The 57,671-nt window shown below is 50.4% G+C and carries 56 protein-coding genes and 1 pseudogene (1 of these 57 running past the window's edge); 35 read left to right on the top strand and 22 right to left on the bottom strand.

The window, feature by feature from the left end:
* The 7 genes from ACKX14_RS07625 to hydG all read right to left on the bottom strand — a co-directional run.
* Window positions 1–146, bottom strand: the beginning of a protein-coding gene (locus ACKX14_RS07625; RefSeq protein ID WP_422446283.1) for a bactofilin family protein. It extends 271 nt beyond the left edge of the window; only the first 146 of its 417 coding nucleotides appear in the window; the start codon lies at window positions 144–146; its stop codon lies off the left edge, out of view.
* An 11-nt stretch (window positions 147–157) separates the two neighbouring features.
* Window positions 158–1,072 (bottom strand): M23 family metallopeptidase, encoded by a 915-nt coding sequence (locus ACKX14_RS07620; protein ID WP_422446281.1) that lies wholly within the window; start codon window positions 1,070–1,072, stop codon window positions 158–160.
* Between the two features lie 80 nt (window positions 1,073–1,152).
* Window positions 1,153–1,668 carry a DUF4446 family protein gene (locus ACKX14_RS07615; protein WP_422446279.1) on the bottom strand — a complete coding sequence of 172 codons (516 nt, stop codon included), beginning with the start codon at window positions 1,666–1,668 and terminating at the stop codon, window positions 1,153–1,155.
* A gap of 43 nt (window positions 1,669–1,711) precedes the next feature.
* Entirely contained in the window at window positions 1,712–2,404 is a 693-nt protein-coding gene (locus ACKX14_RS07610; protein WP_422446277.1) for a DUF554 domain-containing protein, read from the bottom strand.
* A gap of 87 nt (window positions 2,405–2,491) precedes the next feature.
* Window positions 2,492–3,640: an aminotransferase class V-fold PLP-dependent enzyme gene (locus ACKX14_RS07605; protein WP_422446275.1), complete on the bottom strand. Its 1,149-nt coding sequence runs from the start codon at window positions 3,638–3,640 to the stop codon at window positions 2,492–2,494.
* Between the two features lie 241 nt (window positions 3,641–3,881).
* Window positions 3,882–4,691, bottom strand: coding sequence for a DUF2935 domain-containing protein (locus ACKX14_RS07600; RefSeq protein WP_422446273.1), 810 nt, complete (start codon window positions 4,689–4,691; stop codon window positions 3,882–3,884).
* A 189-nt stretch (window positions 4,692–4,880) separates the two neighbouring features.
* Entirely contained in the window at window positions 4,881–6,305 is a 1,425-nt protein-coding gene (gene hydG / locus ACKX14_RS07595) for a [FeFe] hydrogenase H-cluster radical SAM maturase HydG (protein WP_422446271.1), read from the bottom strand.
* 485 nt (window positions 6,306–6,790) lie between these two features.
* Between hydG and asnB the strand changes: the two genes are divergently transcribed.
* Complete coding sequence (gene asnB, locus ACKX14_RS07590; protein ID WP_422446269.1) at window positions 6,791–8,659, top strand: asparagine synthase (glutamine-hydrolyzing); 1,869 nt, start codon at window positions 6,791–6,793, stop codon at window positions 8,657–8,659.
* Between the two features lie 174 nt (window positions 8,660–8,833).
* On the opposite strand, the gene ACKX14_RS07585 is transcribed toward asnB, so the two are convergent.
* From ACKX14_RS07585 to rpmH, 12 genes are all read right to left on the bottom strand, one after another.
* Window positions 8,834–9,280: a GNAT family N-acetyltransferase gene (locus tag ACKX14_RS07585; RefSeq protein WP_422446267.1), complete on the bottom strand. Its 447-nt coding sequence runs from the start codon at window positions 9,278–9,280 to the stop codon at window positions 8,834–8,836.
* A gap of 28 nt (window positions 9,281–9,308) precedes the next feature.
* A complete protein-coding gene (locus ACKX14_RS07580; RefSeq protein WP_422446265.1) occupies window positions 9,309–10,166 on the bottom strand; it encodes a ParB/RepB/Spo0J family partition protein in 858 nt (285 codons plus the stop codon).
* Window positions 10,159–10,920, bottom strand: a complete 762-nt coding sequence (locus ACKX14_RS07575) for a ParA family protein (protein ID WP_422446263.1) — start codon at window positions 10,918–10,920, stop codon at window positions 10,159–10,161. Before ACKX14_RS07575 ends, ACKX14_RS07580 begins: the two co-directional genes overlap by 8 nt.
* A 504-nt stretch (window positions 10,921–11,424) precedes the next feature.
* Window positions 11,425–12,222 (bottom strand): nucleoid occlusion protein, encoded by a 798-nt coding sequence (gene noc / locus ACKX14_RS07570; RefSeq protein ID WP_422446261.1) that lies wholly within the window; start codon window positions 12,220–12,222, stop codon window positions 11,425–11,427.
* A gap of 98 nt (window positions 12,223–12,320) precedes the next feature.
* Window positions 12,321–13,040 (bottom strand): 16S rRNA (guanine(527)-N(7))-methyltransferase RsmG, encoded by a 720-nt coding sequence (rsmG, locus tag ACKX14_RS07565; protein ID WP_422446259.1) that lies wholly within the window; start codon window positions 13,038–13,040, stop codon window positions 12,321–12,323.
* Window positions 13,030–14,919 carry a tRNA uridine-5-carboxymethylaminomethyl(34) synthesis enzyme MnmG gene (gene mnmG, locus ACKX14_RS07560; protein ID WP_422446257.1) on the bottom strand — a complete coding sequence of 630 codons (1,890 nt, stop codon included), beginning with the start codon at window positions 14,917–14,919 and terminating at the stop codon, window positions 13,030–13,032. The genes rsmG and mnmG overlap by 11 nt, the downstream gene beginning before the upstream one ends.
* A 10-nt stretch (window positions 14,920–14,929) precedes the next feature.
* Window positions 14,930–16,318 carry a tRNA uridine-5-carboxymethylaminomethyl(34) synthesis GTPase MnmE gene (gene mnmE, locus ACKX14_RS07555; protein ID WP_422446255.1) on the bottom strand — a complete coding sequence of 463 codons (1,389 nt, stop codon included), beginning with the start codon at window positions 16,316–16,318 and terminating at the stop codon, window positions 14,930–14,932.
* A 59-nt stretch (window positions 16,319–16,377) separates the two neighbouring features.
* Window positions 16,378–16,992: an RNA-binding cell elongation regulator Jag/EloR gene (jag, locus tag ACKX14_RS07550; protein WP_422446253.1), complete on the bottom strand. Its 615-nt coding sequence runs from the start codon at window positions 16,990–16,992 to the stop codon at window positions 16,378–16,380.
* Window position 16,993: 1 nt separating this feature from the next.
* Window positions 16,994–17,623, bottom strand: coding sequence for a YidC/Oxa1 family membrane protein insertase (locus tag ACKX14_RS07545; protein WP_422446251.1), 630 nt, complete (start codon window positions 17,621–17,623; stop codon window positions 16,994–16,996).
* 87 nt (window positions 17,624–17,710) lie between these two features.
* Complete coding sequence (yidD, locus tag ACKX14_RS07540; RefSeq protein WP_422446249.1) at window positions 17,711–17,920, bottom strand: membrane protein insertion efficiency factor YidD; 210 nt, start codon at window positions 17,918–17,920, stop codon at window positions 17,711–17,713.
* Window positions 17,880–18,251, bottom strand: a complete 372-nt coding sequence (gene rnpA / locus ACKX14_RS07535) for a ribonuclease P protein component (RefSeq protein WP_422446247.1) — start codon at window positions 18,249–18,251, stop codon at window positions 17,880–17,882. The genes yidD and rnpA overlap by 41 nt, the downstream gene beginning before the upstream one ends.
* Before the next feature lie 49 nt (window positions 18,252–18,300).
* Window positions 18,301–18,435: a 50S ribosomal protein L34 gene (gene rpmH, locus ACKX14_RS07530; protein ID WP_422446245.1), complete on the bottom strand. Its 135-nt coding sequence runs from the start codon at window positions 18,433–18,435 to the stop codon at window positions 18,301–18,303.
* 151 nt (window positions 18,436–18,586) lie between these two features.
* On the opposite strand from rpmH, the gene dnaA reads away from it, so the two are divergent.
* The 8 genes from dnaA (at window position 18,587) to gyrA (ending at window position 27,720) form a co-directional block, all read left to right on the top strand.
* The gene (dnaA, locus tag ACKX14_RS07525) at window positions 18,587–19,948 is read left to right on the top strand and encodes a chromosomal replication initiator protein DnaA (RefSeq protein WP_422446243.1); all 1,362 of its coding nucleotides are present in this window, start codon (window positions 18,587–18,589) and stop codon (window positions 19,946–19,948) included.
* A gap of 261 nt (window positions 19,949–20,209) precedes the next feature.
* The gene (gene dnaN, locus ACKX14_RS07520; RefSeq protein WP_422446241.1) at window positions 20,210–21,319 is read left to right on the top strand and encodes a DNA polymerase III subunit beta; all 1,110 of its coding nucleotides are present in this window, start codon (window positions 20,210–20,212) and stop codon (window positions 21,317–21,319) included.
* Window positions 21,316–21,537 (top strand): RNA-binding S4 domain-containing protein, encoded by a 222-nt coding sequence (locus ACKX14_RS07515; protein WP_422446239.1) that lies wholly within the window; start codon window positions 21,316–21,318, stop codon window positions 21,535–21,537. The genes dnaN and ACKX14_RS07515 overlap by 4 nt, the downstream gene beginning before the upstream one ends.
* The gene (recF, locus tag ACKX14_RS07510; RefSeq protein WP_422446238.1) at window positions 21,534–22,634 is read left to right on the top strand and encodes a DNA replication/repair protein RecF; all 1,101 of its coding nucleotides are present in this window, start codon (window positions 21,534–21,536) and stop codon (window positions 22,632–22,634) included. Before ACKX14_RS07515 ends, recF begins: the two co-directional genes overlap by 4 nt.
* A 1-nt stretch (window position 22,635) precedes the next feature.
* Window positions 22,636–23,118, top strand: a complete 483-nt coding sequence (locus ACKX14_RS07505) for a DciA family protein (RefSeq protein WP_422446236.1) — start codon at window positions 22,636–22,638, stop codon at window positions 23,116–23,118.
* Window positions 23,103–23,348, top strand: coding sequence for an extracellular matrix regulator RemB (remB, locus tag ACKX14_RS07500; RefSeq protein ID WP_422446234.1), 246 nt, complete (start codon window positions 23,103–23,105; stop codon window positions 23,346–23,348). The genes ACKX14_RS07505 and remB overlap by 16 nt, the downstream gene beginning before the upstream one ends.
* Window positions 23,349–23,356: 8 nt before the next feature.
* Entirely contained in the window at window positions 23,357–25,279 is a 1,923-nt protein-coding gene (gene gyrB / locus ACKX14_RS07495; RefSeq protein ID WP_422446232.1) for a DNA topoisomerase (ATP-hydrolyzing) subunit B, read from the top strand.
* Window positions 25,280–25,293: 14 nt separating this feature from the next.
* Window positions 25,294–27,720, top strand: coding sequence for a DNA gyrase subunit A (gene gyrA, locus ACKX14_RS07490; protein ID WP_422446230.1), 2,427 nt, complete (start codon window positions 25,294–25,296; stop codon window positions 27,718–27,720).
* On the opposite strand, the gene ACKX14_RS07485 is transcribed toward gyrA, so the two are convergent.
* Window positions 27,717–27,953, bottom strand: coding sequence for a hypothetical protein (locus ACKX14_RS07485; protein WP_422446228.1), 237 nt, complete (start codon window positions 27,951–27,953; stop codon window positions 27,717–27,719). The two genes, gyrA and ACKX14_RS07485, sit on opposite strands and share 4 nt — an antisense overlap.
* A 240-nt stretch (window positions 27,954–28,193) precedes the next feature.
* Here ACKX14_RS07485 and ACKX14_RS07480 point away from each other — a divergent pair, with 240 nt between their 5' ends.
* From ACKX14_RS07480 to ACKX14_RS07425, 12 genes are all read left to right on the top strand, one after another.
* Window positions 28,194–29,633 carry an aminotransferase class I/II-fold pyridoxal phosphate-dependent enzyme gene (locus tag ACKX14_RS07480; RefSeq protein ID WP_422446226.1) on the top strand — a complete coding sequence of 480 codons (1,440 nt, stop codon included), beginning with the start codon at window positions 28,194–28,196 and terminating at the stop codon, window positions 29,631–29,633.
* A 12-nt stretch (window positions 29,634–29,645) separates the two neighbouring features.
* Window positions 29,646–30,305 (top strand): dTMP kinase, encoded by a 660-nt coding sequence (gene tmk / locus ACKX14_RS07475; RefSeq protein WP_422446224.1) that lies wholly within the window; start codon window positions 29,646–29,648, stop codon window positions 30,303–30,305.
* Window positions 30,274–30,597, top strand: a complete 324-nt coding sequence (locus tag ACKX14_RS07470; protein WP_422446222.1) for a cyclic-di-AMP receptor — start codon at window positions 30,274–30,276, stop codon at window positions 30,595–30,597. The genes tmk and ACKX14_RS07470 overlap by 32 nt, the downstream gene beginning before the upstream one ends.
* Window positions 30,598–30,608: 11 nt before the next feature.
* Window positions 30,609–31,025, top strand: coding sequence for a YaaR family protein (locus ACKX14_RS07465; protein ID WP_422446220.1), 417 nt, complete (start codon window positions 30,609–30,611; stop codon window positions 31,023–31,025).
* Between the two features lie 9 nt (window positions 31,026–31,034).
* Window positions 31,035–31,865: a DNA polymerase III subunit gene (locus ACKX14_RS07460; protein ID WP_422446218.1), complete on the top strand. Its 831-nt coding sequence runs from the start codon at window positions 31,035–31,037 to the stop codon at window positions 31,863–31,865.
* A 1-nt stretch (window position 31,866) separates the two neighbouring features.
* Complete coding sequence (locus ACKX14_RS07455; RefSeq protein ID WP_422446216.1) at window positions 31,867–32,673, top strand: PSP1 domain-containing protein; 807 nt, start codon at window positions 31,867–31,869, stop codon at window positions 32,671–32,673.
* Window positions 32,674–32,746: 73 nt separating this feature from the next.
* Entirely contained in the window at window positions 32,747–33,445 is a 699-nt protein-coding gene (locus tag ACKX14_RS07450) for a zinc metallopeptidase (RefSeq protein ID WP_422446214.1), read from the top strand.
* 193 nt (window positions 33,446–33,638) lie between these two features.
* Window positions 33,639–35,519: an NHL repeat-containing protein gene (locus ACKX14_RS07445; RefSeq protein ID WP_422446212.1), complete on the top strand. Its 1,881-nt coding sequence runs from the start codon at window positions 33,639–33,641 to the stop codon at window positions 35,517–35,519.
* A 452-nt stretch (window positions 35,520–35,971) separates the two neighbouring features.
* Window positions 35,972–37,135 carry a DUF3798 domain-containing protein gene (locus ACKX14_RS07440; RefSeq protein WP_422446210.1) on the top strand — a complete coding sequence of 388 codons (1,164 nt, stop codon included), beginning with the start codon at window positions 35,972–35,974 and terminating at the stop codon, window positions 37,133–37,135.
* Between the two features lie 93 nt (window positions 37,136–37,228).
* Entirely contained in the window at window positions 37,229–38,821 is a 1,593-nt protein-coding gene (locus ACKX14_RS07435) for a sugar ABC transporter ATP-binding protein (protein ID WP_422446208.1), read from the top strand.
* A 16-nt stretch (window positions 38,822–38,837) separates the two neighbouring features.
* Window positions 38,838–39,884, top strand: a complete 1,047-nt coding sequence (locus ACKX14_RS07430; RefSeq protein WP_422446206.1) for an ABC transporter permease subunit — start codon at window positions 38,838–38,840, stop codon at window positions 39,882–39,884.
* Entirely contained in the window at window positions 39,881–40,993 is a 1,113-nt protein-coding gene (locus ACKX14_RS07425; RefSeq protein WP_422446204.1) for an ABC transporter permease subunit, read from the top strand. The genes ACKX14_RS07430 and ACKX14_RS07425 overlap by 4 nt, the downstream gene beginning before the upstream one ends.
* A 435-nt stretch (window positions 40,994–41,428) precedes the next feature.
* Here ACKX14_RS07425 and ACKX14_RS07420 read toward each other — a convergent pair whose 3' ends face one another.
* Complete coding sequence (locus ACKX14_RS07420; RefSeq protein ID WP_422446202.1) at window positions 41,429–43,294, bottom strand: M56 family metallopeptidase; 1,866 nt, start codon at window positions 43,292–43,294, stop codon at window positions 41,429–41,431.
* 2 nt (window positions 43,295–43,296) lie between these two features.
* A complete protein-coding gene (locus ACKX14_RS07415) occupies window positions 43,297–43,671 on the bottom strand; it encodes a BlaI/MecI/CopY family transcriptional regulator (RefSeq protein WP_422446200.1) in 375 nt (124 codons plus the stop codon).
* A 302-nt stretch (window positions 43,672–43,973) separates the two neighbouring features.
* Between ACKX14_RS07415 and ACKX14_RS07410 the strand changes: the two genes are divergently transcribed.
* The 14 genes and pseudogenes from ACKX14_RS07410 (at window position 43,974) to rsmI (ending at window position 57,569) form a co-directional block, all read left to right on the top strand.
* Complete coding sequence (locus ACKX14_RS07410) at window positions 43,974–44,105, top strand: hypothetical protein (protein WP_422446198.1); 132 nt, start codon at window positions 43,974–43,976, stop codon at window positions 44,103–44,105.
* Between the two features lie 295 nt (window positions 44,106–44,400).
* Complete coding sequence (locus ACKX14_RS07405) at window positions 44,401–44,718, top strand: (2Fe-2S)-binding protein (RefSeq protein ID WP_422446196.1); 318 nt, start codon at window positions 44,401–44,403, stop codon at window positions 44,716–44,718.
* Window positions 44,715–45,809, top strand: a complete 1,095-nt coding sequence (locus tag ACKX14_RS07400) for an NAD(P)/FAD-dependent oxidoreductase (protein ID WP_422446195.1) — start codon at window positions 44,715–44,717, stop codon at window positions 45,807–45,809. The genes ACKX14_RS07405 and ACKX14_RS07400 overlap by 4 nt, the downstream gene beginning before the upstream one ends.
* The gene (locus ACKX14_RS07395) at window positions 45,806–46,315 is read left to right on the top strand and encodes a 4Fe-4S binding protein (protein ID WP_422446193.1); all 510 of its coding nucleotides are present in this window, start codon (window positions 45,806–45,808) and stop codon (window positions 46,313–46,315) included. The genes ACKX14_RS07400 and ACKX14_RS07395 overlap by 4 nt, the downstream gene beginning before the upstream one ends.
* 2 nt (window positions 46,316–46,317) lie before the next feature.
* Window positions 46,318–46,581 (top strand): (2Fe-2S)-binding protein, encoded by a 264-nt coding sequence (locus tag ACKX14_RS07390; protein WP_422446191.1) that lies wholly within the window; start codon window positions 46,318–46,320, stop codon window positions 46,579–46,581.
* On the top strand, window positions 46,578–47,759 hold the full coding sequence (locus ACKX14_RS07385) for an NAD(P)/FAD-dependent oxidoreductase (protein WP_422446189.1): 1,182 nt from the start codon (window positions 46,578–46,580) through the stop codon (window positions 47,757–47,759). Before ACKX14_RS07390 ends, ACKX14_RS07385 begins: the two co-directional genes overlap by 4 nt.
* Before the next feature lie 80 nt (window positions 47,760–47,839).
* Window positions 47,840–48,571 carry an aspartate/glutamate racemase family protein gene (locus ACKX14_RS07380; RefSeq protein WP_422446187.1) on the top strand — a complete coding sequence of 244 codons (732 nt, stop codon included), beginning with the start codon at window positions 47,840–47,842 and terminating at the stop codon, window positions 48,569–48,571.
* A 226-nt stretch (window positions 48,572–48,797) separates the two neighbouring features.
* Window positions 48,798–50,495 (top strand): sigma 54-interacting transcriptional regulator, encoded by a 1,698-nt coding sequence (locus ACKX14_RS07375; RefSeq protein WP_422446185.1) that lies wholly within the window; start codon window positions 48,798–48,800, stop codon window positions 50,493–50,495.
* A gap of 231 nt (window positions 50,496–50,726) precedes the next feature.
* Entirely contained in the window at window positions 50,727–51,944 is a 1,218-nt protein-coding gene (locus ACKX14_RS07370; RefSeq protein WP_422446183.1) for an NAD(P)/FAD-dependent oxidoreductase, read from the top strand.
* Between the two features lie 17 nt (window positions 51,945–51,961).
* Window positions 51,962–52,072 (top strand): annotated as a pseudogene (locus ACKX14_RS07365) (dihydrodipicolinate synthase family protein); the annotation flags it as partial.
* Between the two features lie 172 nt (window positions 52,073–52,244).
* Complete coding sequence (locus tag ACKX14_RS07360; RefSeq protein ID WP_422446181.1) at window positions 52,245–53,678, top strand: sodium:solute symporter family protein; 1,434 nt, start codon at window positions 52,245–52,247, stop codon at window positions 53,676–53,678.
* A gap of 18 nt (window positions 53,679–53,696) precedes the next feature.
* Entirely contained in the window at window positions 53,697–55,511 is a 1,815-nt protein-coding gene (locus ACKX14_RS07355; protein ID WP_422446179.1) for an aldehyde ferredoxin oxidoreductase family protein, read from the top strand.
* Window positions 55,512–55,800: 289 nt separating this feature from the next.
* A complete protein-coding gene (locus ACKX14_RS07350) occupies window positions 55,801–56,553 on the top strand; it encodes a tRNA1(Val) (adenine(37)-N6)-methyltransferase (RefSeq protein WP_422446177.1) in 753 nt (250 codons plus the stop codon).
* A 44-nt stretch (window positions 56,554–56,597) separates the two neighbouring features.
* Complete coding sequence (gene rsmI / locus ACKX14_RS07345; protein ID WP_422446175.1) at window positions 56,598–57,569, top strand: 16S rRNA (cytidine(1402)-2'-O)-methyltransferase; 972 nt, start codon at window positions 56,598–56,600, stop codon at window positions 57,567–57,569.
* The last annotated feature ends 102 nt before the right edge of the window (window positions 57,570–57,671 follow it).

Here is a 57,671-nt window from a genome sequence, read left to right as displayed (position 1 = left end):
GAGCTTACTATTTCCCCTTCAACCTTTCCTTCAATCCGCAGCAGCCCGGATGTCTTTATCGTGCCGGAAAATTCGGTTCCTTTGCCTATTATGGTATCCACCTTATCCATGCTTAAGGGTAATCCCTCATCTCTTTTTCCGAACATCTTTTCCCTCCTCAGTTCAAAAAATCGGCGGGATTTTTCAGCACGCCGTTTACTTTGACCATGTAGTGAGTATGAGGCCCCGTGCTTCTTCCCGTGTTCCCCACTCTTGCTATTATCTGGCCTTTTTTAACCTGCTGGCCCTGTTTCACCAGCATCTCTGAATTATGGCCATAGGATGTCTCAAAGCCGTAACCGTGGCTTATGGTAACCACATTGCCGTAACCCGGGCGGTATCCCGCAAATGTCACCATGCCGTCGGCCGCCGCTCTTACAGGAGTTCCGTATGGCGCCGCTATGTCAATCCCATCGTGAAATTCCGCCTTTCTCCCGAAGGGCGAACGCCTGTAGCCGAAATCTGATGTTATACTTCCCGCCACGGGCCATATGGAAGGAGTGCATGCCAGGCGCCTGTTTCTCTGGATCACAACTTCCTTCAATTCTCTCAGGCTCTTTTCTCGCTCCGGCAGTTCGGATTCAAGTTTTTCAAGATTTTTTATGGCCTGTTCCCGGTCAATGGAGCCCCTGCTGGCAAGAACCGGCCTTCTGGCGCTTTCTGCAGCCACCATTGCACTAAGGTTTTTTTTTAGCGCCGGGTCATTTTTTAAAAGACTCCTCAGATCATTGTCTAATTTTTCCAGTCCATGCATCTTTTCTTCCAGCATCTGCGTCTTTTTTACAAAATAGTCCAGCTGCCGTTGCAGTTCCTGGTAATCCCGGGTCTTGACCGCCAGTTCCTCGGCATTGGACTTCATTTCCCTGTAAGAAACGGAAAAATAAATGGAAAATATGGCTAAAGCCGCTACGATCCCCGCCACCAGCCCCCCCAGGATTTTAAGGAGGACCACCGGCACGGAAATCGAGTAGATGGATTTTCCAGAGTGAGGTACGACCATTACGGTAAAAGCCTTTTCTCTTTTTGGTTTCACTCCCCTCCACCACCACCCAAAAAATACATTATTTTTTTATTTCTCCAAAAGCGGTTAAAAATCCTCCTGGAAAGTAAAAATTAACCGGCTTTTGCAGAATTTAAGATCTCACGTTCTTCGGGAGTGAGGGCGTAACTGGAGTTGCCGCCCACAACGGGCTTAAGATATACCCGGTTTTCATCCCTTCCGTAAATGCTCGTAATGAGAACGCCGGTGTTGTCCTCATTCAGCAGCGCCACCGAAAAGCTGAGATCGCTGCCCACATCCGGAAAGGCGTTAAACCTTTTATAATAAATCTTTTTTACCGCCAGCCGGCTTTCCTGCTCCAAAAGCCGAACCTGTTCCTTTAATTCATCGACTTCGGCCCTCATATCTCTTACCATGCTCAAATGATTAATCAATAAGGCCTCCAAATTTTTCCCATCCATTCCGGTCATGAGCTCATTGTATCTCCTGGAGATGGACGCCAGTTTTATGTTGACAGAAATAAATACAATTAAGGTGAATAAGGACAATGCCGTAAGACCGAGCAGCACCTTGTCGAGATGGGTTGTCAGGAAATTGCTAAGCGCTGCAATATAGTAATTAGCGGTCATTTTTCATCCCCCCAGTGTATTGGCCGCAATAAGCCTGAATCGCTTATATGGGAAGGCGTGGAAAAAGCGCGGTCAAAAAGACCGCTATGAAGATGGCGGGTAGTAAATTTCCCACCTTTATTTTGACATTGGTTTCCAGCATGTTTATGCCGATTCCGAAGATCAGCAGCCCGCCCGTTGCCGTCATCTCCTTAATGATGGCATCGGTGAGAAATCCTTTTACAAAGGCGGCGGCGAGAGTAATGCTCCCCTGATATAAAAAAACCGGCAATGCCGAAAAGGCCACCCCTATCCCCATACTGGAGGAAAACACCACGGCCGATACGCCGTCCAGTATGGACTTTATGAGAAGTATGCCGTGATTTCCCGTAAGCCCGCTCTGTATGGCGCCCATTATTGCCATGGCACCCACGCAATAGATGAGGCTGGCGGAAACGAACGCCCTGGTAAAATCCCCATCCCCTCTGGAGAACCGCTCTTCAAGGCGCTTGCCCAGCATGTTCAGGCGTTCTTCCAGTTCCAGGACCTCGCCCAGTATACCCCCCAGCACCAGGCTTATGGTAACCACCAGCAGATTCTGGGTCTTTATAGCCATGGAAAGGCCGATGAGCATAACGGTCAAACTCAGGCCCTGCATAACGGTGTCTCTGACATTTTCAGAGAACCGGCCTTTTAAAAAATTTCCAAGAAGCGTCCCTACAATTATGGCAGCCGCGTTGATGACAGTTCCCAGCAAATTCCTCTCTCCCGTCAAAGCATTTTATGATTTCCCCGCCCTGTTTCCCGGAAGTTTCGCCTCTTTATCCCACCCACCGCAGGAAACTCAAGTACGGAAATTCTCCGCAATGGATTGCAGGGCTTTTAAAGCTTCGTCGATTTCTTCTGCCGTGTTAAAAACAGAAAAGCTGAACCTCGCCGCACCGCGGTCCGCGGTCCCCAGGGTATTGTGGGCCATGGGGCTGCAGTGAAGACCGGCACGAACTTCAATACCAAAGGCGCTGTCGAGGATATACGCCAGTTCCGACGAATCCATCCCCTTTAAATTTATGGGGACCACCGCACAGCGCCTTCCCGGTTCGGCCGGACCGTATACTTCGATTCCTTCCATTTCCTGCAATCCATCCAGAAATCTCCGTGTAAGTTTTACCTCGCGTTCTCTGATGCTTTCTATGCCCTTTTCTTTTATAAAGCGCACGCCCGCCGCAAGCCCCGCAATGCCGGGGGTGTTCAGCGTGCCGCTTTCAAGCCTGTCGGGAAGCAATTGCGGCTGGGCCAGCTCGTCGGAAAAGCTGCCGGTACCGCCTTCCCTGAGAGGTCTCACATCCACGCCTTTCCGCACGTAGAGGCCGCCGGTGCCCTGGGGGCCGTAGAGCCCCTTGTGCCCGGAAAAGGCCAGAAGATCTATATTCATTTCCCGCACATCGATTGGCAGCACGCCGGCGGACTGGGAGGCGTCCACCAGGAATAGGATCCCCTTTTCCCTCGCCAGCTTCCCCACCTCTTCCACGGGCATGATGGTGCCCGTCACATTGGAGGCATGCGTCACGGCTATGAGGCGGGTATTGGGTTTTATGGCTTTTTCTATATCCCGGGGGTCCAGCGAACCGTCTCTTCCGCATTTTACCACATCCCATTCAACCCCCTTTCCCCTTAGAGCAAAAAGGGGCCTTGATACGGAATTGTGCTCCATGGATGTGGTTATCACATGGTCCCCGGGCTCCAGCACGCCTTTCAAAGCCATATTTATTGCATCGGTGGCGTTCAGGGTAAAAACAATATTATCCGGGCTTTCGGCATTAAAAAACTCAGCAATAAGTTCTCTTGACTCGTACACCAGCCGGGCGGCGGCAAGGGCCATCCGGTGTCCGCTGCGGCCGGGGTTTGAACCGTGATTCTTTATGGCGTCCTCTACGGCCCGAAGGACTTCCCGGGGTTTGGGCCAGGTAGTGGCGGCGTTGTCAAAATATATCATCAAAAACACCTCATGTCCGATATTATCACAAAAAAATTCCTTTGAAAAGAAATAATCCATGCTCTGAGCACCGCCTTCGACAAGGCCCTGCCGGCCATGCCCTGAATATAAACTAATTTTGTAACACAAAAAAACCTTCCCCGCTGCGGGGTAGGGCTACACACAAAAAAATCTACTATGGTTTTTCTCCGGTGCCCAGAAACACATTTAAGCAAAACTCGGGCGCTCTGGATATTAAAATTTATGGTTTTATTCTCCGCAACACTTCCAGGGCGCGCTCGGCCTCCCTCAGGACATGGTCCGCCAGTAATTCCGGAATTAGGCTTACAATTTCACACCCTGCTATCAGATCCCTGGCCTGAGCTTTAAAATCCCTGAGTTGGGCTAAAGCCCTGATGACGTCGTTGTTAAACCGTGAAAGAGATGGAACGAATATTGGATTGATGCTCAGGAAGGATTCGAAGTCTTCCGCCTGGAAACGAAGCCGGTCAAATTTCTCGCTGAAGTTGTCGGCCGTTTCGATAAATTGCCTTTCCGAAGGATCCAATAGCTGTCTGATGAATTTTGAATGATCGGCCATTATTCTCAGCCAGAAAACATCCTCAAATAAAACGTTTGAAACCGGGTCCGGAAATTCGTTCCTCTGCAACCTCTGCAATTTATTGATAAAATATATTGCTTCCCTTCTAATATGGTCGATAAGGAGCGGATAGTTAAACCCTCCCAGCCGGCACTGGAGCATCATCAGGAGCAGTACTGTTTTAAATTCGGTCAGTTGTTGAGTCAATCGTATGCTTTCCTCGTTTAGAGCCCTGATTACACTGGCGGGTCCCCCTATTGCCTTTTGGGCCCTTTCCAGAAGTCTTTCAAAAGCCGATTCAAAAAGCCCGGCCCTTTCTATGAGATCTCTTTTATCACAGGGAAGCCCAAGCCTTAAAAATAATGCGTGTTCTTTCATAATTCTTAACCAAAACAGATTGAGGCTTAACGACTCCTCGACAAACCGTCCCTCCATCGCCCCCCTGCCATTCATTTTTTCTTCTTCACTCATAGAACTCCCCCTTGAATATCACTCTAAAATATTTTATTCTTGAAATGTTTTATTGTTTCAAAAGTCAGATTCTGTACGCAAAGAGAGAACCGTTTTTTAAACGGTTCTCTCTTTGACCACTTTTATATATCACTTTTATATATTATGTTATATTATGTTTTTATGTTATATTATGTTTATATATTATGTTTAAAAGTAGAGATCTCTTTGGCCCTGTTCGATAGCGGCCAGTTTTTCGATGGTCTTTTGCCTGATGACAGGATTGGGTATGTCGTTCAGGCTTTCCCGTATGACCTTTTCTCCGGCTTCCCGGGTGCGGGGTTCGGCATAGTCAATTAAAAATTCCTTGAAGGTCAGAATGGCATTGGGCAGGCAGCAGTTCTGGATATTGCCCGTCTTGGCCAGCTGCATGAATCTGTCGCCCGTCCGGCCGCTCCTGTAGCACGCGGTGCAGTAGCTGGGGAGATACCCCCTCTGGCAGAGGGAAAGCAGCACTTCATTGGGGGTGCGGCGGTCTTCCACTTCAAACTGTGGGACGGATTCTTCTTTCTTACGGGCTATCTCGTCATAGTAGCCTCCAACCCCCGTGCATGAACCGGCGCTTATCTGTGAAATTCCGACGTCTATCACCTCGTCTCGAAAATCCGGCCTTTCCCTGGTGGACAATATCATTCCCGTATACGGCACAGCCAGGCGGACTATAGCCACTATCTTCTTGAACTCCCTGTCGGGAACCAGATAGGGGAAATCTTTCATGTTAACCCCGGCTGCGGGCCTTATTCTTGGAAAGGATATGGTATGGGGCCCCACCCCATAGGTCTTATCCAGGTGTTCGGCATGCTGTAGGAGAGCCAGCACCTCGTACCTGTAATCGTAAAGCCCAAACAAAACACCCAGGCCCACGTCGTCTATACCGCCCGCCATAGCCCGGTCCATGGCTGTGGTGTGGTAGTCGTAGTCACTCTTGGGCCCCGAAGGATGCATATAGGTGTAAGTCGGTCTGTGATAGGTCTCCTGAAACAGGACATATGTTCCTATCCCGGCATTTTTCAATTTCCGGTAATTCTCGACGGTGGTGGCGGCGATGTTTATATTTACCCTGCGGATGCTGCCGTTTTTTAATTTGGTGTCATAGACGGTTTTAATTACATCCAGGGTATATTCAATAGGGCAATTGACCGGGTCTTCACCCGCTTCCAGGGCCAGGCGCTTGTGACCCATCTCTTCCAGGATTTGCACCTCCCGCCTCACCTCTTCCATGGTAAGGCGCCTGCGCGGCATCCTGTTGTCCCTGTGATAGCCACAGTAGCGGCAGTTGTTTATGCAGTAGTCGCTGTAGTATAAAGGCGCAAAAAGCACTATCCTGTTGCCGTATATTTTCTTTTTTAATTCATGGGCTATTGAATACATTTCTTCCAAAAGTTCATCGTCCTCGCAAAACAGCAGCGCTGCCACATCATGAATATCCAGGCCCCGGGCTTCTTTTGCCTTTGCAAAAATTTCCCTTATCTGGCCTTTCGACGCTTTTTTCCCGCGCTGCAGAGCCCCAATTATGGCCTCATCGTCTATAAAATCCGCCTTCATATTTTCAAGGTCGGATAACCTGTTTGCCATTATCAGTATATCTCCTTTCGCACACATTGTTTTTAAAATATTTTCTTAATTGTTTTACACTCTTAGAAAAACCATACCGGCTATTCACTACCGGCCTGTCTTTTCGCCGGTCCGGGTACGCGAACTTTTCTCTTGATTTTATCCTACAGATTGAAAATGTTGTGAAATCTGTAACAATCCCTTTCATATTGACTTATATATCGATATATTCAAATTAAAAAGGCTTATCCTCCGGGAGGAAAAGCCTTTGATAGACTGCCGACATCCATATCATTTCCCCCCTTCGATCAGGAATTCCCCTCACGTCAGGAACAGATTAACCTTTTGCTCTATTATATTCCTTTACATTTAATTTTTCAATAAATTTTTTTAAAATCTTACATTCTGTCACCATGCGACAACATTTTTAATACTCTATTGATGTATAATCGTTTTCAATAAAAATGCGGCTTATGCCTAAAAAACATGCGAGAGGATGATGATTTATGTGCGGGATTGCGGGATGGGTGGATTTTGGCGGCAATCTCAAGTTCGGCAGGGATGTGCTTGAATCCATGACCCGAACCCTTTCAAAAAGAGGCCCTGATGATGCGGGCCACGTATTATTCCCCCATGCCGCTCTGGGCCACCGGCGCCTTATAGTGGTGGACCCCGAAGGCGGCGGGCAACCGATGCTGCGAAAACTGGGAAAACGCACCTACTGCATAACCTACAACGGGGAACTTTACAATACCCCTGAAGTCCGCAGGATTCTGGAAGGTCTCGGGTATCATTTCCTTTCCAGGTCCGATACAGAAGTGGTCCTTTATTCCTTTATAGAGTGGAAAGAGGCGTGCGTGGAGCGCCTCAATGGAATTTTTGCCTTTGCCATATGGGATGAGGAGGGCCAGAGTCTTTTTCTTGCCCGGGACCGGCTGGGGGTAAAACCCCTTTTTTACGGTTTACGCAAAACAACGCTGATATTCGGCTCAGAACTCAAAGCCATCCTGGCGCACCCTCTGATAAAGCCCGAGCTGGACGCCGAAGGCCTTGCCGAAATCTTTGCCATGGGGCCCGGCCGGACTCCCGGATGCGGCGTTTTTAAAGGTATAAACGAACTCAAGCCGGGACACTGCATGATTTTTGACAGAAAGGGAATACATATTAAATGTTACTGGTCGCTGGAAAGTCGGCCGCATAATGATAGTGAAGAGGTCACCGCTGAAAAAATCCGGTATCTTCTCGAAGATGCCGTCAGGCGCCAGCTCGTTTCGGATGTCCCCCTGTGCACCCTTCTTTCGGGAGGCATCGACTCCAGCGCCATTACCGCGATGGTGGCCGGTGCTTTTAAAAGCCGGGGTGAAACAGTGAACACGTTCTCCGTGGATTACACCGGGAACGACGTACACTTTAAGGCCAGTGAGTTCCAGCCAAACAGCGACCCTTACTATGTAAAGAAGGTCTCCTCATATTTCAATACAAACCATCGCTGTGTGACCATAAGCAACCGCCGACTGGCCGCGGCCCTTGACGATGCGGTGCTTGCCAGAGACCTGCCCGGTATGGCCGATATAGATTCGTCTCTTTACCTCTTCTGCCTGGAGGTGAAAAAAGGAGCCACGGTAGCCCTGGCCGGCGAGGGGGCAGACGAAATATTCGGCGGTTATCCCTGGTTTAGAAGGCCCGAAGATTTTAATTCCGACAGGTTCCCATGGGCGCGGAAGATGCATGTGCGCACAGGCATACTGTCCAGGGAACTTTTGCGATTGATAAATCCCGAAGAATACTTAAAAATGAGGTATAGGGAAACGCTAAAAGAGGTCCCTCGCCTTGCCGGGGAGAGCCCCTTCGATACCCGCATTCGGGAAATTACATATCTCAGCATAACCCGCTTTATGCCCACGCTCATCGACCGAATGGACCGCATGAGTATGGCCACCGGCCTTGAAGTGAGGGTGCCTTATCTGGACCACCGGCTCGTACAGTACGTATGGAATATCCCCTGGAGAATAAGAAGTTGCGGCGGCATTGAAAAAGGTATCCTGCGCCGGGCGGTGCGGGACCTGCTGCCTGAAGAGGTTTTGAACAGAAAAAAGAGCCCCTACCCAAAAACTCACAATCCTGAATACCTGGCTCTGGTCAGGAGTTGCCTTCTGGAAATTTTGCACGATCCTTCCTCGCCTCTGCTGCCCTTCGTGGACAGAAACAGTGTCATCCATATGTTGCAGGCCGCTGAGAACGATATTAATGTGCCATGGTTCGGTCAGCTGATGACCGGCCCCCAGCTTTTCGCATATCTCATCCAGGTAAATTTTTGGCTCAGAAAATACGGGGTAACAGTAGCCGGAACCCTGGCTCCGGCGCTGGCAGGATAAATGAGAACCGGCCTCCTTTGGTTGCCGGGGAGGCCGGTTTGCATTTTTCCGGGTTATATTCCGTCCGGCTTTATGTTTACGATTTATTAATCTCATTTATTAATCTCATTGCATCTGCTGGTTTGCTTAATATCCATCTGATTTTCTTTTACTTTTATTGCAATGATATCCGGATTATTTACTTTTAAAAAAGTGCTTTTCAAGAAACAGGGCTTCATCCGTAAATCCGCAAGCTCTGTAAAATCTTATGGCTTTTTCATTGTCCGGCATGGTGGATACCGAAACTTCAGCGCAACCCAGTTTTTGTATCCTGATTAAAGCTTCACGAATCAGTGCGCTTCCCACTCCGCGGCCTCTGGCTTGTTGCTTGACCACCAGGTCTTCAATAATACAGGAGTTCGCTCCGTGATACAAACTCGGTTTCACAGAATAACTTATCAATCCAACCACCCGTCCATGCTCTTCGGCGACCAGTATTTGAAAACAGGGAAAGGATAAACTGTTTTTCGCAAATTCTACCGAAATTCCGCTTGCCTCCCCGATGGTCTCGGAAAGTTCTTTAATGAGTTCGACAATGTAAACTTCATCCCCGGGTTTCGCATTTCTGATCTTCAGGCTCACCTGAGTTTCTCCCTTTCCGAAGAAAGTTTCACGTGAAACATTGCCGCTGCATAATTGTTTCCAGGATCCTCTCGAGTTCGTCTTCAGAATAAAATTCTATTTCTATTTTGCCGCGCTTTTCGCTCCCCTTTATTTTCACCCTTGTGCCCAATATCCCCTGCAGTTTTTCCGATATGTCCAGAAATGCAGGGTTTATATCCTGATTCCTTCTGTTCTTATCTGCATTTTTCTTTGAAGACTTTACCTTTACTATCTCTTCAATCTGTCTCACCGATAAATTCTCTTCGCTGATTTTTTTAGCGAGTTTAATTCTTTCATTTTTATCTTCTACGGCCAGCAGAGCCCTGGCGTGCCCTGCGGTCAGTTTTTCATCGGCAATCAGATCCTTAATTTCCTTCTCCAGGTTCAGCAGCCTTACTGTATTGGCAATCTGGGATCTGCTCTTTCCGACTCTTTTTGAAAGCTCTTCCTGGGTCATCCCGAATTCGTCCATCAGCTGCTTGTATGCCATGGCTTCTTCCAGAGGGTTCAGGTCTTCTCTCTGCAGATTTTCAATAAGCGCTATTTCCATGACATCTGCATCCGACAGTTCCTTTACTATGGCCGGTATTTTTTCCAACCCGGCCATTTTCGCTGCCCGCCATCTTCTCTCGCCGGCCACCAGTTCGTAGCCTTTCGTTTTCTTTCTTAAAATCACAGGCTGTAAAACGCCATGCTCTTTCATGGACTCAGCCAGCTCTTTTAACTTGTCTTCATCAAAGTTTTTCCTCGGCTGATTCTGGTTGGCGAAAATTTCTTTAAGCGGGATCTCCGTTACATTTTCCTGGCCCTTTTCATCCATGGGAATAAGGGCTCCGAGGCCCTTGCCCAGTCCTCTCTTACTCAATTCCCAGCACCTCCCTGGCCAGTTCCATATATACTTCCGACCCCTTTGATCTTGCATCATATTTTATTATCGGTTTCCCGTGGCTCGGGGCTTCACTCAGCCTCACATTTCTGGGAATGATGGTCCTGTACACCTTGTTCTTGAAAAATTTCTTTACCTCTTCCACCACCTGTATAGAAAGATTTGTGCGGGCGTCGAACATGGTGAGCAAAACGCCTTCCACCTGTAAATTCTTGTTTAAATGCTTCTGTACCAGATTTATGGTATTCATTAACTGCCCCAGACCCTCCAGTGCGTAATACTCGCACTGTATGGGTACCAATACCGTATTGGCCGCCGTAAGGGCGTTTAAAGTCAGCAGGCCCAGCGAAGGTGGACAGTCGATTAAAATAAAGTCAAATTGGTCTTTAATCTCTTCCACGGCGTTCTTCAACTTATATTCTCTTGATATTGCCGGCACCAGCTCAATCTCGGCCCCGGCCAGCTGGATGTTTGAAGGCAGCAGGTACAGATTTTCATATTCCGTTTTTACCACATTGTCTTTAATTGGCTCTTCATTTATCAGAACATTGTATATTGATTTTTCTATATTACTTTTGTCCACGCCGATGCCGCTGGTGGTGTTTCCCTGCGGGTCGATGTCCACCAGCAAAACCTTCTGTCCCAGGGCAGCAAGGCACGCCCCCAGGTTCACCGTTGTGGTTGTCTTGCCCACCCCTCCTTTTTGATTGGCAATGGCCACTATTCTAGACATTTCTTCACCGTCCCGATAGTGTTGTATTTATGCCAACTATATTTTAGCATAGTTTTTATATTAGATTTCTTTTTTTATTAAATTTTTCCTGCCTTGAGTTCTTTTTTGTCTCAATATTTTTTTCTCCCCCTTCATTCAGTTTTAAAATAATCTTTTACTTTCATAATGCACGTTTTTTTACGTTTCATATGGGCACAAACTTTAAATCCTCAAAAATCGGAATCCTCATACGCGCATCCTTATTAAAATTATATTTCTTATTCAGGGAATTGTTCTTTAATTATTTCAATCGAAAAAAATTTTTTGACATGACATCCTGTCGCCGGATACGGCTAAAAGCGCCGGAAAGCTGTACCATTGCTCTTAAATCAGAACGAGCAAAGTGAAACCGGCGGGCATGGACCCTGCTGGTACACGCCGAATTGTGCTGATTTAACCCGGCCGCCGGGCGTCAGAAGGGGGCAAGTCTGAATTCGTCTGCAACCGTACAACAAAAAAGTCCAGCTACCTCTTTGGTATCTGGACCACCAGTTCGATGAAATCTCCTTTATCTATCTCCTTATAACCGGCGTCAAGGCCCGTCTCTTTTATGCTCTTCACCAGCTTTTTCACCGAGTTCACAAAAATTCTCACATCTTTTATAGCCATCTTAAATGATTTTTTCTTCCTGTTGCCGGATGGCTTCTGGATCTTTTCAAGCGTTTTTTCCACCAGATCTTCCGTCTGCCGGACATTCAGGCCTTTTTCGATTACCTGTTTCAATACCTCCATCTGGAGCTTTTCATCCGGCAGTTTTAAAAGGCACCGGGCATGCCTTTCGGTTAACTTTTCCTGGGAAATAATTTTTAATATCCCGGGCTGCATCTTTAATATTCGCATCTTATTTGCAATGGTCGACTGGCTCTTTCCCAGTTTTAACGCCAGCTGTTCCTGAGTCATCCCGTACTCCTGCATTAACTGTCTGTAACCTTCAGCCTCCTCCAGGAAGCTCAGGTTTTCTCTCTGCAGATTTTCTATCAATGCCATAATGGCGGTTTCCGAATCCTTTGCTTCTTTTATTATGGCGGGTATTTCCTTCAACCCGGCTCTCTGGCAGGCCCTCCATCGCCTCTCCCCGGCGATTAATTCATACCCCTTTCCGCTTTTTCTCACAACTATAGGCTGCAGCACTCCGTAAACTTTAATGGAGTTAGTAAGCTCGTCCATGGCTTCGTCGGCGAATTCTTTTCTGGGTTGATACGGATTTGGTTTTATGGCATCCACAGGTATGTTTACAATGTTCGTCCTTTTGTCCCCCCACATTTAACCCACCGCCTTTTTTTCTATTTTGTATTATCCAATATTATTTAATTCTATGCATTTGCTTATATTCCTCCTTAAAATGGTAAAATTACCATGAATTATAAGGGGCTTTTTTCCGGCATTCCGGCCTTTCTCGGATATTTTTCCGGAGTCGGTTTTATTTTTTCAATAACCACAAGTTTTCTTTTTATTTCTTTTTCAATATCGTAATCTATTACTTCTCTCAAAGAACCGCCAATTATATCAATGGCCTTTTGCGATTTTTCCAATTCTTCCTCCACGTTTTTCGACTTCATTGCCACAAAAATTCCCCCCATTTTCACGAATGGAAGGCAAATTTCCGCCAGCACGTTCAATGAAGCCACGGCCCTGGCCACCGCCACATCGTATTTTTCCCGGTGCTCCGCCTTTCTCGCGGCGCTTTCGGCCCTGTCGCTTATAATGCTGACACCTTTCAATTCCATTTTCCGGACTGCTTCTTCCAAAAATCCGGTTTTTTTCCTGCTGGATTCCAGCAGGGCCAGATTAATATCCCTTCTGTATAATTTTATGGGTATTCCAGGAAACCCGGGGCCTGTCCCCACATCTATCAAACTCGCTCTTTGTTTTATCTCAATTTTTTTTACCACCATAAGCGAATCGACGACGTGCTTTACGGCAAATTCCCGGCACTCCGTGATGCGCGTAAGGTTCATCTTTTCGTTCCACATCATCATCTCTTTTCTGTATATCTCCAGCTTTTCCGCCATTTCATCATCCAGCTCCAGGCCCCTTTCACCGGCAGACTTTTTCATAACTTCCCTAAATTCACGCTCCATCGGAATTCTTCCTCTTTTCCGCTTCCAGGTGTATCAACAAAACTGAAATGTCCGCGGGGTTCACACCGGATATCCTCGATGCCTGACCTATGGAGCCGGGCATTATCTTTTTGAGCTTTTCCCTGGCTTCGGTCCTGAGGCCGTAGATCCTGTCGTAATCTATGTCGCTGGGTATTTTCTTGTTCTCCAGCTTCTTAAAACTTTCCACCTGGCTTAATTGCCGTTTAATGTAACCTTCGTAAGCCACGGATATTTCCACTTCTTCTATAACTTCGTCCGGGAGGTCAGGCCTGTCCCCATCCAGGATCTTCAACGCTTTATAGTCGATTTCCGGTCTCTTCAGCAAATCCTCCAGTGTGACGGGGGTATTTATTGGAGATGTGTTTAATTCTTTCAATTTTTCGTTATTTTCCCGGCTGGGGGTTATTTTCACCGACCTCAGCCTCTCTATCTCCTCTTCTATCATCTTTCTTTTTTCCATTACTTTCCGGTATCTTTCATCGCTTATCAATCCCACGCGGCGGCCTATTTCCGTAAGCCTGAGGTCCGCGTTGTCGTGCCTTAAAATCAGCCGGTATTCGGCCCTGGACGTCAGCATCCTGTACGGTTCACTTACCCCCTTTGTCACCAGGTCGTCTATCAGCACTCCAATGTAAGCGTCTGCCCTGCTCAGCACCACCGGCTCATTTCCCTTTATTTTTAACGCCGCATTGATGCCGGCCAAAAGACCCTGTGCCGCGGCTTCCTCGTATCCGGAAGTGCCGTTGATCTGCCCTGCCATGTACAGCCCCTCCACGGTCTTGGTTTCCAGTGTGGCCTTGAGCTGCGTCGGTATTACGTAATCGTACTCAATGGCGTAGCCGAATCTCATTATTTTCACGTTTTCCATGCCCCTGATGGTCCTGAGCATCTTTATCTGGACATCCGCCGGCAGGCTGGTAGACATCCCCTGGACGTACATTTCATCGGTATTGAGCCCTTCGGGCTCTATGAATATCTGGTGGCTTGCCTTATCCCGGAAATTCACCACTTTTACCTCTATACTCGGGCAATACCTGGGGCCGACCCCTTTTATCTCACCCGTATACAGCGGCGCTCTATAAAGGTTTTCCAAAATTATTTCATGGGTCCGCCGGTTGGTATATGTGAGCCAGCATGACACCTGGTCCCTCTCTATTTTGCCTGAAGTGTATGAAAATGGGATTATCACCTCATCCCCGGGCTGTTCTATCATCTTTGAAAAATCCAGTGAATGTCTGTGCACCCGTGGCGGCGTGCCGGTCTTAAACCTGCCCAGTTCAAATCCAAGGGCTTTCAAGTTTTCCGAAAGCTCGTTGGCCGGGAAAAGCCCGTTGGGCCCCCCGCTGTAACTCACGTCTCCAATTATTATTCTCCCCTTTAAATATACGCCCGTGGTCAGTATAACGGCCCTGGCGTAATACACACCACCGGTCCTGGTCACCACCCCCCTTACTCTGCCGCCCTCTTCCAGTATCCTTACCACCTCTTCCTGCACCAAATCCAGATTCTCCTGTCTTTCCAGTGTGTGCTTCATAGAAAACTGGTAGGCCTTTTTATCCGCCTGGGCCCTGAGAGCTCTCACCGCCGGTCCCTTCCCTGTATTCAGCATTCGCATCTGTATAAACGTCCTATCTGTATTGATCCCCATCTGACCTCCCAGGGCGTCTATCTCCCGCACCAGATGCCCCTTGGCCGGTCCGCCTATCGAAGGGTTGCACGGCATCAGTGCTATACTGTCAAGATTTATTGCAAAAGCCACGGTTCTTAGCCCCATTCGGGCGGCCGCCAGCGCCGCCTCGCACCCGGCGTGCCCGGCTCCCACCACTGCCACATCATAATATCCCGCAGTGTATTCCATATCATCACCTTCATTTTCCTATACAAAAATTCTCGAATATTGCGTTCACAATCTCTTCGCTGACGGTGTCCCCTGTGATCTCTCCGAGCTTTTCCCATGCGCCTCTAATGTCGATTTCCACCAATTCCACCGGCATGCCCTGATCCATCGAATTTAACGCCTTTTCCAGTAAATCCAGAGCCGATCTCAGCGCCTCTTTTTGCCTTTCACCCGCGATTACGGCGTGTTCGTCCAGGGGGCCCATCTTTTGGGTTATCTCCTCGTAAATCGCATTCTTCAGTTCATCGATACCCTGTTTTTTCAGTGCGGAAATTTTTATCACTTTTATCCCCGGAATTACCGCTTTTACATCCTCTTCACTGACCTTTTCCGGCAGATCCATCTTGTTCATGACAGCAATGACAAATTTATCTCTTGCCAGCTCCATTATTTTTTTGTCGTCTTCCGTAAGTTCCTGAGAGGCGTCGATCATCACCAGCACCATTTCGGCATTTTTCAGGTATCCGATAGCCCTGTCCACCCCTATCTTTTCAACTTTGTCGGCGGTTTCCCTGATTCCTGCGGTATCTATTATTTTCACCGGTACCCCGTTTATATCGATGTATTCTTCAATTATGTCTCTGGTGGTGCCAGGCACATCGGTCACTATTGCCCGTTCCTCCCTGAGCAGGGCATTTAAGAGGGACGACTTGCCCACATTGGGCCTTCCCAGTATGATGGTTGAAAGGCCCTCCCTCATAATTTTTCCCGCTCCGGCGTCTTTTAACAAATTCTCAACGGCATCCATGCTTCTCTCAATTTCCAACCTTATCCTCTCCGGGTCGGCTTCCGGTATATCTTCCTCGGGGAAGTCTATGTTGGCTTCTATATGGGCCATTATGGCAAGAAGCCCCGCTCTTATGTCCTTAATTCTTTGCGAAAGCCCTCCGGCCAGTTGCCTTCCCGCAAGGATAAGGGCGCGGTCGGTTTTGGCCCTTATAACGTCAATGACCGCCTCCGCCTGGGACAGGTCAATTCTTCCGTTCAAAAAGGCCCTTTTTGTAAACTCTCCGGGTTCCGCCACTCTCGCCCCGTATCTCAAAGCCAGTTCCAATATTTTCTTCTGTGCTGTCAGCCCCCCGTGACAGTTCACCTCCACCATATCCTCGCGTGTGTAAGTGTAGGGTGCCCTGAAAACCGCCAGCAGCACCTCGTCGATTACCTCTCCGCTTTCCGGGTCTATAATATTTCCCAGATACAATGTCCTGTTTTTAAAGTCTTTCGGGCTTTTTTTCGACTTGGACCTGAAAATTTTTTCCGCTATGTCCACCGACTTTTCCCCGCTGAGCCTTACTATGCCTATGCCACCTTCACCCAGTGGTGTGGAAATTGCCGCAATCGTATCTGCTCCCGTATTCATAGACACTCTCCTTCTTACAACCAAGCCCCATGCTCATGTCATGGGGCTTTTTTTCAAATCTATTTTATTGAAATTACGACTCTTCTATTCGGCTCTTCTCCTATACTCTTCGTCTGTACCCTTGAATCGTTTTGCAGCGCCGTATGAATGATCCTGCGCTCATTTGGTGGCATGGGTCTCAGCGTTACGCTCTTTTTAGTCTCCTTAACCTTTTTCGCCATGCTCCTGGCCAGCTTTTCCAGAGCCTCTTCCCTCTTTTCCCGGTAATTCTCGGCATCCAGCACAATTCTCCTGTAATTGCTCATGTTCTTGTTAGCCACCAGGTTTGTCAAATACTGGATGGCATCCAGTGTGCTTCCGTGCTTTCCAATGATCACGCCCATTCTTTTTCCTTCAATGTTTATTTTCAGCGCGTCATCATGTTCTTCAACTCTTATACCGGCGTTTACATTCAATAATTTTACAAGACCCTGTAAAAACTCTACGGCCCTCTTCCCGTGATCTTCCTTCACCGTCACTCGCACCCGGGCCGCTCTGGATAAAAAACCCAGAATGCCCCTGTTTCCTTCTTCCAGGACTTCCACCTCAACATTATCTCTCGTAGTTTTTAACTCTTTAAGGGCCAAATCAATGGCTTCTTCCACCGTCTTTGCCTGTTTTTCCACGTTTTTCATTTTATTTTGCATCCTCCTTGGCAGGAGCAGGGGAGCGCATCATTATCATCTGCTGGATGATCTGGACGATATTGCTCACCACCCAGTATAATGCAAGGCCAGACGCGAATTTGACCGCCATCCACCCGATGAATACCGACATCACAATGTTCATGGTGTTGTTCGGGTTTTCAGGATTTGGAGGAGTGGCTATCTTTGATGAAAGATATGTGGTCAATCCCGCCAGTACCGGCAGGATATAGGTTGTGTCCGGAGCGCCCAGGTCTTTCAGCCACAGAAACCCAGCCTGACCGAAATTATAACCCTGAAGCAGCCGGAAAAGAGCGATGATAAAGGGAAACTGAATCAGCAGCGGAAGACAGCCTCCCATCGGGTTTACCTTGTTCTCCTGGTACAGTTTCATTATTTCCCGGTTGAGTTTCTCTTTATCGTTTTTATACTTTTCCTGCAATTTTTTTTGCAAAGGCGCTATTTCCTGCATTTTTTTCATTGAGTGGAACTGCTGGAAACTGAAAGGCAGAAGCACCAGTTTAATGAGCACAGTCAGCACTATTATCGCGAGACCGTAGCTCCCGGTGTAGGAAAACAGAAAGTCAAGCAACTGCTTCATCAGGCCTTCAAGATACGCCATTCAACTTGCTCCCCCTTAAAAACTATTTTAGTATAATTTTTACCCTTTATTGCCTTTTATTACAAATAAATTATTACAAATAAAAAATTAAACAGGATCATACCCTCCCGGGTTAAAAGGATGACATCTCAAAATTCTCCATAGCGCTTTTAACCCCCCTTTTATTAAACCATACTTCTCAATGGCTCGGATGGCATAATCCGAACAGGAGGGGTAAAACCTGCATGTCCTCGGTTTTAGCGGAGATATATACCTTCTATAAAGTTTTATCGCTGCTATTACCGCCCCTTCTATCATCCCACAGGTTACCTCTTTTTAACAAATTCCTGATTTCTCTTTCTATTTCTCCATAATCGGCGGCCACTGCTTCCGGCTTCACCGAAATTACCACGTCGTAACCCTTCTTTATGTATTTCAGGTTGGTCCTGAAGGCTTCCTTTATTCTCCTTTTTATTCTGTTTCTTACGACGCTTTTCCCCACTTTTTTCGATATGGATACGCCCAGCCGGGTGCAATCCGGTTTATTCTTCTTTATGTACATAGTAAAAAGAGGGCCTGATGAGCGCCTTCCCGCTTTGTATACATTTATAAATTCAAAATTTTTTGTTAATCTCAGGCACTTTTTCAATAAATTTTTCCCCCGTTTGGTGGGACTGTGCAAAGGCCGCCGGACGGCCTTATGCTGACAGTCTCTTTCTCCCTTTTAGCCTTCTTCTTCTGATGACGTTGCGGCCGCTTTTTGTCCTCATTCTTCTCCTGAAACCGTGCACTTTTTTCCTGTACCTGCGGCTCGGCTGGTAGGTCTGTTTCAACGTTTCCACCTCCAGGATTTAAACTATATAGATTATAGCCTATAATATTAATAATTGTCAAGAAAATAAGTTCATATTGAATGTAGCTTCCCATTTTGCTATTATGTTATTGAGCCAATTTTTCTTCGCATTGTATGGGGAGGTTTTTTTTATGTCTCTGGACCTTTCGTCCCTCTGGCAGCAAGTCTTGAAGATTTTGAGCAGCGAACTCAATAACGATATGTCTTTCAACACCGTGCTCAAGCCCACAAAGCTGTCGGACTTAGACAATAACATAGCCATAGTGGAAGTCCCCAACGACTTTTTAAAGTCCGTAATAGAAAAAAGGTACTTAAACCTTTTAAAGGACATATTGAGCTCCATAACAAAACATGATGTCCAGATATTCCTCAAAGTCGACGAACACGGTCTTTCCCCAGGCTCCGATTCTGCTGCCGGCGGTGCCATGCTGGACTCCCATGAAACCAGGTCTTTTTCTGAAGAATCTATATCTTCTTTAAATCAGAAATACACCTTCGACACCTTCGTGGTGGGGAACAGCAACCGTTTCGCCCATGCAGCCTCACTGGCTGTCGCCCAGGCGCCCGCCAAAGCCTACAATCCTTTTTTTATTTACGGAGGCGTGGGGCTCGGCAAGACCCACCTCATGCACGCCATCGGTCACTACATACTGGACCGCAATCCTTCGTGCAAGGTGGTGTACCTTTCCTCTGAAAAGTTCACCAATGAATTGATAAACTCAATACGTGACGACAAGAACGTGGAGTTTCGAAATAAATACAGGACCATTGACGTGCTTCTCATAGACGACATCCAGTTTATAGCCGGGAAGGAGAGGACCCAGGAGGAATTTTTCCACACCTTCAACGCTCTTCACGAGGCCAACAAACAGCTCGTCATTTCCAGCGACCGGCCGCCAAAGGAGATCCCCACGCTGGAGGAGCGCCTGCGGTCCAGGTTTGAGTGGGGTCTTATTACTGATATCCAGCCTCCCGACTTCGAGACCAGGATCGCCATCCTCCGAAAAAAGGCCATGGTTGAAAATCTTACGGTGCCCAATGATGTCATAAATTTCATCGCCACAAAGATAGAGACCAACATCCGGGAACTGGAAGGCGCTCTCATCAGGATAGTGGCCTATTCTTCCCTCACCAACAGCCCCATAGACCTGTCCCTGGCGGAACAGGTCCTAAAGGACATCCTCCCGGATCAAAAGCCAAAGAAGGTCACCGTCGCCCAGATCCTGGAGATAGTGGGCAACCACTTCTCCATCAAGGTGGAGGACTTCAAATCCAAAAAGCGTACAAAAGACCTGGCCTTTTCCAGGCAGATAGCCATGTACCTCTGCAGCGAGCTTACCGACCTTTCTCTTCCAAAAATCGGTGAGGAATTCGGCGGCAGGGACCACACCACCGTTATCCACGCCCGGGACAAGATAGCCCAGGATATGGCCACGGACCCCCAGCTTTCCCTGCTCATCGACAACCTCAAGAAGAAAATACTCAATGGTTAATAACCTGTTAAAAACTTTTGGACATCCTGTTTATAAAAAGTGGACAATTTTCGACTATTATTTTTTTTGTTGATAATGTGTATAAAGTTATTCCCATTTTCCACAGGTTATCCACAGCCAAAACTCAAATTTATTAGTTATTCACATAATTTATCCACATATCCACAGGTGTTACTACTACTACTGCTATTTTAATATCCTATGCGCAGCAGTTCATTAATATTACACCCTCAAAAAAAATTTTTTATGGAGGTCTTTTTCATGAAATTCACTGTCAACCGGGAAGAACTTCTGGCCGGTATTTATACCGTCGAAAAATTTGTCCCTTCGAAGACACCCATTTCTTTGCTTTCCGGAATAAGGTTTTTCGCCTCCGACGACTTTATGTACCTTTCGGCCACGGACCTCGACATAGGTATAGAGTACCGATTTCCAGGCAAGATTATAGAAAAGGGATCGGCGGTGCTGCCGTCGAAAATTCTTTCCGAGTTAGTCCGGAAACTGCCCGCCGGGGAGGTCAGCTTTTCTCTTGATGAAAACAGGGTTACCATCGAGTCTGGCGGTTTTCAAATGGTCATGCCCTGTTTCGACGCTCAGGACTTTCCGGAAATAGCCCAGGCGGAGGTGCAGTCGGTGATGGAATTCCCCCAGGGCCTCTTCAAAAACAACATAAAGAAGGTCATATATGCCAGGGCGGAGGATTCGGTTTCGCGGCCGTATCTGACGGGAGTCCTCATCGAATGCCGGGAAAAGACCCTACATATGGTGGCTCTGGACGGTTTTCGGGTGGCATGGATATGGGAAAAAGTGGAAGCGGGGGATTTCAGTGTCATCGTCCCCGGCAGAGCCCTCACAGAAGTATCCAGGATATTTTCAGACGGGAGCGAGAACTTTAAAATGTATCTGGGAAAGAACCGGGTGATATTCAGAACGGAAAACACCGTTATTTCGTCCAGGGTGCTGGAAGGCAATTTTATAGATTACGAAAAGGTGGTGGATGTGGAACCCGGGACAACGGTACTGGTCGACACCGAAGCCATATCTTCCGCCATAGAAAGGGCTCACATCCTGGCGCGGGAGGGAAGCAAGAACAACCTCATAAAATTCAGGATAACCCGGGACCTTTTGGAGGTCAGCGCCGAGGCCGAAATTGGGAGCCTGTCGGATAAGCTGCCGTGCAAAACCGATGGAGAAGAGCTGACGATAGCTTTCAACGCCCGCTTTTTCATAGAAGCCCTCCGTTCGCTGGACTCGCCTGAGGTCGATCTCACCTTTACCACCGACACCGGCCCCTGCATCGTAAGACCCCGGGGTGTCGAAAATCACGTGAACCTCATACTGCCGGTGAAATTGAGGAGTGATGAGTATTGAAGAAGGTTTTTATAAAGACCGCTACCATCAATCTGGACCAATTTTTAAAGTGGGCCGGCGCCGTCGCCACCGGAGGTGAGGCCAAGAACCTGATAAAGGAAGGGCGCGTGAAAGTGAACGGTCGGGCGGAAGTCCGGAGGTCGAAGAAACTATACCCGGGCAATGTGGTGGAGATATTCGATGAGACTTTTATGGTGGCGAGAGGGGAAGACGGATGAATATTGAGCGCCTCAGGCTTTACGATTTCCGGAATTTCGCGCAACTGGACCAGGCCTTCTTCAAAGGGGTAAACGTACTCTACGGCGACAACGCTCAGGGCAAGACAAATCTTCTTGAAGCAGTGTATTTCCTTTGCAACATAAGGCCGGCCAGGGCTTCGAGAGAACAGGAACTTATCAGGCACGAAAGGCCCCTGGCATTTTTAAAGGGGGTTTTCAACACCCGGACCGGTGCCGTGGAGCGGGAGGTTACCGTCTCCCGGGAAAACAAAAAGGCCGTAAAAGAGGACGGGCAGATGAAACACCGGTGGTCGGAACTTTCCGGTGAGATTGGAGCGGTGTTTTTTTCCCCGGAAGATCTGAACCTGGTAAAAGGCGAACCTCAAGGCAGAAGAAGGTTTTTGGATTTGATTTTATATCAGATGAGGCCCGGCCGCTTCAAATATTTGCAGGGATATTACCGGGTGCTGTCCCACAGAAATTCTCTGCTCAAGAGCATAAAAAAAAATCCTTCTCTGGCCTCCGCGCTGGCTCCATGGGATGAGCAGCTGGCGGAACTGGGGGCACAGCTTGTCAAGGAGCGCCTGTGGGTTTTGGATAAGATTTCTGCTATGAGCTGTGAATTTTTTAAAAAATTTTCCAATAATACCGCAGATCTGAGACTGGAATATATAGACACCGTAAAATACAGGAGCCTGGAAACTTTGAAGGATGATTTTTACGACCTGCTTACAATTAACAGGCAGCGGGATATACAGCGCTCTTTTACTACCGCCGGCCCCCACCGGGACGACGTAAGGTTCCTTATAAACGGCTACGACGCCAGGGCTTTTGGGTCCCAGGGGCAGCAGAGGCTTATAGTGCTGTGTTTGAAATTTGCCGAAAGGCAGGTCTTTTTCATGGAAAGAGGGGAATATCCCATCATGCTTCTGGATGATGTCATGTCGGAACTGGATTTTTTCAGAAGGCGGCAGCTCCTTGAACCGGATGGGTGCCAGGTATTCGTCACCGCCACCGACCTCAATATCTTACCCGGTGAGATACTGGAAAAGAGCGCAATTTACAGGGTCGAGTCGGGGCAAATCGAGGTGAAATAAAATGGAAAAAGTGGGGGCGATATTGCTTAACACCCTGAAGAGATACGGCTTTGAGAAAAAAATCATGGAGGCTAGGCTTTTTCTAAGTTATGACAGCATAGTCGGCGAAAAAATAGCCGCTGTGAGCAAACCCACCTTTTTCAGAGACAGGACACTTTTCATCGGGGTGGCGAGCCCTGCATGGTCCCAGCAGCTTCACTTTTTAAAGCCCGAAATCATAGAAAAAATAAATTCTCAATTTTCATACCCTATTGTAAAAGACATCAAGTTCCATATATGTAAAATAACGCCACCCTGCAGCGGCAGCAGCGCGCAGGTTAAAAAGGAACCAGCGCCGCGGATATCTGACAAAAAAAGAGAAATGGTATATAATATAAGTTCGGAGATAAAAGACCGTGAACTGAGGGAAAAGTTTACGGAGCTCATGCTTAAAGACCTTGAGTTCAAGTTGAAAAAGGGGGAAGGCAGTTGTTCATCCACATAGGCAATGATGAAGTGGTGCTCACAAAGGATGTCATTATGATACTGGACAGGTATTCGGTCATGTCGAAAGACACCTCGGATTTTTTACAGGTGGCCCGGGAGGAGGGCTTTATAGTCAACGATGACTCGGCGGATAAAAAATCCATTATCATTTCGGATAAAAAGGTGTATTTTTCGCCCATCTCTTCCCTGACGCTTTTGAAGAGGTCCAATTTTGTTAAAAACCTGTAAAAAACATTATGGAGGTATCGAGTTTGGATAAAAAGGGAGTATACGATGAAAATAAAATAGAAGTCCTGGAGGGCCTTGAACACGTCAGGCTCAGGCCGGGAATGTACATCGGCTCCACCGACAGCCGCGGCCTCCATCACCTGGTATACGAGGTGGTGGACAACAGCATAGACGAAGCGCTGGCCGGGTACTGCAAGAACATCTGGGTTACCATAAACAGGGACGGTTCCATAACGGTGGAAGACGACGGCCGGGGAATCCCGGTGGGGATTCACCCCAAAGTGGGAAAGCCCGCTCTTGAAGTGGCCCTGACCATGCTCCACGCCGGCGGCAAGTTTGGCAACGGCGGCTACAAGGTCTCCGGAGGCCTTCACGGCGTGGGCGTTTCGGTGGTGAACGCCCTTTCCGAATGGCTGGAAGTGGAGGTCAGGCGCGAAGGCGGGCTCTACCATCAAAAGTACGAGAGGGGGAAACCCGTAATGGAAGTCCGAAGGATAGGGGATGCCGAAGGTACGGGGACAAAGATTACCTTCAAGCCCGACGACAAAATTTTCGAAGATACGGAGTTCTCGGCTGAGGTCCTTATCCAGAGGCTGAGGGAACAGGCTTTTCTCAATAGGGGAGTGAAAATCGAACTTTCCGACCTCCGGACCGGTAAGAAGAATGTGTTTCACTACGAAGGGGGCATCGTGTCATTTGTAAGGTACCTGAATAGGAGCAAAGATGTGCTGCACGAAGAGCCCATATACATGAAACTGGCCCGGGAGGATATGGAGGTGGAAGTGGCCATCCAGTACAATGATTCCTATGTGGAGACGGTCCTCTCCTTTGCGAACAACATCAACACCCACGAGGGAGGCACCCACCTCAGCGGTTTCAGGATGGCCCTGACCCGCAGCATAAACGACTACGCCCGAAAGGTCAACCTGTTGAAGGAACAGGACCCGAACCTCACGGGGGAAGACGTGCGCGAGGGTCTTACGGCTGTGATAAGCGTCAAGCTCCAGAACCCGCAGTTTGAGGGCCAGACAAAGACCAAGCTGGGCAACAGCGAGGTTCGCGGGATAGTGGACTCGGTGGTGGGAGAGGGCATGGCACGCTTCCTTGAAGAAAATCCTTCCATCGCCAGGGTCATCGTGGAAAAGGCCATAGGCGCCGCCAGAGCCCGGGAGGCCGCCAGAAAGGCCAGGGAGCTCACGCGGCGGAAAAACGCCCTGGAGCGCACCACTCTGCCGGGTAAACTGGCCGACTGCAGCGAAAGGGATCCCAGGCTCTGCGAGCTCTATCTTGTAGAGGGAGATTCCGCAGGAGGTTCGGCCAAGCAGGGCAGAGATCGGAGGACCCAGGCCATCCTGCCCCTTCGCGGCAAGATCCTCAATGTGGAAAAAGCCCGAATGGACAAAATACTCAACAACGAGGAAATCAGAGCCATCATCACCGCACTGGGCACCGGCATAGGAGACGAGTTCGATATCGAAAAGCTGCGCTACCACAAGATTATCCTCATGGCCGATGCAGACGTGGACGGCGCTCATATAAGGACCCTGCTGCTGACATTTTTATACAGGTACATGCGGCCACTCATAGAGGCCGAAAAGGTGTATATAGCCCAGCCGCCCCTGTACCGGGTGGCGGTGGGCAAGCAGGAACGCTACGCCTACAACGACCAGGAGCTTAAGAACATTCTGGATAAGCTGGGCAAAGACCGGGAAAAGGCGGAAATACAGAGGTTTAAGGGTCTGGGCGAGATGGACTCGGAGCAGCTGTGGGAGACCACCATGAACCCCAGTACCCGCACCATCCTCAAAGTAAACCTGGAGGATGCGGTGGAGGCGGATCAGATCTTCACCATACTCATGGGCGATAAGGTGGAGCCCAGGAAACAGTTCATTTTCGAACACGCAGCGGAAGTCAGGAATCTAGATATATAACGGGGGTTTTGTAAATGGCAGAAACAGCTGAAAAAGTTATACCTGTGAACATAGAAGACGAGATGAAAAAATCTTATATAGACTACTCCATGAGCGTCATAGTCGGCAGGGCCCTGCCGGATGTGCGGGACGGCCTCAAGCCCATACACCGCCGGATACTCTACTCCATGAACGAACTGGGCCTTTCGCCGGATAAACCCTACCGCAAGTCCGCCACCATCGTTGGGGAAGTAATGGGCAAATACCACCCCCACGGTGACGCGGCCATATACGACGCCATGGTGAGAATGGCCCAGGACTTCTCCATACGCTATCCTCTGGTGGACGGTCACGGCAACTTCGGTTCTGTTGACGGCGACCCGCCGGCGGCCATGAGGTATACCGAGGCCAAACTCTCGAAGATAGCTATGGAGATGCTCTCCGACATAAACAAGGATACTGTGGATTTTGTTCCCAACTTCGACGAGTCTCTGAAAGAGCCCAGGGTACTGCCTTCCCGTTTTCCAAACCTGCTGGTCAACGGCTCTTCGGGCATAGCGGTGGGCATGGCCACCAACATACCCCCGCACAACCTCTCGGAGGTTATTGACGGTGTGGTCATGATGATAGACAACCCCGATGTCACCTCCGACGACCTGATGAAGGTCATCAAGGGGCCCGACTTCCCAACAGGGGGAATAATACTGGGCTACGAGGGCATAAAGGACATGTACAGGACCGGCCGGGGCTCCATCGTCGTCAGGGCCAAGACCGCCATCGAGCCCATGGAGGGGGGAAGACAGCGGATCGTCGTAACGGAGATCCCCTATATGGTGAACAAGGCCCGGCTGATAGAAAAAATTGCGGAACTGGTGCGGGAAAAGAATATCGACGGCGTGTCGGATCTCAGAGACGAGAGCGACCGCTCCGGCATTCGCGTAGTCATAGAACTGAAAAGGGACGCCAACGCCCATGTCATATTGAACCAGCTTTACAAACACACGCAGCTCCAGGACACCTTCGGCGCCATTATGCTGGCCCTGGTGGACAACAAGCCCAGGGTGCTGGATTTAAGGGATTTGATTTACTATTACCTGAAGCACCAGGAAGATATCATCGTCCGCAGGACCAGGTTTGAACTGGCCAGGGCCGAAGAAAGGGTGCACATCCTGGAGGGGCTGAGAATCGCCCTCCAGCACCTGGATGAGGTAATCGCACTGATCCGGAAGTCCAAGGATGTACCCACGGCCCGGGAAGGCCTTATGAATAATTTTAACCTGACGGAAAAACAGGCTCAGGTCATACTGGACATGCGTCTTCAAAGGCTGACGGCGCTGGAGAGGCAGAAGATAGAAGACGAGTATAAGGAACTAGTGGCAAAGATAGACTATTACAAGAGGGTGCTGTCCGACGAAAAAATGGTGCTTTCCATCATAAGGGAGGAAATCCTTGCGATAAAAGAGAAATTCGGCGACGGCCGCAGAACCCGCATTACTCCCAAAGAGGCGGAGGAATTTGACGTGGAGGATCTCATCGCCGAAGAGGATGTGGTCATAACCCTCACCCACATGGGCTACATCAAACGCATTCCGCTTTCCACCTACCGGAGCCAGAAGCGGGGGGGCAAGGGTGTAACGGGCGTCACCACAAGGGAAGAGGATTTTGTGGAGCGCATATTTGTGGCCAGCACTCACCATGTGGTGCTTTTCTTTACGGACCGGGGCAATGTTTACAGGCTGAAGGTGCACGAGATACCCGAGGCCGGGCGCACCGCCAAAGGTACGGCCATAGTCAATCTGCTGCCTCTGAAGCCCAGGGAAAAGGTGAATGCTGTAATCCCCATAAAGGACTTCGGCGAAGCGCGATACCTGCTTTTTGCCACCAAGTCCGGCATCGTGAAAAAGACACTGCTTTCTGAGTTTGAAGGCTTCAGGAAGAGCGGAATAATTGCGATAACGTTAAAAGAAGACGACGAACTCATAGGCGTGAGATTGGTGGACCGCCACGACCAGGTGCTGCTGGCCACCGCCGGCGGCATGGGCATCAGGTTCTCGGTGGACGATGTCGGGGCCATGGGCCGAATCGCCCGGGGAGTCAAGGGCATAAGCCTCGAGGAGGGCGATGTGGTGGCCTCCATGGACATTGTAAGAGAAGGTCAGGACGTCCTGGTCGTCACCCAGAAAGGCTTCGGCAAGCGCACCGGCGAAGAAGAATACCGCCTGCAGTCAAGGGGCGGCAAGGGCATCATCATCCAGAAGGTCACCGAAAAGACCGGCCGGGTGGCGGGCCTGCGGGTGGTCGGCGAAAAGGACGATGTGATGCTGTGCACCGCTTCGGGTATAGTAATCCGCATGGAGGCGGCCGGCATTTCCAGGATGAGCCGCAACACCCGGGGCGTCACTCTTATGAAACTGGAAAAAGACGACGAACTGGTGGCGGTTGCAGTGATAAGCGAGGACTAAACCCTGATCTGGTTGACGATTATCCGGGTGTCGTAGCCGCAGCCGGGGCAGGAAAAAAGATGCACGCACCGGTGGGATGGTTCGCCCATGGTGGCCGTATCACGGTCAAGATAGGGGTTGTATGGGTCAAAATAATCCTCAACCCTGCCCCAGTCCTCCATCTCGCTGCCGCAGCGGGGGCATTTTTCTTTAACGTTTATAAGGGAGTTGCAGAGGGGGCATTCGAAATCCATCCAGATCACCTCTTTTTTAGAATGCCTCCTTTTTATTTTTTTAAACCCCGTATGATTCTTCAGCCTTTATGCCCTGTCAAAGTTAATTCAACCTCTATGGAGGTTCAATCGGGACGCGAAACCGACAATTTGTCGGCGGCATGGTTCACTATACAGTTAAGAACATACATGGTATAATGAATGTAAATAATTTTTAAGCCGCATGTTCATTCTTTCGTACAACACGCATGGTGGAGAAATATGGGATGCTGGAGATACAACGCACCGCTGGTGGGTGCCCTCAGATGCTACGCCGTAAAGGACTCCGTCCGGTTTCATATGCCAGGCCACAAGGGCGGCAGGGGTCCGGGACGAAAATTTAGAAAATGCTTTCAAAAGAATCTTTTCCGGTGGGACGTGACGGAGATACCGGGCCTTGACAACCTCCACGACCCCCGGGGCGCCATAAAAAGGTCTCAGGAACTTCTGGCACGGCTCTATAATGCCGACAGATCCTTTTTTCTGGTAAACGGCGCCACCTCCGGGGTTATAGCCATGATGGGTGCGGCGCTGGGGCCGGGAGACAAGGTGATATTGTCCAGGGCGTGCCATAAATCGGTGATTTCGGCCCTGGTAATCACCGGCGCAAGTCCCGTTTACGCGATGCCGCGCTGGGACAGGGAGCTGGGTGTATACGCGGGGATTGAGGCTGAAAACCTTGAAAAATCCATAAAACAAAACCCGGGGGCTAAAGCAGTTGTCATAACAAATCCAAGCTACCAGGGATTTTGCCCTGACATCGGCAGGATAACCGCAGCGGCCGGAGACTTGGGTTTGAAAGTCCTGGTGGACGAGGCCCACGGCCCCCATTTTGCCTTCAGCCCGCTGCTACCGCCCTCGGCCGGGGATTTCCGGGTTGACGCCTGGGTTCAAAGCCCCCACAAGATGCTCTGCTCTCTCACCCAAACTGCCTGGCTTCACATCAGGGGAAAGGGTCTTGATGCGGAAAGGCTAAAATCTTACATTAGTCTTGTAACCAGCACCAGCCCGTCATATGTCCTCATGGCCTCTCTGGATTACACCAGGGCCCTGATGGAACGGCACGGGAAATACCTGACGGAGAAGGCGCTGGCACTGGCGGAACGAGCCCGGAAGCTTATAAACCTGCACACCCCCTTTTACTGCGTGGGACCGGAGGTCAGAGGCAGGAACGGAATATTCGACATAGACCTTTCGCGTTTGATGGTAAACGTATCCTGTGCAGGTTTCACCGGTTTTGAGGTAGACCGGGCCCTGAGGGAAAAATTCAACATCTACTCCGAGTATTCGGACAGTTGCAACGTGTACTTTCTTGTAACTTTTTCCAACAACCGGCGGGATGTGATAAAGCTGGTGAAGGCACTGTCTTCGTTCAAGCGGAAGAAGAGAATAACAGAATTTCCTGCAATGCCGGAGACCCTCCCCCCCAGAGCCGCCGACCCCAGAGAAGCCTTCCTGGCCGGGGGGGAACAGGTGCCCCTTGAACACTCCCGGGGGCGGGTCCTGAAGGAAGCCCTGGTGCCGTATCCGCCGGGGGTCCCCCTTCTCATGCCGGGAGAGGTTATGGAACAGGTTCACATTGAATTGATAAATAACCTTCGGGCCGGGGGTGGCTGCGTCCAGGGCGCAGGGCCGGAAGGGGTATGGGTTGTGAAGGAGTGAGGGCGTATTTCTATGAGAGGGAAGTTCATAACCATTGAAGGGCCCGACGGGGCCGGAAAAACCACCCAGGTGCAGAAAATTGCCGATTATTTCAAACAAAAAGGCAAAAAGACGGTTATAACCCGGGAACCCGGCGGGACGGCCCTGGGGGAAAAATTGAGGGAGGTTCTGCTTTCCACCGGCGGGGAAAGCCCGGTACCCGAAGCGGAAGCGCTCATATACGCGGCTTCCAGGGCCCAGCTGGTGAAGAGGGTAATCGCTCCCGCATTATCGGAAGGAAACATAGTCATATGCGACCGGTTTTTGGATTCCAGCCTGGCATATCAGGGATGGGCCCGGGGTCTGGGGATAAGGCGTGTACTGGAGATAAACCGGTGGTTTATGGAAGATTTCTTCCCGGACCTCACGGTCATCCTGGATATAGACCCCGAGGTTTCGCTGACAAGACTCAAAGGCCGCAGGGACCGGCTGGAGATGGAAAGCATGAGTTTTCATAAAAAGGTGAGAGAGGGTTTTCTGAACGTGCACAGGATGTTCCCTGAACGAACAAAACTGGTGGACGCCTCAAAAAGCAGGGAGCTGGTATTTTCCGACATATTGCGGGAAATTGAGAGAATTTATTTGGAAAGGGGCGATGGCCATGAAACTGGTTCTGGCGGTGGTTCAGGATAACGATGCGGGCCGGCTGATAGAATATCTCACCGAGAAAAAATTCGGGGTTACAAAACTTTCCAGTACCGGTGGATTTTTAAAGAGCGGCAATACCACGCTGATGATCGGCGTCGATGAGGAACGGCTGGATGAGCTTATGGGAATCATCGAAAAAATATGCCGCCCGAGGAAACAGGTGGTGACGCCTTTTCCCGGCGGCCACGGCGACACCTATGTGCCCTATCCCATAGAGGTGTCCGTGGGCGGTGCCACGGTTTTCGTCATGAATGTGGAAAGGTTTGAGAAGATATGAGGGTAAATCTTATGCCGGAATTTTCCCTGCCCCGGGATATAGTTACAAAGGCTGCCGGCAGGTCGTCTTTTGAGGAGCAATTGCGGGATTTTTCCGAGACCCATATGAAGTTGCGGCTGGATCAGGAACTGGAAGCCATTGCGGAGCAGGGGCGCCGGCTCTGCCGGAATATGACCCTGGCGGAGCTCAAAAAATACAGGGAAATGGTGGCGGATTTCTTGAGGATGTGCCTGTCCGGGGGGCTGCGCTACAGGGAGGAGAAATTTTCTTCCCGTTACGGCAAGACCAGGGTTTTATCCATAATCAAAGTTGTGGATGAAAAGCTGGTGGCTCTGGCGCAGGAGCTGATAAACCTAAATCGTGATGCGCTGAAAATACTGGCCCTTATAGAGGATATCCGCGGTCTCTTGCTGGACCTGTACACTTGAGGTGATATATTGGACACGCTGATAAAATCTTTAAAGGCGGGGTTTGCATCCCACGCATATATATTTCTGGGCGCGGACGAAGAGACATCGCGGAAAGCGGTGCTGCTTGCCAGAACGGTAAATTGTGAAAATGTTGCCATTGCGCCCTGCGGCATCTGCAAAAACTGCAGGAAAATAGAGGCCGGCACCCACCCGGACATCTTTGAAATTTACCCGGAGGGCTCGTCCATCAAGATAGACCAGGTGCGCCGCATAATTCTAAGCCTTTCCGAAAGGCCCGTGGAGGGGAAAAAGAAGGTATATGTGCTGCACGAAGCCCACAAGATGACACCCGAAGCCCAGAACAGCCTGCTCAAAAGCCTTGAGGAACCGGCCACGGCCAGCATACTGCTGCTCCTTTCTGAAAGCCTGAAGCAGCTTCTTCCCACGGTGATTTCCCGCTGCCAGGTGTACGATTTCTCCGCCGGGCGGGGGCCTTTGTTATCATTTGAGACCAGGCAAAAGATGGGAAAACTGGTGCTTTCCCTGGCCGAAAAAAAGGAATTTGACCCGGGCGCGGCTGTACGCGAGCTTACCGGAATCGGGGAAAAAACCGAGGAACTGCTGGAATTTCTCTCCACGCTGTATAGAGATATACTGGCGGTAAAAACTAAGAGCAGGGCGCCCGTAATAAACGGCGACCTTTCAGATATCGTATCTGTTTGTTCGGATTTGCTTTCGATAAAATCGGCGGTCAAGTCCCTTGATTTGATTCATTTGCAATTAAAAGCCGCAAAATCCAGGGGGAACCAGAACCTCATTTGGTACAACTTGCTCACAGGGCTCCAGGAGGTGATGTGACATGGTAACTGTTGTGGGCGTCAGATTCAAAAAAGCGGGGAAGGTATATTATTTCAATCCGGGAGCTTTGGAGCTTTCCGTCGGTGACAAGGTCATCGTGGAGACCAGCCGGGGCGTGGAGTACGGCGAGGTGGTTATAGGGCCCAAGGATGTGAAGGAAGAGGATATCATAGCACCCCTAAAGGACGTGATGCGCAAGGCCACGCCCGAAGACGAAGCAAGGGTCGAGGAAAACAGGAGAAAAGCAAAAGAAGCGGAGGAAATAGCCCTGAAAAAGATAGAAAAACACGGCCTCGACATGAAGCTGGTGGACGTGGAGTATACCTTTGACAACAGCAAGCTCATTTTCTACTTTACCGCCGACGGCCGCGTGGATTTCAGGGAACTAGTCAAAGACCTGGCGTCGGTGTTTAGAACCCGCATAGAGCTGCGACAGATCGGCGTAAGGGATGAAGCCAAGTGCCTGGGGGGCATCGGGCCCTGCGGAAGGGTGGTGTGCTGTAACACCTTTCTGGGGGATTTTGACCCCGTTTCTATAAAAATGGCAAAGCAGCAGAACCTTTCCCTGAATCCCGCCAAGATTTCCGGCCTTTGCGGGCGGCTCATGTGCTGCCTCAAATTCGAGTGCGACTGTTACGAGGCCTGCGACGCCGGGCTCCCCGAAACGGGGACGGCGGTGGTGACTCCCAAAGGCGACGGTGTCGTTGTGGGCGCTTCAAAGCAGAAGTCAACGGTTAAAGTTAAGCTGGTGGAAAACGGGGAGATTGAGGAGTTTCCGGCCGAAGAAGTGGACGCCAGGGAGTCTTGACGGAATGGCGCATAGGATATATTATAGAGATATAGATACCTGTAGAGGGTATATCCTGAAGGAGGGTGATTTAATGTTTCCTCTATACTGGGACCCGACGATGATTATACTGCTTCCGGCGCTGCTGCTGGCCATATACGCCCAGGCCAGGGTGAGTTCCACTTTTGAGAGGTACCTGCAGGTTCCGGCGAAAAACGGCATGACCGGCGCCGAAGTGGCCCGGGAGATATTGCGCTTAAACGGCATATACGATGTTTCCGTGGAGATGACCGGCGGGAGGCTTTCGGATTTTTACGACCCCAGGCGCAGGGTGCTGAAACTTTCCCCCGATGTGTATAACGGCAGGTCCCTGGCGGCCCAGGGCGTGGCCGCCCATGAGTGCGGGCACGCCATACAGCACCAGCAGGGTTACGCCCCGCTGGCCATCAGGAATTCCATAGTGCCCGTGGCGGGCTTCGGCTCCCAGCTGGCTTTCCCCCTGTTTTTCATCGGTCTGCTTTTAAGGGCGGAGAGCCTGATGAGTCTGGGGATCCTGTTCTTTTCAGCGGCGGTTCTATTCCAGTTCATAACCCTGCCGGTGGAGTACAATGCCAGCAACAGGGCGGTGGCGGTGCTGGAAGGCCACGGGTTTATAGGAACCGGCGAGTCGGAACCCATTCGCAGGGTCCTTGGCGCCGCGGCCCTCACCTATGTGGCGGCCACCGTCATGGCGGTTATGCAGCTTCTGCGCCTGCTGGCTCTGATGGGGATATACAGGGACGACAGAAGTTAAAAACGTCTTCTATTCAAGCGGAAAAATTTCCGCTTTTTTTATTTTTTATGGAACTTTTTTAAATTCATCGCCGTCTATATTATGGTATAATAAATCGACGGGGCATATAAAAAATGATGATGGGGGAAGAGAAAGGAGGGGAAACCCGGTTTGCTTTTCTACGATAAATCATCATAAAACCGGGTTCAGACCATTGAAAAAATATAAAGCGGCACTTATAACTTTACTGGTGCTTTCTCTGTTTTTACTCCCGGCGGGGTGCGGGAAAAGGTCCGCCGAGGAGAACGGGGGGTCCGCGAACCCGCCTCCCGCCCGGAGCCAGACCCCCGGGGATGACGGGCAGCGGGGCGATGCCGGCGGCCTGCCCGGCGACGGCGGTTCGCTTTTCGAGGGGGCCATATACGGCATAAAAGACGAAAATCTTGGGTTTCCGGCGGCGGCAAGCCAGGACAGCGAGGGGAATACATATGTGCTGGACCTGTATTCCACAGGAGGGCTTGTAAAGGTCTTCGACCGGCAGGGCAATTTCCGGTTTAAATTCGCCCCCCAGGAGTCTCCGGAGGCGCAGCCGGTGGATGTGGCGGTGGACGGTGACGGCCATGTCTACGTGGCTGACCTGGGACTGAAGGCCGTTTTTAAATACGGCCAAGGTAAACTGCTGCAAAAAATCCAGCCCGTCGAGGATTTTCACCCCCGGAGCCTGGCCGTGGACCCCGAAGGAAACCTGCTGGTACTGAGCTTTGACAGGGTCTACAGATTTTCTCCAGGCGGAAAAGTTTCCCACTTCGGCAAAAGCGGTGAGGCGGAGGGAGAATTCGGGGCGGCCGGGTCGGAGTTTTACGTTGGTCCCAGCGGCATTGCGGCGGACGGCAGGGGCCATATTTACGTGGCGGATACCCTGAACAACCGCGTTCAGGAGTTCGACTCCGAGGGTAATTTTGTAAAGGCATTCCCCATGGGAGAAGAGAGCCCCCAGGACGTGGCCGTAAACGACAGGGGGGAAATATATGTCATAACCTCGTCGCCGGCCCTTAAAAAACTTACCGCGGGGGGCAAGGCGGTGAAGGTGGCGGATTTTGAAGACTATTCATCCGAAAGCACCGGATTTTTGAGCGTGGCCGGAGGCTACGGCGGTGCCATTCTGGTGGCGTTTGGCGACCGTCACCAGGTGAAAGTATTTTCCGGCGACAGCGAGGTGTACGCGATCAAAGGTGGGCACAGCGGGGAATTCATATATCCTCACAATCTGGAAGTCTTCGAAGACCGGGTTCTGGCCGTAGGAGGGGACCCCTATTCCTTCGACAACCTGAACAACAGGGTGGTGGTCTTTGACAAAACGGGAAGGTTTGAAAGCGAGCTCCTTCCCGGTTACGGCTCCGGCGGCTTTTTCGGTCCGAGGGATGCGGTTTTTCTGAAGGATAAGATATACCTGCTGGACCTTGATATTATATCGGTTTATGATAGAAAGGCTGTTTTTCTGACCAGTTTCGGGGGGCGTGGAGAAAACCCCGGCGATTTCGGTGTGCTGAATATGTACGGGATCATTTCCGGCCCAGCCGGCATGGCGGCCGGCCCCGACGGCTATCTTTATGTAAGCGACACCTACAACGATCGCATTCAGAAAATATCCCCCGGCGGCAGATACTCGGGGGGCTTCGAAGTAAAGGCCCCGGGGGCCATCGCCGCGGATAAAAAGGGGAAAATCTATGTGGTCCTGCCGGAAGAGGCAAGGGTGGCCGTTTTTTCCGCCGGGGGCAAAAAACTTTTGGAATTCGGCGGGCCCGGGGAAGGCGACGGCAAATTCGCCGTCGAAAACGGCGAAGGGGATACCCGGGGACCCGATGGAATAGCCGTGGACGGGGAAAGGGGACTCATATACGTTTCAGACACCCTGGCCCACAGGATTGAAGTTTTTGATATGGACGGCAATTTTGTGAAATCCATCGGAGGGTTTGGCACCGGACAAAGCGGATTTTATTTCCCCAGGGACCTGGCCGTCGATGATGAAGGCTTCCTTTGGGTGGCCGACTCCGGCAATCACCGCATAGTCAAAATGCCGCTGTGGAGGAAATAAACATAGCCGGGCTCAGATGCCTACCGTCCGGGGCAGCCCGGCCCCCGCGCTTCTTGCTTAACAGCGTAAAAGCGGCGATGGTTTTGCTCGATGATGATTTTAGACCGTCGCATCACGGCATAAAGCATATCAAGAGTGCCGGGACCCCGTCCGAATATAATCTTCATTTGAAAGCAGGCATTCTGCTGCATAATATCCTGGGTATAAGCCTTATCTCTTCCTTAAATTTTTCAAAAAATATATTTATATATAAATACAACATTATTTCAAACACATATAATAAAAAATAAAACATATAATATATACAAACAATATTGACAACTTATATATCAGTTGAATTCTTACTACGGAGTCTCTGTATAAAGGCGCTGATAATTACATGCGGATTAGTCCGGGGGACCGGCATTTCCCGGATGATCTGGAATCAAATTACTGAAGGGAGGAAACGAATAATGAAAAAAGTACTGGCTTTTCTGATGGTTTTAATGGTTTTCGGGCTTGCATCCTGCGGCAGGCCATCGCCGGGCACGGATGATGGGTCGGCCGGACGGTCGGATGGAAAGAAATTTAAAATCGCCGTTTACACCAGCACCGTTTCTCAAAATGAAGAGGAATTCAGGGCTGCTGAAAAAATGGCAAAGAAGTATCCCGATATAGTTGTTACGCAGACGTATCCCGACAACTTTACAAAAGAACAGGAAACGGTTATCGCCAATGCTCTGTCGCTGGTTTCGGATCCCGATGTAAAAGCGCTGGTCATGGTCCAGGCCATACCCGGAGCATGCGCGGCCTTTGAAAAGGTCAGGGAAGCGCGGCCCGACGTGCTGCTTATAGCCGGCACTCCGGGCGAAGACCCGGACATGATCGCCAAAAAAGCCGATATTGTTATGCAGGGCGACGAGCTGGCGATGGGGTATACCATCCCGGCCCAGGCCAGGAAAATGGGGGCTACTACCTTTGTGCATTATTCATTCCCGAGACACATGTCGTACCCGCTGCTTGCCCAGAGAAGGGAAATATTCAAGTCCGAATGTGAAAAGCTTGGCATAAAATTCGTCGACGCCACGGCGCCGGATCCGACGGGGGACGCCGGAGTGCCCGGAGCACAGCAGTTCATACTGGAAGATGTCCCGAGGAAGGTCCAGGAATACGGAAAGGATACCAACTTTTTCAGCACCAACTGTGCCATGCAGGAGCCGCTTATCAAAGCGTGTCTTGAAACGGGCGCCATTTTCGCCCAGCAGTGCTGTCCGAGCCCGTACCACGGGTATCCCGGAGCACTTGGCATTGATGTTAAGGGCCACGAAGGGGATGTAGATTACCTGATTGAGCAGATTAAAGCCGAGATAGCCGAAAAGGGCGGCACCGGGAGGTTCTCCACATGGCCGGTACCGCTGGCAATGATGGAAGTCGAGGCCGGCGTCGAATACGCAAAGCAGTGGTGCGAAGGCAAGATTACAAGCAAAAACGATGCTGATGCATTGAAAAAAATATTGTCGGAAATTGCCGGCGGATATAAAATAACATTTAATACCTACACGGGCAAGGATAAAGACGGAAACGATGTTAAGTATGACAACTTCTATATGATACTTAGCGACTTCATAACATTCTAACTGCCGTATAGGGGTGCTGAAGGGTTGCCGCGACGCGGCAACCCTTTGTACGTGGCACGCGGCGGACTCAACTTGCGGCAAGGAGGATGGCCGATGGAGGCAAAGAACATCCTTGAAATGAGGAATATTGAGAAGGAGTTCTTTGGCAATAGAGTTTTAAAAGGCGTCAGCATGACGGTGAGAGCCGGAGAAATCCACGCACTGGTGGGGGAAAACGGAGCGGGCAAAACCACATTAATGAACATCATATTTGGAATGCCCGTCATAAACAGTACGGGAGGATTCGGCGGAGAAATTATATTTGACGGAAAAACCGTGGATATAAAATCTCCGAAAGACGCCATGGACCTGGGTATAGGCATGGTGCACCAGGAATTCATGCTGCTTCCGGGTTTTAACATAACGGAGAATATTAAACTCAACAGAGAAATAACCAGGAACAACATCATAAGCAGAATATTCGGGCCGGCCCTGAAATTTCTGGACATAGACGCCATGAGGACAGACGCGCAAAGAGCGCTGAATGAATTGGGCATGAATGTGGACGACCGGCTCCCCGTAGCCGGGTTGCCCGTGGGTTATATGCAGTTTGTGGAAATAGCCAGGGAAATCGACAAGCAGAACATAAAGCTACTGGTATTTGACGAGCCCACCGCGGTTTTAACGGAAAGTGAAGCCGGCAGGCTCCTGGATGCCATGCGGAGGCTGGCTTCCAGGGGTATCGGTATACTGTTTATCACCCACCGGCTGGACGAAGTGCTTACCGTTGCAGACAGAATTACGGTATTGAGGGACGGCGAGCAGGTGGACCGGATGATCAGAGGCGAGGCGACCCTGGAGAAAATCGCTCAGCTGATGGTTGGGAGAAAGATAGAAAGAATTCAGTATGAGGCGAAAAATAAAAATGCTGCGGAAGAAGTGATTATGTCCATGAAAAATCTGTACGTGGATATGCCCGGCGAGGCTGTAAAAGGCCTGAATCTGGAGATAAAAAAGGGGGAGATACTGGGAATAGGCGGTCTGGCGGGCCAGGGCAAACTGGGCATAGCCAACGGGATTATGGGATTATACCCGGCCGCCGGTGAAGTCTTGATAAATGGCAACAGGCTGGAACTCAACAACCCCAGAAGGGCCATTGAAAGAGGTCTGGCTTTTGTTTCCGAGGACAGAAGGGGCGTGGGATTGCTGCTTGACACGTCCATAGAGCTGAACATCGTCATGACAGGCATGCAGGTCCAGAACAAATTTATAAAACCTCTGGCCGGCATAAAAAGATTAAAGATGATGGATGAAAGGGCCATACGAGACCATGCTCTCAAGATGATAAAGGACCTGGACATAAGGTGTACCGGGCCCGCCCAGCCAGCAAGGACGCTGAGCGGGGGCAACCAGCAGAAGGTTTGCTTAGCCAGGGCCCTTACCCTTGAGCCAAAAATATTGTTTGTGTCGGAACCCACCAGGGGCATCGACATAGGTGCCAAGAGGCTTGTGCTTGACCTCCTGGTCAAATTGAATAAAGAACTGGGCATGACAATTGTGATGACCTCCAGTGAACTTGGGGAATTGAGGTCCATCTGCGACAGGATTGCCGTCATCTATAACGGAACGCTGCAGGGCATCCTGGCCCCGACGAGTCCGGATGTGGATTTCGGTTTGATGATGGCCGGCGAATGCGCTTCTCGCTAGAAGGAGGTTGTGTAGCGTGAAGGAATTGTGGAAGAAAATTACGGACAGGTACGACTACCCGAAAATATTGATTACGATGTTTCTGACTTTGCTGTGCGCCCTGGCGGTCGTACAAAAACAGAATGTGCCCGGACTCCTTAAAGACTCGCTGGTAAGGGTGGGTATGAACGGCATACTGGTGCTGGCCATGGTGCCAGGTATCGTATCAGGGACGGGATTGAACTTCGGGCTGTCCATAGGGATATTGTGCGGTTTGCTGGCTGGCTGCATCAGCATCGAATTGAAGCTGACCGGTATGACGGCTTTCATAGCGGCGGTTTTAATTTCCATACCGGTTTCCGCCGTTGCCGGGTACGCTTACGGCCTTCTTTTAAACAGAGTCAAGGGCGATGAAATGACGGTGGGAACCTATATGGGATTTTCCATCGTTTCCCTGATGTGCATAGGGTGGCTGCTGCTGCCTTTCAAAAATCCGGATATGATATGGGCCATAGGGGGGCGCGGCTTGAGGACTACCATCGCGCTGGCGGGGAAATTTCACAAGGTCCTGGACGGCTTCCTTTCCTTTAAGCTTCTGGGGGAACCGGTGCCCACGGGAACCCTGCTGTTTTTTGCCCTCGGATGCCTGCTGATGGGGCTGTTTCTAAAATCGAAGACCGGAGTTGCGATGATGGCGGCCGGTGACAATCCGAGATTTGCGGCGGCCAACGGCATCAATGTGGACAGACAGAGAATAATCGGCACTATGCTGTCAATGATCACAGGCGGCATAGGAATTCTGGTATACGCCCAGAGCTTCGGCTTCTTTCAGCTCTACACCGGTCCGCTGATGATGCCCTTTGTGGCCATATCCGCCATACTCATCGGCGGCGCCACTGCCAAAAAAGCCAGCATCTCCAATGTGGTAACAGGCACCGTGCTGTTCCAGACTCTTTTGACTATTTCGCTGCCGGTGATAAACAAGATGATGCCCGAGGGCAACCTCTCCGAAGTCATAAGGCTTATTGTGAGCAACGGAGTTATTTTGTACGCACTGACGAAGGCGGGAGGGAGCGATTCATGAGCATACAGACCGGCATAAGCGGTAAAACGCAAAAACAAAGGTTTGACTTTACGGGCGCCATCACAAACAATGCGGTGCCGCTGCTCTTTCTGGTCATATGTCTGGGCGGAATATACGCCTCGGGCCTGAAAGCAAATTACATAATAAATGAACTGGTGGTGAGATTGAGCAGAAACCTGTTTCTGGTGCTGTCGCTCATAATTCCCGTCATAGCCGGCATGGGATTGAACTTCGCTCTGGTGATAGGCGCCATGGCGGGGCAAATAGGATTAATAACCGTAAAGTTTCTGGACATCGGGGGATTTGAGGGTCTTGTGCTGGCCGTTGTGTTTTCCACGCCTTTTGCGCTGCTTTTCGGCCGTGCCACGGGCAGCATACTGAACAAAACAAAGGGCAGGGAGATGATCACAAGCCTCATACTCGGCTATTTTGCCAACGGCCTCTACCAGCTGGTTTTTCTCACATTTATAGGGACCGTCATACCCGTAAAAAATCCTGAAATAGTCTTGAAGGGCGGCGTCGGCCTGAAAAACGCCATAGACCTCAAGCTGATTCAGTACTCCCTGGACAATTTGATAAAACCAGAAATCCTTGGGATTAACGTACCCGTGGCGACACTGCTGGTTGTGGCCGGACTGTGTGCGTTTACAAAGTTTATAATAAAAACAAAGCTTGGTCAGGATTTCAGGGCGCTGGGCCAGGATATGCATGTGGCCGGGGTTGCGGGAATAAATGTGGACAGGACCAGGATTATCGCCATTTCCATCTCGACGGTCCTGGCCGCATGGGGGCAGATTATTTTCCTGCAGAATATCGGAACCCTGAACACCTATTTCAGCCACGAGCAGGTGGGCATGTTTTCAATAGCAGCCCTTCTGGTGGGTGGTGCATCCGTCACCAGAGCCACCATCGGCGAGGCCGTTATAGGCACGCTCTTGTTCCACACGCTGTTCATCATCTCTCCCTTTGCCGGAAAGAACCTGTTCGGAGATGCCCAGATAGGGGAGTATTTCAGGGCTTTCATCGCATACGGCGTCATCGCCGCGTCCCTGGTGCTCCACGCGTGGCAGAAGCATATGAACTCCAGAAATAAGGTGATGCGGGAGTAATAGAAGCGAAGTTGTCTGAATCTCAAATAAGGTTTATAACTCGGTTAAATACTGCCGCAGTGGCTACACGTTATCCGGATGAGCTTAAAATGTTGATAGAGCAGTATCCTCATTATAGTTTCGCCCGCGTTTTCCGGAATGCCATTTTGGAAACGATGGGAGATTATCGGAGATGACGGCCAGTATCAAACAAGACCTGTGCAGTGTCTATATCATACTCTGCCTGGGTGAGCCATTCAATGGTTTCGTCTCGCATATAATCTCGTCCTCTAATAGAATACCATGGTGGAGGAATGCGGCCTCTATAATCCCCATTTTTTACCAATTGAGATATTTATGGAAAAAGTTTTTTTAAGAAAATTCTTCCAAAAAATATTGTGTTATGGATTCAAAGGTATCGAAATGTAAGGCAATAAGCTCCCCGGTTCCAAGTTTTTACCGCCCAAATCCTTTTGAAGTAGTCCAACCGGTAATAAACCAATCTTTTCCGGATCTTTCAACCGTAAGGGTTATTCCGGTCTTCCATGCCTCATCGGGGACGCTGGTTATTTCCACAATGTCACCATCCACCATATATTTATTCCTGTTGATTTTTACTATATCTTTTATTTGGATTCTATCCGGCCAGGGACTGGAAACATATCTGCCCGGGGCCTTCGAAGGATCTTTTATCCATTCGGCCAGCAGGGACGGTGCTACATACGCACCGTAGTTTTCTCTTATCTGCTCTCTGCATACTTCTTCTGGAGCCAGTTTATCCACCTTCTTCAGATTTCTTCCGAAGTGTTCCACGGCCCTGAGGGCTCCCGAATTGTCGCTCGGCCTGAAGCTTTTTGCAATTTTTATAAGCTGGGTTTGGTGGACGTATTTTGAGTCGGCGTAAATGTCGTAAGCGATTCCATCTTTTTCAAATATCAAATACAGATGGTTTTCATTTTTTACGGACGCATCTTTCGATGCCGCCGGCTGGGTCATATCGAGATTTACCAGAACGGCTTTTGTAATTAACCCCTTGATTTCTTGCCGGCTTTTTACCTCGGAGTGATTGGGCAAAAAAAGCATTTGTCCGGGCTCGTAGCTTATTATTTGTACACCGCCCACGGTGACATTGTTTTTTTCAAATTCAAGTTCATTAAACGATATAATTTTGGTGGCGGTGGTAAATTTAAAGATTGTATTTTTTTGAGTAATTAAACCCGGGGTGTCGGTTTTTACCCTGAAATCATCGGGAATTTCCAGAGTATAACTCCCTATCTGTAAGGAATTTTTGGCCATGGGATTTGTTAAAAGTATGAAACTGAGTATTGCAAAGCACATCGCGCCTGTAATTACGAATAAACGGCGCTTATATTTGAATAAATCAGCCATTTTAATCATCTTCAGCCTCCTTTCAATATTTCCCGCATCATCCACCATGCCCACAAGCTTTAAGGATGGTTTTTGCGCCTTAAAACTTTCCAGAACGGAAATGAGCGTCCTTCCATATTCTTTTCTTTCCGAGCTTTCCAGCAAAACCAGCACCGTCTCATCGGCGGCCATTTCCATATCCTGACGGATTATTTTAAATAACCACCATATCAATGGGTTGAACCAGTGCATCATCTGTAACAAAAGCAGAAGATAGTTTGCCATTATGTCCCTTCGCTTCAGGTGAGCAAGTTCGTGCAGGATAATGTACGACATATTTTCTTTTTTAAGGTTTAAAACTGCAGGAGAAATCATGAGCGTGGGTTTAAATATTCCAAAAAGGGAAGGAGTATTTATTATGTCCTGAACGATAATTTCAATTTCGCTCTTTACTCCCATCTTTTGTTTACATTTTTCCAAAATCTTATATATCCATTCCGGAGCAGCTTTTTTTCTCTTTTTGAGTTTCCCGCGAAATGCAAAATTTGTGTAAATGACAAATGCCGTCGAAAGAACAAAGACGCTTATCCATATATAAGCCGCTAACCTTTTAGCCTTTTCAAAAAAACCGGCGTTTATATTTATAGTTTTATTCACCGCAGCATTATTAGGCAGTTTGCCCTTGCCGGTAATGGCCGGAGGTTCACGGTGGTCTTTTATGTAGGGCCCGGCAAAATCCACATTTTGCGTTGCTACCGAAACGGCATTAAAAATGCTCGCCGGGGATGGAGGAGCGAAAGGGATGAGGAGTTTCAGTATGAGCACAGCCCATATTAAGTAATGCCATCCGGGGTTGATTTTGTTTTTTAATATCCTTTTCACAAGTACAATTACAAGCCCCACAATGGAAGCATGAAAGGAAGTTGTGAGAACGGTGTTAAAAATCTCCTCCATGTTCAGACGTCCTCCTCCAGAATTTTTTTAAGGTCTTCGATTTCCCGTTTTGACAATTTCTTTTCCTTAATAAAACTTGCTATCATCAGGCTCAGGGAGCCGTCAAATACTTTTTGCAGAAAAGAACTGCTGGCATGAGCCTTAAATTCGCTTTCGCCGATAAGGGGTGAATACAAGAAGGCTTTGCCTGATTTTTTTTCCGCTTTTACGGCCCCCTTGGCGACCAGCCGGTTGATAAGGGTCTGCACGGTTTTGGGCTTCCATTTTTTAACTTTTATCAATCTGTCTGCAATCTGCGAACTGGTGGCGCAATTCAAATCCCACAGGACCTTCATAACCTCCAGCTCGGCTTCGGATATCTGCGGAAATGTTTTCATATGATCAACACCTCCGTATAGATTACAATTGTAAGTTTATTTTTATATTACAATTGTAATCCATTTTTGTCAATGACTGAATGAATGGAATCTCCTGCCAGTACCCTGCAGGGGTCTTTTTCAGCAGCCAGGCCGCAAGGCGCCGCCGGGCAGGGCAGGGGATTGAGAGCGGCGGCTGTCGAAGACGGCAAAGCTCGATAAATTCTTATTAAGAGGCCAAACCCGACAGAATAATCAAAGTGCCGGTTTTTGAATATTTTTGAATATTTAAGCAAGGCCGAATTTCACCGGAAAGGACTTGGATGATAAAGGAACCAAGAATTCGGATATTTGAAGACCGCCCTTATAGGAAGGGAATGCCTGAAGAGATAGCCCTGCCTCTCCAGAAGATGGCTGACGATTCGGCCCTGGATTCAAATATTGTAACCCTATAAACACCGTAAAAAATCACACCAAATTCTAAAATTAAGAAATCGATTTTTAAAATTTATAAAATCCATGCCTGCGGCGAGAATTGCCACTTTTATTTTATTCAAATCGCCACCCGGCGCGTTCAAAGCGATTTTAACCGAACAGAAATTTAAATGATACCGGTTACATTGGGGAACAGCCGGTTCTATTTTTTATAAAACCTGGTATCCCGCATGCGGTTTTGTAAGGGGCCGGAGCTGGTATGATTTTTGTATGAGCTGTATTGTATATTAACGGAGCAGAATTGGAGGGAGCAAATTGCGCGTATGGCATCATCCCGTTCTCGGCGATGAAACCAGAAAACCCGACGCCACCATAATAGTGGATGGAAGGGAAGTTCCCGCCATTGAAGGCGAGCCCATAGCGGCGGCCCTTCTTGCGGCGGGGATAAAAAAATTCCGGGAAACCCCGAAATACCATAAGCCGCGGGGCATATTCTGCGCCATCGGACGGTGTACCGACTGCGTCATGACCGTGGACGGCGTCCCCAACGTCAGGACCTGCGTCACCCCGGTGCGCGACGGGATGGTAATAAGCACTCAAAAAGGGCTTGGGAAGTGGGGTAAGGAAAAATGAAGACCACCGAAATAGCCGTCATCGGTGCAGGGCCCGCAGGCCTTTCCTGCGCGGTGGAAGCCGCAAGGGCCGGCGCCCGGGTTACCGTTCTCGACGAAAACTTAAAGCCCGGAGGCCAGCTTTTCAAGCAAATCCACAAATTCTTCGGTTCAAGAGAACACCAGGCCGGCATTCGGGGATTTCGCATTGGAGAAAAGCTGCTGCAGGAAGCAGGGAAGCTGGGAGTCGAAGTCCTGCTTTCCGCCTCGGTATACGGCATATATGAAGACAGGCTCATAGCTTATATAAAAGACGGGAGGGACCATACCCTTAAGGCGAAAAAAATTGTCATAGCCACCGGAGCTTCAGAAAACGCCCTGGCTTTCCCGGGCTGCACGCTGCCGGGGGTTATGGGAGCGGGAGCCGCCCAGACCATGATAAACGTGCACAGGGTATTGCCCGGTGAAAAAATCCTCATGGTGGGCTCCGGCAACGTGGGCCTCATAGTCTCTTACCAGCTGATGCAGGCGGGGGCCGATGTGGCAGCTTTGATTGAAGCTGCGCCCAAAATAGGCGGCTACGGGGTCCACGCCGCCAAAATCAGGCGTGCCGGGGTCCCCATATACACCTCCACCACAATAAAAGAAGTCCTGGGCGAAGAAAAGGTGGAAGGGGTTGTAACCGTAAGTTTAGACGAAAGCTGGAAGCCTGTGGAAGGCAGCGAAAGAGAGTTTAAGGTCGACACCGTATGCCTTGCCGTGGGTCTTTCTCCATTGACGGAACTTGCCTGGATGGCGGGGTGCGAATTCACCTTCATCCCCGCTTTAGGAGGTCACGTTCCCGTCCACGACAGAAACATGGAGACCACCGTGCCCGGCATTTACGTGGCGGGAGACATTACGGGAGTGGAAGAAGCCTCCTCCGCCATGGAAGAGGGGAGGCTCGCGGGGGTGGCCTGCGCCGAGAGCCTGGGCTACTGCGACCGGAAAAGAGCGCTGGAACTGAAACGAGAAATATGGGAACGCCTGGATGCCCTCAGGACAGGCCCTTTTGGAGAAGCAAGATTCAGGGCAAAACTTGAGCAGCTGAACGCAAGGAGGAAATTGGCATGACACAGAGACAGGGTGTTATATACCAGGGATTTCCTTCAGAAGAAGAACTTTCAAGAATACCCGGCGTCCCTTCGGATGAAAGGATAAAAAAAGGTCCCGTGGCCTTCATAGAATGCGCCCAGGAAATCCCCTGCAACCCGTGCGAAGAAGCATGCCCCTTTGGAGCCATATCCGTGGGGAAGCCCATCACCAATCTGCCGGCATTGGATGAGACGAAGTGCACGGGCTGCGGCACGTGTATAGCCGCCTGCCCGGGCCTGGCCATATTTGTCGTGGACGGCTCAAAGGAAAAAGCCGAAATCAGCTTCCCCTACGAATACCACCCCCTGCCTGAAAAAGGCGACATGGTGGAATGCGTGGACCGGGAAGGAAGGGTGGTAACCGGAGGTGCTGTTTTAAGGGTGGTAAAATCTAAAAAATACGACGCCACCGCCGTGATAACGGTCCAGGTCCCCGTGGAATTCATCAAAATCGTCCGCGGCATAAGGCGGGTTGGGAGGTCGTAAAAATGAAAGAAGAATACATCTGCCGGTGTGAAGAAGTTACCCGCAGGGAAATAGAGGAAGCCATCGCCGACGGCGCCACCACCCTTTCCGGCATAAAGCGGAGGACCCGGGCGGGAATGGGTCTATGCCAGGGCAGGACGTGCCGCCGCCTCATCACCCAGATGCTCTCACAGGTCAAAGATCCCTCACAAATAACCCCCCCCACATCAAGGCCGCCGGTCAGGGCCATAAAGATAGGCGAGATAGTGGAGGGAGAAGACGATTGAAAAAGAGCGCGGAGATAGTCGTGATAGGCGGGGGCGTCATAGGCACATCCGTTGCCTATTACCTCGCGAAAAAAGGTAAAAAGGTGACCCTTTTGGAAAAAGACGATCTGGCCTCCGGGTCTTCCGGGGCCTGTGACATAGACATCATCCTCCAATCCAAAAACCCCGGCATACACCTGGAGCTTGCCATGAAAAGCGCCGAACTCTATGAGGAACTTGTACAGGAACTGGACTGCGATATAGAATACGAAAACACCGGGGGCATGATCCTCATCGAAGACGGACGGCAGCTGGAGGCCATGAGGGAGTTCGTAAAAAAGCAGAAGGCCGCAGGGCTTGAGGTGGAGCTCCTGGACTTTAAGGAAGCGTCCAGGCTTCAGAAAGGCCTTTCACCCCACCTGATGGGAGCCACCTACAGCCCCCGGGACGCCCATGTAAACCCCATGAAGCTCTGCTTCGCCTTCGCCCGGGCGGCCCGCAGGATGGGGGCGGAGATCCGCACCGGCACGCCGGTGGTGGACATAAAGGTGAAAGGCGGCAGGGTGAAATCGGTGGTGGCGGGCAGCGAAGAGATAGAGACGGGTATGGTGATAAACGCCGCCGGAGTCTACGCCCCCGCCATATGCAAAATGGTGGGCCTTTCGGCGCCCATAAAGCCCCGGCGCGGTCAGATAATAGTTACGGAGCCGGTGCCCGGGTTTGTCACTGGGGACGTGCTCTCGGCGAGATACATCGCCGCAAAGTACAACCCCAGGATGCTTGAAGGTTCCGACGACCCCGAGATCCGGCTGGGTGTGGGACTTTCCCTCAGCCAGACCAGAAGTGGCAACCTTCTGATAGGAGGGTGCCGGGAATTTGCGGGATACGACAGAAACACCACTCACGAAGCGCTGAAGGCCATACTAAGACACGCCACAAGGCACGTCCCGCTTTTAAAAGGCATCCACGCCATCAGGTCCTTTGCCGGCCTCAGGCCCTACACCCCCGACGGCCTGCCCATCCTGGGACCGGTCCGGGAGGTGGAGGGGTTTATAATGGCCGCCGGACACGAGGGCGACGGTATAGCCCTTTCTCCCGTCACAGGCAAAATCATCTCCGACCTGGTGGTGGAGGGGAAGAGCTTTATGGACGTACGACCTTTGAGCCTGGAGAGGTTCGCAGGCTGGAAGGCCGATTAAGCGGTTAACCGCCGGGTTTGAAAACTCATGAAGACTTATAATTAAAATTTCATTTTCCTTTTGGGAAGGGCAGGTCTGAAATGATCGTAAGAGGGGGAACCACCAATTACGGTGAGAGCATAGGAATCCTCATGCTGGACACCCGATTTCCCAGAATACCGGGGGACATCGGAAACGCGCTGACCTTTGATTTTCCGGTGAGGTATAAAAAAGTGGAAGGCGCCACCTCCCGGAGAGTGGTGAAGGATGCCGACCCCGCCCTGATAGCCCCTTTCATAGAGGCTGCCAGGGAACTGGAGCGGGAGGGAGTGTCCGCCATTACCACCAGCTGCGGTTTTCTCGCCATATTTCAGGAAGAGCTGGCGGGTGCCGTCCGCGTGCCTGTATTCACCTCCAGCCTTCTCCAGGTGCCGCTGATATACAGGATGCTGGGGAGGAATAAAAAGGTGGGGATTATGACCGCCAGCAAACCCCACCTGACTCCGCTCCACTTCAAAGGCGCCGGTATTTTTGACATTCCCCTGGTGGTTTACGGGATGGAAGAAAAACAGGAATTCTCCAGGGTTTTTCTGCAGAACGGTGAGACCATGGATGCAAACAGGGTCAGAGAAGAGATGGTGAGTGTGGCGCGGTGCATGGTGGAAGAAAACCCCGATGTGGGGGCCATTGTCTTCGAGTGCACCAACATGCCGCCTTTCAGGCCGGCGGTGCAAAAGGCCGTGGGCCTTCCGGTCTTCGACATAGTTACATTGACACAGTGGGTGTACGGTGCCGTAAAACACAGGCAGCCTCTGACCGATCTCATCTTATAATCGCTCCGGGATATCCGGGCCTATTTTATTTTTGCCGGTAAACCATGCAAAATAAACGGCAGGGCGCAATGAGCGCCGGTAAAGTGCCTGGATGTAAATTATCATTGCCCGCAAAAAGAATATTTTTGATGCTGAAATGTCAATTATTGCTCAAGTCCCGAAGGAGGAATTATCCTAAATTTGTAGAATAGAAAAAACTTAATACCTTTTTCGGGAGGCAGGATTTGTGCAAAAATTAAAAGTCGGCATCATAGGAGCCGGCAAAGGCGGGATGGCCTTGATGGAGGCCTTCAAGGATTTTGAAAACATCGAGATAGTGGGGGTGGCCGACATCAATCCTCAGGCGCCGGGCATGAAAATCGCCCGCCGGCGGGGGATAAAGTGCTTTGAGAGTTTTGAGCGACTGCTCGGCGACTGCGATCCGGACGTGGTTTTCGAGATGACCGGCGACGAGACTGTGGCCAGGGGCCTCCGGGAGGCTCTACCCCCCACCGCCGCTCTTGTGGAGGGCAGGGCTGCAAGCATAATGCTTACCGTCATCCACGAGAGGAAACAACTTTTGGAGATAAAGGAGATAAAAGAAAAGCTGTCCATCATATTAAATTCTGCCCAGGAGGGCATTCAGATGGTGGACAGGGATGGAGTCATACAATATGTGAATCAGGGATTTACCAGAATCACCGGAATACCCGCCGAGGAGCGAATAGGCAAAAACGTATTTGAGGTATCCCCTGACGGCGCCCTGGTGGAGGTGCTCAGGACGGGCAGGCCGTGTACAGGCAAAAGAAACAAAGCCGTGGGGTCTAGTGCAGAAGTCATATCCAATGCCGCACCCATCATCGTGGACGGTAAGATGACGGGAGCTGTAGTGGTTTTTCAGGACATCACGGATGTTGTCAAACTTACCGAACAGCTGAAACACTCCAATTCCATCATTAACGGTTTAAAAGACGAAATTAAAAAATTGAACGAGGGCCGGGGTAAATTTGAGGATATCGTGTGCGAGAGCGAGAAGATGAAGAATGTGATAAATCTCGCAAGAAAGGCCGCCCGAGAGGACTCCACCATCCTGATAACCGGCGAGACCGGCACGGGCAAGGAAATATTTGCCAATGCCATTCACGCGGAAAGTACCCGGCGGGACAGGCCCTTCATCAAGGTGAACTGTGCCGCCATCCCGGAAAACCTGCTGGAAAGCGAGCTTTTTGGTTACGAGGCGGGAGCCTTCACCGGCGCGAACCGGTTGAAACTGGGAAAATTTGAACTGGCCTCGGGAGGCAGCATTTTCCTGGATGAGATAGGAGACATGAGCCCCGTGCTCCAGGCAAAGCTTTTAAGGGTTCTTCAGGAACGGGAAATAGAGCGCATCGGCGGCACACGCCCCGTAAAAATCGACGTTAGGATCATTTCCGCCACGAATCGGGATCTGCAGGAGCTTATACAGCAGGGGAAATTCCGGGAAGATCTATATTTCAGGTTGAATGTAATAAATATTCACATTCCACCCCTCAGAGAGAGAAAAGAAGACATCATGCCCCTGACGCAGGTGTATTTAAGGAATTTCAACCGCAAATTTTGCAAAAACATCAAAGGCCTCACCGACGGTGCCAAGCAAATGCTGCTCTCCTATCACTGGCCCGGCAATGTCCGCGAACTCATGAACATCCTGGAGCGCACGGTGCTTATGGCAGACGGAGAGTGGATCACCGAAGAACTGCTGCTGCCCTATTTTGACCGGCTTCAGAGGGACATGCAGGCTGGGGCCGGCGTGATTTCTCTGGAGGAAATGGAAAGGCGGTTGATAAAAAAAGCTCTGGAAGAGTACGGCACCGGAGTGGAGGGCAAAAAAAAGGCGGCGGAAGTTTTGAAAATTTCTCTGGCCACTCTCTACAACAAAATAAAAAAATACGATATCCGGGTGTGAACCGCCCGGATTTTTAATTTTTAGAAACCATCCTCAAATTTCTGGAAACACCGGAACCGCATTTTTTAAAAAAATTCAATTGAAACCGCCCGCGGGAAGTTATAAAATTTGGAATTCAACCCCTGTCTGCCGCTTTACCTGCGGTATTTCTTTTTGGCATGAGACTTGCATTATTTAAACCAAAAAAATTTGATCTGAAAAATTCTTCACCCAACTGAAAGGGGTAATCCGATGCGGTCGTCAGACGTGGTAGTGATCGGCGGGGGCGTTATAGGCTGTTCTGTAGCCTATTATGCGGCAAAAAAAGGCTTTAAAGTAGCCCTTGTCGAAAGGGAGGATATTGCCTCGGGAACTTCAGGTGCCTGCGACAAAGCGGTTCTGCTCCAGTCCAAGAACCCGGGGCTGCATTTAAAGCTGGCTCTGGAGAGCATAAAGCTTTTCCCGGACCTTCAGAAGGAATTTGACATAGACATACACTACAGAAATAACGGCGGAATGATTGTAATCCAGACGCCACAGCAGTGGGAGGTGATGAGGGAATTCGTTTCCAGGCAAAAGAGCATAGGCCTTGAGGTGGAACTTCTGGATAGGGGAAAAGCCCTGGAAAGACAGCCGGCCTTATCAAAAGACATAGAAGGCTCCACCTACAGCCCCCTGGACGGGGAGGTAAATCCCATTTACCTGACGCTGGCTTTTAAAAGGGCCGCCGAAAATAACGGGGCCAGGATTTTTTTACACACCGAAGTTAAGGGCATAAGGGTTGAAAATGGCAGAGTTCATTCGGTAATTACTTCCGAAGGGGAGATAACGACGCGGGTTGTGGTAAACGCCTGCGGGGTATATGCCCCGCACATCGGGCGCATGGTGGGCGTGGATATCCCCATAGTCCCCAGGCGGGGCCAGATTGTGGTAACCGAGCCCGTGGCTCCTTTGATCCGCGGGGATGTCAACTGCGCCCGCTACTTAACAGCCAAGTTCAGGCCGGACCTTCTGGGGCGCGGCGAGGACGCCGGACTGGGGGTGGGCCTTTCCCTGGGACAGACGGAAAACGGGAATCTGCTTATCGGCGGTACGAGAGAATTTGCTGGCTATAACAGGAAGACCACCCACAGGGCCCTGCGGGCCATATTGAAACACGCTGCGGCCCTGGTCCCGGCCCTGAAGGATGTCAGCATAATCCGGAGTTTTGCGGGCCTGAGGCCCTACACCCCCGACGGGCTTCCCATTCTTGGAGCGGTGGAAGGGGTGAAAGGATTTATAATGGCCGCCGGCCATGAGGGGGACGGCATAGCCCTTTCGCCCATCACCGGTAAGATCGTTTCGGAAATCATTGCAGGAGAGCGCCTTCCGGCGGACATGGATATTTCGAAACTATCGCTGGAAAGATTTAAGGGCATGGATATCAATGGATTTCGGCAGAGTCATAATTGCCATGGCAACGCCGTTTGAAAAACCGGCAAGAGACCAGGGTTCTGGCGCCGGACCTTGCCGCCTGCAGCGGTGACGACAGTCTGACCCTTCCCATGCTCGCCCCGGGGGCCGAGGGGGTCATCGGTGTGGCCTCTCACCTGGCGGGCCTGCCAAAAAACCCGAGTCCTATTGCAGGATTTACTGACTGAACTTGGGCTTGTCTCTCAGTCTTAAGTGACTGCAGTGACGTAATCCTGCTTAACGCTGTAAGTGATGGTGGTGTGGGGGAAATATGTAATTCCCTCGAGATATTAATTTTTCAGAAAAAGGAGTGAAATCATGAATCTTAGCACAATTGTGTGGCTTATTACCATTGTTTTCTGCGGCATTTTCCTGTGGATATCTTTTAGGGTTCAAGATTCCGCCGGCCAGAGCTTTTCCAATTATGCCATAGCCGGCGGGACCCTTCCGCTGTATCTCATTCTTTTTACCGATATAGCCACGATTATGGGGGCGGGCAACTTTATCGGCCATGCCGCCCAGGGCTACAAAATAGGGCTTGTGGATATACCGTTTGTTTTCGGAGAACAGGGGTCCAAAATAATATTCGCCCTGATTTTCGCCGGTCTGGCGGGAAGATTTACCTATAACACCCTTTCCGAAATGATGGACGACCTGCTGGTGAGGGATAAATTCACGAGAGCCCTGGTAGGGGTGCTTACCGCCAGCATCATGATAGCCTGGGTGGGTGGTCAGGGCAAGGGCCTGGGCGATATTTTCGCCACATTTACCGGCGCCAACCCCATCCCCATTATTATGCTTTTCAATGCGGTCTTCATCGTCTACACCTTCCTTGGAGGCATTTATTCGGTGGTGTGGACGGACCTTCTGCAGGGCATCATCGTAGTGGTATTCGCCTTTATATTTTATGGATACGCATTTGCTCCGGTAAATTTTTCCATAAGCGTCCTGCAGCAAAAGCTGGCCGAAGTGGGGGCGGCGGAGCTCGGAACCCTGCATAACGTACCCTTTGCCGTCATCCTTAAAAATTTCGTTACAGGCTGTTTCGGGATTCTCGCCGCCCAGATATACTGGCAGAGGTGCTTTGCCGCCAGAGACTCAAGCACCGCCAGGAACGGGATGCTGGTCAGCGGTATTGCTGCCGTTGTTTTCGTAAGCCTGACGGCCATGGTGGGTATTGTCACAAAGGCGCTAAATCCGGCCCTGGAAGACCCCAACCAGGCCATGCCCTGGCTCATGATGAATTATACGCCCACCTGGGTGCTGGCGGTAGTCTTTACGTTGATCCTGGCGGCGGCCATGTCCAGTGCCGACTCCAACCTGAATTCCGCCGCCGTCATACTCGTCAATGACCTCATAAAACCTTTTGCTCCGGGCAAGAGCGACAGGGAACTGGTGCTTTATGCAAAACTACTCACAGTTCTGGTGGGAGTTTTTTCAACCCTGGCGGCTATATACGCCTCCAGCATCATAGGGCTCTTTTCCAAAGCCTACACCATGGCGGGCGGCGGAATAGTGCCTGTGCTGCTTGTAGGATTGGTATGGAAGAGGGATAGGAGCAAACCCTTCACCATGGGTGTGAAAAACAGCAGGCTTTCCGCCTGGGGGGCCCGGTCGGGAATCATATCGGGAGCCGCAATTTCCCTGTCTAAAATGGGCATTCTCTGGGGGGTGGTGATAGCGGCGGCGGTGGCGGTGACGGTTTCCCTTGTGGCGCCGGATGCCGGTAAACCTGTGGAAACTTGCCTTTAGACGAGGTGTGAAGGATAAATGTTCGGAAAAATACTTGCCATAAATTTGACCGAAGAAACTTATTCGGTACATAAAGTGGATTTTTCTGTAATTCGTGCCTTTATAGGCGGTAAGGGGCTCGGCGCATATTTGCTTTACACAACTTTGAAAGGCGGGGAAGACCCGCTTTCTCCCGCCAATCCCCTGATGTTTTTGACCGGCCCCCTTACCGGCACCTTTTTTCCCACTTCGGGAAGGTCGGTGGTCGTTTCAAAGTCACCGCTTACCGGGACTTTTGCCGATTCCCACTTCGGCGGCTACTTCGGGCCGGAACTCAGAAGGGCCGGATACGACGGGTTAATTATAACCGGCCGCAGCAAAAGTCCCCGGTACGTCTGGATAAGCGGCGGCGGGGTTGAATTTAAAGACGCCGGAGAAATCCAGGGTCTTCCCGTGGATGAAACCGTCCGACGGATAAGGAAAGAAACCGATGCAAAAGCCCGGGTGGCGTGTATAGGCCCTGCAGGAGAAAATCTGGTCAAATTCGCCGCCATAATGATGGACAAAGACGGCGACGCTTCCAGAGCGGGGATAGCCGCCAGGGCCGGCCTCGGGGCTGTTATGGGGTCAAAAAATTTGAAGGCCGTCGCCGTTAAAGGCACCGGAAAAATACAAGTCGTGGATGAAGAAGGACTTCGAGCCGCGGCAGCCACCGCCCTGCAGGTGATAAAAGAAAATACCTTTATACCCAACAGGACCCGCTTCGGCACATCCTACTGGGTGGAGCCCATGAACCGGCACGGCATACTTCCGACCCGGAATTTCCGGGCCGGGTTTATGGAAAACGCCGAAAGGCTTTACGCCGGTTACCTGTGCGGTCTCGAGAAGAAAGATGTGACCTGTTTTAATTGCCCCATAAGATGCGGGAAAAAAATTCATATCGGAGAAGGGCCGGTAAAGGTGGAGTATGAGGACATAGCCCTTCTCGGCAGCGACAACGGGATAAAAACCATGGAGGATGTTGCGAAGGCCCTTATGCTGTGCAACAATCTGGGGCTGGATGCCATTTCCGCCGGTAATGTGGTGGGCTTTGCCATGGAATGCGGCGAAAAGGGGATTTTAAGAAACATGCCCGATTTCGGTGACGCTAAGGGGCAAAGGGAGCTGATTAGAAACATCGCCTACAGGCGGGGGATAGGCGACATACTGGCGGACGGTGTCAGGGAAGCCGCCAGGAAAATCGGCCGTGATGCCGAAAAGTTTGCCATGCACGTAAAAGGCATGGAGATTCCGGGATATGAACCCAGGAGTTCCTGGGGCATGGCCCTGGCCTACGCCACTTCGGACCGGGGCGCCTGCCACCAGCGGGCGTGGACCGTAGCGTCTGAACTTGCCGGGCGTCTCAAAAGGTTCTGTTTCGAGGGCGTGCCCGCCTTTGTAAAAGACGTGCAGGACGAGAGGGCAGCGGCCTACTCCTTAATCGTGTGCGACTTTGCGCCGATTATTATGTGTAATGTCAGGCAGGCCCTGAAGTGTTCCGCCGGGATTGATTTGAACGAAGAGGAATATATAAAGGTGGGCGAGAGGATATGGAATTTGACAAGGCTTTTCAACGCCCGGGAGGGCATGTCCCGCAAAGACGACACCCTGCCGGTAAGGATTTTCGAAGACCCTCTCCCGGTGCCGGGCGGTGACGGGATAAAACATTTGAGCTTGCCCCGGGATAAATTTGAACGGGCCCTCGACGAATATTACGCTCTGCGGGGATGGGACGTTGATGGCATCCCAACCCGGGAAAAATTGAGGGAGCTTGGTCTTGATGGGTTTTATGCCGTAAACGGCGTGAAGGCGTAAAAAGGTCCGGTGCTTTATGGGGGCTGCTTTTTTTTTTTATTTTCCCCGTGAAAATTGTTAACTCAAAAACCTTTTGATATAATGGATTTAATAATAAACATCAAAAATTATATCCTGAAGTCTATTGGTTGCGCCTGGGGAAAAGGGTGAAATATATTTTTTCCAGCTTAATCCATGTTTATTTTTCATGCATGATATTTAAATTGGAAAATAAATATCTGATAATAAATATTTCGGTTTTTTGATACGCTTTTTTATTTTCTCATCTTAAAAAAGGCGTGTTCCGGTTATGGAAGACTTTTTAAAATCTCCCACCGAGAGGATTGACGACCTCCTGTGCAGGGGGCTTAAGATAATACAGGATGAAAAATCTTACCGCTTCGCCATCGACGCGGTGCTCCTTTCAAATTTTGTTAAAGCCGGGCCGAAGGACAGGGTAATCGACCTGGGGACGGGAAGCGGGGTTATACCCCTGCTGCTTTCGGCCAAGACCGGCGCCAGGGAAATCGTGGGCGTCGAGATAGTGGAAGAGGCGGCAGAAAGGGCCTGCCGCAGTGTTGCCATGAACGGCCTGGAGGACAGAATAAAAATAGTCTGCGGCGACCTTAAGGAGGCCCCGCGCATATTTGGGAAGGAGAGTTTTTCGGTGGCAGTATCCAACCCGCCTTACATGAGGCTTGGCGAGGGCAAAATCAGCCCGCGAAGAGAAACGGCCCTGGCCCGCCATGAGGTGGCGGCGACCCTTTCGGACGTGATAAAGGCCGCCGGGGAGCTTCTTTGCTTCGGCGGCAGGTTTTACATGGTGTACCGCACCGTGCGCCTGGTGGATTGCGTATATGAACTGAGAAATCACGCTCTGGAACCGAAGCTTCTGAGACCAATCCAGCCCGGGAGGGACCGTGAATTCAATCTTTTTTTGGTAATGGCCCGAAAGGGCGGCCGCCCGGGGATTAAAGTTCTGCCGCCGCTGGTGATATATAATGATGACGGAAGCTATACGAAGGAGATTTGCGATATTTATTTTGCCGAAGCTCAAAGTTAGAATTTTTCCCATGGCTTTTTATCATCTTGTACGGAGGAACCCGTATGCATCCGGATACCGGCATCCTGTATCTGTGCCCCACACCCATAGGGAACCTGGAGGACATAACGCTCAGGGCGCTCAAGATTTTAAAAGAGGCGGATTATATAGCCGCCGAGGACACGCGGGTGACCAGGAAACTCCTCAACCATTATGAGATAAAGACCCCCGTGTTGAGCTACCACGAACACAACAAGAAAGAAAGAGGGCCGAAAATTATTTCACTGCTTCAGCAGGGCAAGAGCGTGGCCCTGGTGACCGATGCGGGTACCCCGGGGATTTCGGACCCGGGGGAGGACCTGGTGCGCCTGGCGGTGCAAGCCGGCGTGAGAGTGGTGCCGCTGCCCGGCCCGGCGGCGGCCGTATGCGCCCTGGTGGCGTCGGGCCTTTCTACGGAGCGGTTTGCCTTCGAGGGGTTTTTGCCCAGAAAGACCAGAGAGAGGAAGCAAAGGCTTCTGGAGCTTGCCGCCGAGAGGCGTACCATGGTGCTGTACGAGGCTCCCCACCGTCTGATAAAGACTTTGAACGCCATGCGGGAGGTCCTGGGGGACCGCCGGATCGCCGTCGCGCGGGAGATGACCAAGATCCACGAAGAATTTTTCCGCGGGACCATTGACCAGGCTCTGGAAAGATTTGAAAAAGATCCCCCCCGGGGCGAGGTGGTGCTGGTGGTGGAGGGCCGGGGGTTTGACGGTATGGAGAAAGCCGGGGAGGGGCAGACAAAATTCCGGAGTGGTCCGGTTGAAAACGGACCGGAAGGCCCGGCACGGCAGCACGGCGCCGCAAGCGGCGGCGATGTAGCAGAGCTGGACACCGCCGGCCTCAGGAGGCTGCTCGAGTCGAAAATGGAGGAACACGCCGCAATGGGAATCGGCAGAAACCAAGCCCTGAAGATAGCCGCCCGGGAACTGGGAATAACCAGGAATGATGCATACAGGATACTGATAGAAGGCAAGGGTGATCGTCAAAAAATGTAATGTGCCATAGTTTCGTTCAAAAGCATTTTATTTCTGGGCAGGTTATCCCAGGGCAAAGAAGAGATGTCAAAAAGCAAGGAAGCGTAATTAGAAAGCTGATCC

Source organism: Thermorhabdus hydrogeniformans (genome assembly GCF_049310025.1).
In the GTDB taxonomy this organism is placed as follows: Bacteria; Bacillota; Thermosediminibacteria; order Thermosediminibacterales; family Tepidanaerobacteraceae; genus JBJYKD01.
The sequence above is the reverse complement of the archived record's forward strand: the minus strand, read 5'-3'. Positions and strand labels throughout refer to the sequence as shown.

Excerpts from the sequence above, each read along its gene's own strand:
- ACKX14_RS07480 (WP_422446226.1), top strand. The coding sequence starts at position 28,194 with ATGGGATGCTGGAGATACAACGCACCGCTGGTGGGTGCCCTCAGATGC.
- ACKX14_RS07600 (WP_422446273.1), bottom strand. The coding sequence starts at position 4,691 with ATGAGTGAAGAAGAAAAAATGAATGGCAGGGGGGCGATGGAGGGACGG.
- rsmG (WP_422446259.1), bottom strand. The coding sequence starts at position 13,040 with ATGGAGCGTGAATTTAGGGAAGTTATGAAAAAGTCTGCCGGTGAAAGG.
- asnB (WP_422446269.1), top strand. The coding sequence starts at position 6,791 with ATGTGCGGGATTGCGGGATGGGTGGATTTTGGCGGCAATCTCAAGTTC.
- ACKX14_RS07470 (WP_422446222.1), top strand. The coding sequence starts at position 30,274 with ATGAAACTGGTTCTGGCGGTGGTTCAGGATAACGATGCGGGCCGGCTG.
- ACKX14_RS07410 (WP_422446198.1), top strand. The coding sequence starts at position 43,974 with ATGATAAAGGAACCAAGAATTCGGATATTTGAAGACCGCCCTTATAGG.
- ACKX14_RS07575 (WP_422446263.1), bottom strand. The coding sequence starts at position 10,920 with ATGTCTAGAATAGTGGCCATTGCCAATCAAAAAGGAGGGGTGGGCAAG.
- ACKX14_RS07545 (WP_422446251.1), bottom strand. The coding sequence starts at position 17,623 with ATGGCGTATCTTGAAGGCCTGATGAAGCAGTTGCTTGACTTTCTGTTT.
- recF (WP_422446238.1), top strand. The coding sequence starts at position 21,534 with ATGAATATTGAGCGCCTCAGGCTTTACGATTTCCGGAATTTCGCGCAA.
- rsmI (WP_422446175.1), top strand. The coding sequence starts at position 56,598 with ATGCATCCGGATACCGGCATCCTGTATCTGTGCCCCACACCCATAGGG.
- ACKX14_RS07455 (WP_422446216.1), top strand. The coding sequence starts at position 31,867 with ATGGTAACTGTTGTGGGCGTCAGATTCAAAAAAGCGGGGAAGGTATAT.
- ACKX14_RS07450 (WP_422446214.1), top strand. The coding sequence starts at position 32,747 with ATGTTTCCTCTATACTGGGACCCGACGATGATTATACTGCTTCCGGCG.
- ACKX14_RS07435 (WP_422446208.1), top strand. The coding sequence starts at position 37,229 with ATGGAGGCAAAGAACATCCTTGAAATGAGGAATATTGAGAAGGAGTTC.
- mnmG (WP_422446257.1), bottom strand. The coding sequence starts at position 14,919 with ATGGAATACACTGCGGGATATTATGATGTGGCAGTGGTGGGAGCCGGG.
- mnmE (WP_422446255.1), bottom strand. The coding sequence starts at position 16,318 with ATGAATACGGGAGCAGATACGATTGCGGCAATTTCCACACCACTGGGT.
- yidD (WP_422446249.1), bottom strand. The coding sequence starts at position 17,920 with ATGATAGAAGGGGCGGTAATAGCAGCGATAAAACTTTATAGAAGGTAT.
- ACKX14_RS07465 (WP_422446220.1), top strand. The coding sequence starts at position 30,609 with ATGCCGGAATTTTCCCTGCCCCGGGATATAGTTACAAAGGCTGCCGGC.
- ACKX14_RS07440 (WP_422446210.1), top strand. The coding sequence starts at position 35,972 with ATGAAAAAAGTACTGGCTTTTCTGATGGTTTTAATGGTTTTCGGGCTT.
- ACKX14_RS07395 (WP_422446193.1), top strand. The coding sequence starts at position 45,806 with ATGACACAGAGACAGGGTGTTATATACCAGGGATTTCCTTCAGAAGAA.
- ACKX14_RS07420 (WP_422446202.1), bottom strand. The coding sequence starts at position 43,294 with ATGGAGGAGATTTTTAACACCGTTCTCACAACTTCCTTTCATGCTTCC.
- dnaA (WP_422446243.1), top strand. The coding sequence starts at position 18,587 with ATGTCTCTGGACCTTTCGTCCCTCTGGCAGCAAGTCTTGAAGATTTTG.
- ACKX14_RS07360 (WP_422446181.1), top strand. The coding sequence starts at position 52,245 with ATGAATCTTAGCACAATTGTGTGGCTTATTACCATTGTTTTCTGCGGC.
- ACKX14_RS07505 (WP_422446236.1), top strand. The coding sequence starts at position 22,636 with ATGGAAAAAGTGGGGGCGATATTGCTTAACACCCTGAAGAGATACGGC.
- noc (WP_422446261.1), bottom strand. The coding sequence starts at position 12,222 with ATGTGGGGGGACAAAAGGACGAACATTGTAAACATACCTGTGGATGCC.
- ACKX14_RS07355 (WP_422446179.1), top strand. The coding sequence starts at position 53,697 with ATGTTCGGAAAAATACTTGCCATAAATTTGACCGAAGAAACTTATTCG.
- ACKX14_RS07350 (WP_422446177.1), top strand. The coding sequence starts at position 55,801 with ATGGAAGACTTTTTAAAATCTCCCACCGAGAGGATTGACGACCTCCTG.
- ACKX14_RS07400 (WP_422446195.1), top strand. The coding sequence starts at position 44,715 with ATGAAGACCACCGAAATAGCCGTCATCGGTGCAGGGCCCGCAGGCCTT.
- ACKX14_RS07380 (WP_422446187.1), top strand. The coding sequence starts at position 47,840 with ATGATCGTAAGAGGGGGAACCACCAATTACGGTGAGAGCATAGGAATC.
- ACKX14_RS07615 (WP_422446279.1), bottom strand. The coding sequence starts at position 1,668 with ATGACCGCTAATTACTATATTGCAGCGCTTAGCAATTTCCTGACAACC.
- ACKX14_RS07485 (WP_422446228.1), bottom strand. The coding sequence starts at position 27,953 with ATGGATTTCGAATGCCCCCTCTGCAACTCCCTTATAAACGTTAAAGAA.
- dnaN (WP_422446241.1), top strand. The coding sequence starts at position 20,210 with ATGAAATTCACTGTCAACCGGGAAGAACTTCTGGCCGGTATTTATACC.
- ACKX14_RS07605 (WP_422446275.1), bottom strand. The coding sequence starts at position 3,640 with ATGATATATTTTGACAACGCCGCCACTACCTGGCCCAAACCCCGGGAA.
- ACKX14_RS07390 (WP_422446191.1), top strand. The coding sequence starts at position 46,318 with ATGAAAGAAGAATACATCTGCCGGTGTGAAGAAGTTACCCGCAGGGAA.
- tmk (WP_422446224.1), top strand. The coding sequence starts at position 29,646 with ATGAGAGGGAAGTTCATAACCATTGAAGGGCCCGACGGGGCCGGAAAA.
- hydG (WP_422446271.1), bottom strand. The coding sequence starts at position 6,305 with ATGGCAAACAGGTTATCCGACCTTGAAAATATGAAGGCGGATTTTATA.
- ACKX14_RS07425 (WP_422446204.1), top strand. The coding sequence starts at position 39,881 with ATGAGCATACAGACCGGCATAAGCGGTAAAACGCAAAAACAAAGGTTT.
- gyrB (WP_422446232.1), top strand. The coding sequence starts at position 23,357 with ATGGAGGTATCGAGTTTGGATAAAAAGGGAGTATACGATGAAAATAAA.
- ACKX14_RS07415 (WP_422446200.1), bottom strand. The coding sequence starts at position 43,671 with ATGAAAACATTTCCGCAGATATCCGAAGCCGAGCTGGAGGTTATGAAG.
- jag (WP_422446253.1), bottom strand. The coding sequence starts at position 16,992 with ATGAAAAACGTGGAAAAACAGGCAAAGACGGTGGAAGAAGCCATTGAT.
- gyrA (WP_422446230.1), top strand. The coding sequence starts at position 25,294 with ATGGCAGAAACAGCTGAAAAAGTTATACCTGTGAACATAGAAGACGAG.
- ACKX14_RS07370 (WP_422446183.1), top strand. The coding sequence starts at position 50,727 with ATGCGGTCGTCAGACGTGGTAGTGATCGGCGGGGGCGTTATAGGCTGT.